A 42,975-nucleotide genomic window follows, 5' to 3' on the forward strand; every position below is an offset into this window, starting at 1 on the left:
CCAGCCCGAACTTGAAGGATGGCTGCCCCGCCATTCTCCGCTGGCGCGCGTGGGGCTGGTCTGTTTCACACTGCTGGTGGCCTACGCCAGCCTGTATCCATTCACCGGCTGGACCAACAACGGTATCTCGCCGTTCGCATTCCTGAGCGCACCCAAGCCGCGCTACATCACCGAGTTCGACCTGCTGACGAACGTCATCGGCTACTGCCCGTTCGGCGCACTCGTGGTGTTGTCCCTGCACCCGCGTGTCTCCGGGGCGCGGGCCACGCTGATCGCCTTCGTGGCCGGCGCGCTGCTATCCGCCGTGATGGAAGCGCTACAGACCTGGCTGCCCACGCGGATCTCGTCGAACATTGACCTGATCACCAATGCGCTCGGGGCACTGCTCGGGGCCGCCGTGGTGGCACCGTTCACCGGCGCATTGATCGATCGGGGCACGCTGACGCGCCTGCGGCTCGCATGGTTCGAACCGCATGCGAGCTTTGCCATCGTCCTCGTGATGTTGTGGCCCTTCGCGCAGATCTTCCCGCAGGAACATTTGTTCGGCATGGGCGGCATCGTGCGCGAGTGGCTCACCGATCCCGATTCATGGCCAATGGCGTGGGTGCAGGCGTACTTCCCCGCGCTGATTGCGTGGCAGGACAACATCGGCATCCGCACCGACGACATGCAAACGCAGTTGCTGCTGGAGACAGCCGTGACCGCATCGAGCTGGATCGGCACGGGGTTGTTTGCGTCGATCGCCATGCGGCGAACCGCGCCGATGCTGCGCATTCTGGCTGCACTGCTCACCGCCGCGCTGATCATCAAGGCCGCAGTGTCCGAGTTGCAGTTTCCGGATGACAACGCGTTCAACTGGCTCTCCGAAGGCGGCCGTTTTGCGTTGCTGACGAGTTCGCTGGTGCTGGTGTTACTGCTGCGGCTACCACGTTGGCTCCGTGCCGTGCTGGCAGTGGTGGCATTGACGGGGCTGGTCGCCTTGACCAATGTGCTGCCGTCGAATCCTTATGCGTGGGTGTCCGAGCAAGGATGGCGCATGGGCCGCTTCATCCATTTCAACAGCCTGGCGCAGTGGCTTGGGTGGCTGTGGCCGTTCATGGCGTTCACGTATGTGATCTGGCGCTTCGAGCAGGTCAGCCTGCGGCGCCGGTTGCAGCGCATTGCACGCCGCCGCGCCACCGCACGCGCAGTGGCCGCCGCTACGGACAGCCAAAGTCATCGCGAGACGAAGCAGCCTTAGCGCTCCGCCGCGCGAGGTGAATCAGTGCAGTTGCCCGCCCTGTTCGCGGATATCGTCTTTCGTCGATAGCGTGGTGGCCACCGCCACGCGCAGCCCCGCGATCAGCGTCTCCAGCGCGAGGCTCGGCGCACCAGGGTGTCGCGCGGCCTGCTCCGGCAGATAGGGGATGTGGATGAATCCACCACGTGCGACGCTCGATGCCTTCGCCAGCGCGTGCATCAGGCCATAGAAGACGTGATTGCAAACGAAGGTGCCCGCCGTCTGCGACACCATCGCCGGCACGCCCGCTGCACGCAGATCTCTTACGATGGCCTTGATCGGCAGCGACGCGAAGTACGCGGCCGGACCATCGGCGGCAATCGTGACGTCGATGGGCTGGGCGCCAACGTTGTCGGCCACGCGCGCATCGTCCACATTGATCGCCACGCGCTCGATCGACAGCTCCGTGCGGCCGCCCGCCTGCCCCACCGCGATCACCACATCGGGACGCAGCGACGTGACGAGTGCATCCATGGCGTCGATGGCCTTGCCGAACACGCAAGGCAGTTGCCGCGCAACGACCACGGCATCGCCGATATGCGCGCCATCGAGCGCCCGCACCGCCTCCCACGACGGATTGATCGGTTCCTGTTCGAACGGCTCGAAGCCGGTCAGCAAGACGGTACGGGTCATGGCGATGTCCTTACATCAGGAAATACAGCAGGAAGATATTGGCAACGAGGATGCCCAGCGCCGAAGGCACCTGCGCCCGGATCACTGCGTTGCGGTCCTTCAGTTCGAGCAGTGCAGCCGGCACGATATTGAAGTTGGCTGCCATCGGCGTCATCAGCGTGCCGCAGTAGCCCGAGAACATGCCAATGGCCGCCATCACTGCCGGGTTCGCATGGAACACGCCCACCAGGATAGGCACGCCCACGCCGCCCGTCATTACCGGGAACGCGGCAAAGCCGTTACCCATGATGATCGTGAACAGCGCCATGCCGATGCAGTACACCGCCACAGCCACGAACTTGTAGTCCATGTTGATGTACGAGGTGGTCAGGTGCGCCACGGCCTTGTCCACGCCGCCATCGAAGAACACCAGGCCGAGCATCGCCAGCATCTGCGGCAGCACCAGCGCCCAGCCCAGCGATTCGATCAGGCGGCGCGATTCGCGCAGACCCTGCACCGGCGTTTCACGCGTGAGCCAGCACGCCACCGCCAGCGAGACCAGGCAGCCGACGCCGAGCGAGACGAACGTGACGTTCTTCGGATCGAGCAGCGGCAGGCCCGCCACCTTCACATCCTTGAACACCACCGTGCCGATCACCGTAATCAGCGGAATCAACAGCGCCGGCACAAACAGCTTGTTGCCGAGGCGCTTCGCGCTGGCGCGACGTTTTTCCTCGGACAACGTGCCATGCTTGCCGATGCCCACGCCACCGAACCCGGCGATCAGCGCCATCACCACCGCAGCCACGCCGACGATGGCCGGCGGAATCTTGTCGCCGATCAGGAAGATCACTGCATAGAGCAGCCAGAACAGGCCCGTGGACAACCGGCGCGGATGCGCCTTGTCCGAGAACGTCATCAGCGACGTGATCAGCAGGACAAAGCCGGCCAGCCAGTACAGGTATTGGATCGAGATGATCATCGCTTACTCTCCCTTCGCACCAGCGGTGGCCGGCATGCCCACCGGCTTCTGCGCGCCAAGCTCGCGCTCCAGCCACATGTCCAGGCGCTTCAGGCGCACCGCATGGATCAGGAAGGCGCAAATGGCGGTCGGGATACCCCAGACGGCGATATGCAGCGGTTCCACGTCGATGTGCGAGGCCAGCAGGAACGTGTGCATCAGCGCGATGGCACCGAACGCCACGAAGATGTCCTCACCGAAGAACAGTCCCACGTTGTCCGTGGCGGCGCAGAACGCCAGCACGCGCTGGCGCACCGGCTCGGGCAAATGGCCGAAGCGGTTCTCGGCCGCGCCTTCGGCCATCGGGGCCAGCAGCGGACGCACCATCTGCGGATGGCCACCCAGGCTGGTCAAGCCCATCGCGGCGGTCAGTTCGCGCACAGCGAGGTAGACGATCAGCAGGCGGCCCACCGTGGCCGACTTGATGCGCGAGATCCACGCCTGCGCATGCTCGCGCAAACCGTGGCGTTCCAGCAGGCCGATCACGGCCAGCGGCAGCAGAATGATCAGCGGCAGACTGCGCGCCTTGACGAAGGCGGTGCCGATCGCGGTAAAGATCTGCGTAAGCGGCATCGACGCAGCAATCCCCGTGACGATGGCGGCAGCCGCCACCACCATCATGGGATTGAACCGCAAGACGAAGCCGATGATGATGACGCCGACCCCGAGCAGGGGCCAAAGATTGACAGCCGGTTCCATGGGAAACACCTGATAACGCGTGAAGCGATACGTGAAGGACTGCGTGAAATCAACCGAGCCTGCGGGGCGAATCCCCTCAGGCATCGGCACGGACGGCGATGCCTTCCGCGCCGAGCCGATCCCGGATGCGGCGCGCGAAGGCAAGCGCGTGGGCGCCGTCGCCGTGCAGACACACGGTTTCGGCACGAATCGGTACCCAGGTGCCGTCGATGGCCTGCACGCGCTGGTCGCGCACCATCGACAACGTCTGGTTCAAAGCCACTTCCTCGTCGTCGTGCAACGCGCCCGGCGTGCCGCGCTTCACCAGCGTGCCGTCGGGGTTGTAGCCACGATCCGCGAAGACTTCTTCCTTGACCGCCAGGCCCGCCTCGCGCGCCATCGTGATCATCTGGCTGTTGGCCAGCCCGAAGAAGACGAGCTTGGGGTTGTAGTCCTTCACGGCGCGCACGATGGCCGCACACAGTTTCGGATCGCGCACGGCCATGTTGTAGAGCGCGCCATGCGGCTTCACATGCGCCAGTTGGCCGCCCTGTGCGCGCACCATCGCGTCGAGCGCGCCGATCTGGTACAGCACGTCGGCGTAGACCGCCTCGGGATCGCGCTGCATCTCGGTGCGGCCAAAGTTCTCGCGATCCGGAAAGCTCGGATGCGCGCCGATGGCCACGTTCTTCTCCAGCGCCCATTTCACGGTCTGGAGCATGGTGGCCGCGTCACCCGCGTGCCAGCCGCACGCGACGTTCGCGGAGCTGATCAACGCGATCAGCGCCTCGTCATTGCCGCAGCCTTCGCCAAGGTCTGCATTGAGGTCGATTTGCATGGGCGTTCTCCGTAGGGGACGGTAGTTGTGGGGGCTTGGAAGACTCAGGCGAAGCGTTCAGGCAACGAAGCGAGTCGTCGTTCGTCGTCGTGCGGCAATCTGCATGCCGGCGCCCTGCCAGCGCAGTGCCTGGTCGATCTGCCGCAGATAGCGGTCGACTTCCGCCTGTGCGGCGGCAGCCTGTTCAAGGGACACCTCGGCAAAGCGCACCGTTGCACCGAGCGGCACCTGCGCCAGGCGCCAGAGGTCGGCGCCAATCACGGTGCCGATCTTCGGATAGCCGCCCGTGGTCTGCGCATCGCTCATCAGCGCGATGGGCTGGCCGTTCGGCGGCACCTGCATCACGCCCGGCATCACCCCATGCGACAGCAGATCTGCCGAGCGCTCGGCCCGACGCGCCAGCGCAGGACCCTCAAGACGCAGGCCCATCCGGTTGCTCTGCGGCGTGATGGTCCAGTCTGCCGACCACAGCGCTTGCTGCGACGCCGGCTCGAAATCGGGATACTCGGGACCCGGCAGCAAGCGGATGGTCAGCGCACTGCCCTCGCGATTGGCGGGCAACGCCCAGCCCGGCGCAGCCACGCCGAGCCAGTCGCGGTCTTCCTCGATACCGGGCCTGCCCGCAGGCAGACGATCGCCATCGCGCAGCACGCGGCCTTCGAAGCCGCCGAAGTTCGATTTGAGATCCGTGCTACGCGAGTTCATCACCAGCGGCACGTCGATGCCACCGGCCACGCAGAGGTAGGTGCGCGTGCCGCCGCGCGCTGCGGGCAGCGTCAACGTCTCGCCACGGCGCACGTCGAAGGCATGCCACGACCACACGGGCACGCCGTCGAGGTTGGCGCTGCATTCGGCGCCGGTCAGTGCCACGCGCATATCGGCCTCGAACCGCAACGCGGCACGGCCCAGCGTGAACTCGATGGCTGCCGCGCCCGGCTCGTTGCCGAGGAGTCGATTGCCCACCTGCAGCGCCAGCCCATCGGCGGCACCGGAACGGCCCACACCGAAGCGCCGGAATCCCACACGGCCCAGATCCTGCACCGACGCCTGCGCGCCAGGTCGAATGATCTCGATCACAGCAGCACCTCCTCGGCGATAAAGCGCACGGTATCGCCCGGCGCGAACAGCGACGGCGGATCACGGTCGGCCACGAACAACTGCGCCTCCGTATGGCCGATCAACTGCCAGCCTCCCGGAAGCACGGCCGGATAGATACCCGTCTGCTCGCCGCCGATGCCCACCGCACCCGCCGGCACCGCCAGACGCGGCTCGCGACGACGCGGCGTGGCCAGCTCCGGCGCCAGTCCGCCCATATATGCGAATCCCGGCTGGAATCCGAGGAAATACACCACGTACTCACCCGCCGCATGACGGCGCACCACTTCCTGCGGCGACAGTCCCGTATGCGCGGCCACATCGGCAATATCGGGCCCGAACTCGCCGCCGTAGCGGACGGGAATCTCCACGAGCTTGCCCGTGGCATTGCGCGTCTCGCCCGACGCCCACGCCACCTTCAGGTTGCGCTCCAGCGCGGCCACATCGGCCGTCTCGTCAAACGACAGCGTGAGATTGTTCATGCCCGGCACCACATCCACCACACCCCGCCAGTCGGCAGCACGCTCGGCCATGGCCCAGATACGGCGCTGGACGTCGAGCGACGCCGGCGGTGCCACGCTGTAAAGGAGAGCCTGCTCGGCCAGACGGTGAACGGTGCATTGAGGCATGAGGGGGCCATGAAAGATCGCGTTGAGGGTCCAGGTAGTGTAGGCACCACAGACACCCCGCGCGACGTCGCCAACAAACCCGATGTGACTCAATCGAATTTCATTGACGATTTATCGATAAATTCATGTTATCGAAACATGACCATGCCCGGCACCTCGGGGGAACCCTTAGTGTTTGTGCACTGTTAGGGGGAAGTTGGGGGGCGTTTGGGGCGAAAGTTACTGATAAGCAACCCAAGCAGAAAGGACTCTGAAAGACTTCCGCAAACATTCAGGACGAAAAAAAACCGGCCAGCGAGGCTGACCGGTTTTCGGCAGGGGAGACGATCCCTGTTACGGCATCACACTTCCAGACTCAGGCAAACCCTGCCAGATGCGCCTGCTCGTCAGCGTGGTACGAGCTGCGGACCATGGCGCCGACGGCGGCGTGGGTGAAGCCCATCTTGTACGCTTCTTCCTCGAACATCTTGAAGGTGTCCGGGTGGACGTAGCGCATCACCGGGAGGTGATGGTTCGACGGTGCCAGGTACTGGCCGATCGTCAGCATGTCGATGTCGTGGGCGCGCATGTCGCGCATGACTTCGAGGATTTCCTCGTCGGTCTCGCCCAGGCCCACCATCAGGCCCGACTTCGTTGCCACGTCCGGGTTGCGGCGCTTGAACTCCTGCAGCAGCTTCAGCGAGTGCTCGTAGTCGGCGCCGGGGCGAGCCTGCTTGTACAGGCGCGGCACCGTTTCCATGTTGTGGTTCATCACATCGGGCGGCGCGTTCTGCAGGATGTCCAGGGCCTTGTCCAGACGGCCACGGAAATCGGGCACCAGTACCTCGATGCGGGTGTTCGGCGACAGTTCCCGGGTCTGCGAGATGCAATCGACGTAGTGCTGCGCACCGCCGTCACGCAGGTCATCGCGGTCCACGCTGGTGATCACCACGTAATTCAGGCGAAGCTGGGCGATGGTACGCGCCAGGTTGCCCGGCTCGTTCACGTCGAGCGGATCGGGGCGGCCATGGCCCACGTCGCAGAACGGGCAGCGGCGCGTGCACTTGTCGCCCATGATCATGAACGTGGCTGTGCCCTTGCCGAAGCACTCGCCGATGTTCGGGCAGCTCGCTTCCTCGCACACGGTGACGAGGTTGTTCGCGCGCAGGATGTCCTTGATCTCGTAGAAGCGCGAGTTGCCAGTGGCGGCCTTCACGCGAATCCATTCCGGCTTCTTGAGCCGCTCGGCCGGCACGATCTTGATGGGGATGCGCGCGGTCTTCTCGGCCGACTTCTGCTTCTTGGTCGCGTCGTATTCTGCGGGGGCTTGCGGGACTTCGCTGGACGTGGCGATCAGTGCGTCGCTCATACTGTTCTCCGCACGCGCGGCCGCGTGCATGTGTGGCGTTGATTCGGGGCCGGGCGTGCCATCTCAGGCGGCCTCGGCGGCGGCGTTCCCGCTGACCTGCGCACGCGATTCGCGCGCCGTCAGGACTTCGCACAGGGCCGCCGCCAGGCGATGCGCGATTGCGGGTTGTTGTGCCGCAGTCACCGGCGATGGCTCCGCGCCGGCATCGTCGCCCACCGCGAAGGTGGCGCCCGCTGTTGCCATGTCGACTGTTTCCAGTCCGGCATAGCCGCAGGGATTGATGCGCAGGAACGGGTTCAGGTCCATCTGCACGTTGAGGCTGACGCCGTGATAGCTGCAGCCGTTGCGGATCTTGAGGCCGAGCGCGGCAATCTTGGCGCCCTGGTGCGGCCCGTCGGACAGGTAGATGCCAGGCGCGCCGGGCTTGCGTTCGGCTGCGAGATTATACGCCGCGAGCGTGTCCAGTACGGCCTGCTCGATATCGGTCACCAGTTCACGCACCATGAGGTGGCGACGCCGCAAATCGAGCAAGAGATAGGCCACGACCTGGCCTGGACCGTGATAAGTGATCTGGCCGCCACGATCGATTTTGACGACCGGAATCGCGTCATCGGGAGCCAGCAGGTGCGACGGGTCGCCGGCCTGACCGAGCGTGTAGACCGGTGGATGTTCAACCAGCCAGATCTGGTCGGGGGTCTCGGCGGTACGTGCGGCGGTGAAGTCCCGCATCGCGTCGAAACAGGGCTGGTAAGGCTGGCGGCCCTGATCGATGACTTGGATCGGATGCATGCCCGAGAGTGTAACGAAAAGGGCCGGCCTACGCTGGGCAGGCCGGCCCTTCGGAGACGGCTTTCAGGCCCGGACCTTCTCCTCGGCCGGGGTCCATTCGGTGCCTCGCACCAGCCGCTTGCCAGCGCGCAGCAGCAGGTGCGGCAGATCGGCCAGCGTCAGCGCCGGGCGGCGTGCTTCGGCAATCAGTGCCAGCCGAACCGGCCCCGAGGCGCGCGGATCAATGCTGAGCACGATCTCGTCACCGCGCCGCAACAGCAGGCTGCTGCCGCAGCGGAGCCAGTAATCCTCCGAATCGTTCTCGCGGGTCACCCAGATATCCACACCTTTGGCATCTTCCACAAACAGACGTTGGGCGGCGTGCATCGACAGCGCGGTGACTTCGCCTGGGTTCAGCGTAAAGACGGTCGTTGTGAGCAAGGCTTTCATGGTGGTTCTCCAGGTTCCCGGGGGCGCCGCCGTATTGTCGGAATGGCCGGAACTGGCTTGGTGACTGGACCAGAACAGTTCCGGGTGTTGTTGGCGGGATCCGGTGCATTGGATTCTAGTGACTCCCAACAGCGCGGCAAAACGATATATATTGCGGTGTCTTGTTAGCACGACTCACATAGGAAAAGGGGTGCCGCCATGGCCTGGAGCGGGAGTTGGAATCCGGATGACGCGCGCAGCTGGAAGCGGGAGTTTCCGCGCCTGCCGGCGCTGGCCGCCCTGCGCACCTTCGAGGCGGCAGCGCGCCACGAGAGCTTTTCTCGCGCGGCCTCGGAGTTGTTCGTCACGCACGGTGCGGTCAGCCATCAGATCCGCGCGCTCGAAGAAGAACTGGGGCAGCCGCTGTTCGAGCGGCGCGGCAAGCGCGTGGTGCTGACCACCAGTGGCCGGCTCTATGCCGAGCGTGTCCGCGACGCGCTGCTGCAGATTGCCGATGCCACGCGCGTGCTGCAATCCGGCAATCGCGACAAACGCCTGACCATCAGCACCATGCCGTCTTTTGCCGCGCGCTGGCTGACGCCACGCATCGGCAGCTTTATCGAGCAGCACCCGGAACTGGAAGTGGAACTGCTGTCGTCGAACGCGCTGGTGGACTTTGCCAATGAAGAAGTCGACGCGGCCCTGCGCATGGGTAGCGGCCAGTATCCGGGCCTCTATACGGAGCGGCTGGTCGAGGACGTGTTCTTCCCGGTCTGCAGCCCGAACTTCAACGGCGGGCGCCTGCCCGAGCAGCCCGCGCACATGGCCGGCATGCCGCTGCTGCGCGGCGAGGGCGATCCGTGGAAACCGTGGTTCGAAGCTGCGGGGCTCGACTGGGCGGAGCCGACCAAGGGCCTGATGCTGCAGGATTCGTCACTGTTGTTGCAGGCCGCCGCCGAAGGCCAGGGCATTGCGCTGATCCGCTCGACGCTGGCCTACAACGATCTGCTGGCCGGGCGCGTGGTCAGGCTGTTCAACGTCAGCATCCCGTGTCCGTGGCTGCTCTACTTCGTCTCTACCCACGCCAGCCTGGAAACGCCCAAGGTGCAAGCCTTCCGACAGTGGCTGCTGCCCGAGATGGAACGCTTCAAGAACATCCTTTCTCAGTGGAAGTGAGCCGCCGCTAGTCTTTCGAGCCTTCTTCGTCCGACGACGTATCGGCCTTGGGCGCGGAGGTGGACTTCTTCCTGCCGCCCCGTCCCGCCCTCGGATGGGCCTGATCGTAGACCTTGGCCAGATGCTGGAAATCCAGCGAGGTGTAGACCTGGGTCGTGGACACGCTCGCATGGCCGAGCATTTCCTGCACCGCGCGCAGGTCGCCCGAGGATTGCAGCACATGGGTGGCAAACGAGTGCCGCAGCATGTGTGGATGGACGTGGCTGGGCACGCCGGCTGCCAGCGCCTGCTGGCGGATACGCTGCTGCACGGTGCTCGATGCGATCCGTCGGCCCCGCGTACCGAGGAACAGCGCGTGCGTATCGTCGGGCGTGGCGTCGGGACGCAGCAGCGTCTGCCGCACGCCGAGCCAGGCGCGCAGCGCCTCCACGGCCTTGCTGCCCACCGGCACGGTGCGCCGGCGCGAGCCCTTGCCGATCACGGTCACCTCGGCACTGCGGAGATCGAGCCAGCCTTCCGAGCGGTAGTCGCCCTCTTCCGCATAGTGCACGTCGAGCTGGATCAGCTCGGAAAGCCGCAGCCCGCTGGAGTAGAACAGTTCGAACATCGCCTGGTCGCGGACCGCCTCCGCGGTATCGCCAGTGCGGTGCGACACCAGTGCGACGGCGTGCTCCACCGACAGCGCCTTCGGCAGCGGCTGACCGCGACGGGGCGCGCGCACGCCATCCACAGGATTGGCCGTCACGCCGTGCCCATACCGGGCCGCCCACAGATAGAAGCCGCGCCACGCCGACAACGAGCGGGCGATGGTGCGCGCGGAGAGACCGCCGCCGTGCATGCGGGCGGCGAACGATCGGATATGTCGGGTTTCGAGCGAGAGTAGTGCCACGCCCGCTGCCAGGCGCTGTGCATGCTCTTGCAGCACGGCCAGGTCGTGGGCGTAGCTCGTCAGCGTGTGTTCGGCCAGCTTGCGGTTGGTGGCCAGCCAGTCGAGGTACTGCAGCACCAGCGGATCGGGTGTCGGCTTTTGCGACGAATTGCCTGCCGCCGCATCATCCTTGCCCTGCTGGTGGCTGCGCATGGCGAAAGGGTCAGTCGCGCAGGCGATTCAGCGCGGCACCGGCCACTTCACCGATCTGCGCCAGATAGGCGGTGCCCATGCCTTCGTGGAAGCGTCGCGTCTCGGGCGAGCCCAGCACCAGCAGGCCGAATGCCGGCCCCGCAACTTCCTCGCCCGCCTTGGCCGGCGGACGCAGCGTCACCATCGCCAGCGAGGCGATATCGTCCCGCTCCAGCAGCGCAGCCGCCTCGAAGCCGCTGTTCGGGCCGCAGAACGGCGCGCGCAGACCTTCGGCAAAAAGACGCAGATCGTCGCTAGCGGCCTGCGCCACTTCCATATGGGAAAACGCCTCGCCCACGTTCCAGAGGCGCAGTGCCACGGCGGGCACGTCGAAGACCTGCTGCAGCCCATCCTGCACCGCATACGGCAGCGCGTGGGAATCCACCTCGGCCAGCAGGCGCAGTTGCCAGTCGTGCAGGCGCTGCTGCGTGCGGTCGTTCTCGTGACCATGGCGCACCAGATCGGCCAGCTTCAGCTCCAGCCCCTTGTTCTTCTCGCGCAGGATTTCCATCTGGCGCTCCTGCAGCGACACCGCGCGATGGCTGTGCGGGCTGGTCAGTTGCACGGTGGCGAGCAGTTCGGCGTGGTCCTCGAAGAACTGCGGGTTGCTTTGCAGATAGGCGGCGACGTCTTGGGCGTTCATAGGCTTCTACTGTGTTCAGTCCGTACTTTCACGAGGCGCAGTGTAGCCGACTCGGGTCCGGCTCAGGTCTGGATCAATCGCTTCTGGCGGGAGATGCTCATCAGGATGCCGATGCCCATGCCCAGCGTCACCAGCGCCGTGCCCCCGTAACTCAGCAGCGGCAGCGGCACACCCACCACGGGCAGGATCCCGCTCACCATGCCCATGTTCACGAATGCGTAGGTGAAGAAGATCAGCGTGATGGAGCCTGCCAGCAGCCGTGAGAACAATGTCGGCGCGTTGGCGGCAATATAAAGCCCCCGGAAGATCAGCAGCAGGTACAGCACCAGCAGCACGGCATTGCCGATCAGCCCGAACTCCTCCGAATACACCGCGAAGATGAAATCGGTGTGCTTTTCCGGGATGAACTCCAGGTGGGTCTGCGTGCCCTTGAGCCAGCCCTTGCCGGCCACGCCGCCCGACCCGATCGCGATGATCGACTGGATCGTGTGGAAGCCCTTGCCGAGCGGATCGGTGGTCGGGTCCAGCAGCGTGCAGACACGGTGTTGCTGGTAGTCATGCAGTACCGGCCAGTTCACGCCCGGCTTGCACATATCGGTCTGGAAGGTCAGCAGCAGCGAGATCGCCACCACGCAGATGCCAAGCAGCGGCAAGATGATCTTCCACGACAGTCCGGCGAAGTAGATCACGTAGAGTCCGGCGGCCAGCACCAGCAGCCCCGTGCCAAGGTCGGGCTGCTTGGCGATCAGGCCCACCGGAATGCCGAGGATGACCAGCGCCACGATGAAGTCGAACCATCGGATCACCCCCTCGCGCTTCTGGAAGTACCACGCCAGCATCAGCGGCATCGAGATCTTCATGATCTCCGATGGCTGGATCACCATCCCGACATTGAGCCAGCGCCGCGCCCCCTTGCGGATCAGGCCGAACATCGCCACGGCGATCAGCAGCGCCACCCCTACCGTGTAGAGCGGCACCGCAATCCGCATCAGCAACTGCGTGGGCATGAAGGCAATCACGATCATCACCACGTACGACAGCAGGATGTTGCGAAGCTGGTCTTCCACGCGCCCCGGCATGTCGATGGCGGCGGAATACAGCGCCACGATGCCGGTGGCGAAAAGCAGGAAGACGATCAGGGCCAGCGGCTTGTCGAAGCCGGTCAGGGCCGTGCGGATCATCGAGATGACGCGGCGTTTGTCCATGGCGCGTCTCCTTTACTGTGAGGCGTTGTTGCGTGGCGCGCCGGCGTCCGCCACTTCGGCGGGCTTGACCGGCCGCGCACGCGGCTTGGGCGCCGGCGCGGAGGCAGCGGCCGGGGTGGCGCGCGCTGGCGTGGGAGGTGCCGGCGGGGCGGAGGCGGCCGGCTTGCTGTGGCCCAGCGCCCGGAGCATGCGGGCATCGAGCGTCGCCACCGCCGAGGCCGGCGCAATCGCGGCCGGGTCCAGTTGCGTGGCGATGGAGTCGGACGCCGACCGGGCCGATGGCACCGACGCCGCGGCCACCGCGCCCGGCGCGCTGGCGCTGGCCGAGGCTTCGGTCATGGCGCCCGGTGCCGTCTGCATCACCGTGGCGGAGGCCGCATTGGCGGTCAGGCCCGTGGTGAACACGCTGGGCGTATCCACTGGCGGCCGGCCACCGGCGCGCTCGCGCTCCTCGGGCGGCGGCGCGCTGGCCTGCAGTTCCTCGGGCCACTTGCGCAGCAGGTAGTAGTCCATCACCTTGCGCGCGATAGGCGCCGCCACCGCTGCGCCGAAACCGGCGTTCTCGACGATCAGCGCCAGTGCGATCTTCGGCTTGTCGGCAGGCGCGAAAGCGGTGTACAGCGAGTGGTCGCGCTTGCGCTCCTCCAGCGCATGGTGGTTGTACTTCTCGCCCTTGGCCAGCGTGTACGTCTGCGCCGTGCCGGTCTTGCCCGCCGATTCGTACGCCGCGCCCGCGAATACGCGTGCCGCCGTACCGTTGTGCGTCACGGCGACCATCGCCTTCTTGATCACGTCGATATCGGACTGCTTGAACGGCAGCCGGTAGCTTTCCTTGGGCACGGTCAGCGTGCGCTCGCGCGTGACAGAGTTCTCCACCGCCTTCACCAGGTGAGGCTTCATCGCCGCGCCGTTGTTGACGATGATCGACACGGCATTGGCCAGTTGCAGGATCGTGAAGCTGTTGTAGCCCTGTCCGATTCCCAGCGAAATCGTTTCGCCGTCATACCACTTCTGCTGCTCCGGCTTGCGGTACGCCTTGCGCTTCCATTCGGTGGACGGCAGGATGCCTTTGCTCTCGCCCTCGATGTCGATGCCCGTGATCTGGCCAAAGCCCAGCGGCTTCATGAAATCGTGGATCGCATTGACACCCATGTCGCGTGCCAGTGCGTAGTAGTAGGTATCGCACGACTGGACGATCGATGACTGCATGTCCACCCAGCCGTGGCCGCCCGGCTTGTCGTCGCGGAACGTGTGGTTGCCCAGCGTGAAGAAGCCGGGATCGTGCATGCCCCACGCGGCCGTGCGCTTGCCCGTGGTCAGCGCGGCCAGCGCCATGAACGGCTTGTACGTGGAGCCCGGCGGATACGTGCCGCGCAGCGGCCGGTTCAGCAGCGGCTTGTCCGGCGAGTTGTTCAGTTCGTCCCAGGTCTTGGAATCGATCCCTTCCACGAACAGGTTGGGGTCGTAGGTCGGCTTGGAGACGAACGCCAGGATGTCGCCGGTTTCCGGTTCGATGGCCACCAGCGCGCCACGGCGATCCCCGAAGAGCTGTTCGGCCAGTTGCTGCAGCCGGATGTCCAGCGAGAGGATCAGGTTGTTGCCGGGCGTGGCCGGCGACGTGGACAGCGTGCGGATGGGACGCCCGCCCGCGCTGACTTCCACTTCCTCGAAACCCGTCAGGCCGTGCAGCTCGGTCTCGTAGCTCTGTTCCAGTCCGATCTTGCCGATGTAATTGGTGCCCTTGTAGTTGTCAGCGTCCTTGCGCGGATCGTACTTGGCGCCCTCGGCGTCGTTGGCCTCGTCCATGGCCTCGATCCGCTCCTGGTCGCGCTGCGAGATCCGGCCGAGGTAGCCCACCACGTGGCTGGCCGATTCGCCCAGCGGATACTGGCGGAACAGGCGAGCGCGCACATCGACGCCCGGAAAGCGGAAGCGCTGGGCGGAGAACTTGGCCACTTCCTCGTCGGTCAGCTGGCTGCGCAGCGGCAGGCTCTCGAAGCTGCGCGATTCTTCCATCACCCGCTTGAAGCGGCGGCGGTCGCGCGGCTGGATATCGACCAGCCCCGACAACGCCTCGATGGTGTTGTCGAGCGTATCGGTCAGCTTGGACGGTGTGATTTCGAGCGTGTACGCCGAGTAGTTGCGCGCCAGTATCACGCCGTTGCGGTCCATGATGATGCCGCGATTCGGCTCGATCGGCGCCACGGAGATGCGGTTGTCCTCGGCCTTGGCCGAGTACTGGTCGTGCTTGTACCACTGCAGCCACACGAAGCGGGTCATCAGCAGGCCAAAGCAGATGACCGTGAACAGGGCGGCAGCCGCCACGCGGATGCGGAAGCGGCCGATTTCCAGTTCGACGTTGCGGATTTCGGTCATGGCGGTACTGCGGGCGGCGGTGTCAGGGTGTGTGGGAGCTGGCGCTAGATCGGACGCGTCTCGTCGACGTCGCTCGATCGGCGTTGCGGCGCCAGCAGCAGCGCGGTGGCCATCGGCCACAACACGGCCTCGATAACCGGGGCCAGCAGCAGGGGCCAGTCCGGCAACGGCGCACCCATGGCCAGGCGGATCAGCACCGGCACCGCGTGCGCGATGAACAGCAGCGGCATCACGTGCAGGGCCTGGGTGTAGACCGAGAACCAGAGCACGCGGCGGTGAATCGTGATCGCAAAGTACGCCAGCAGGGTATAGGCCAGCGCGTGCTCGCCCAGCAGGCGGGCGTCATGCACATCCATCAGCAGGCCGAGCAGGAACGCCACGCCCATGCCCACCTTGCGGGGCTGGTGGATGTTCCAGAACACCAGCACCAGCGCCACCATGTCCGGGATCCACAGCGTGGTGCCCCACGGCATCAGGTTGAACAGGAACGCCAGCACGAAGGTCAGTGCGATAAAAACGGGATTGACCGGGCGCAGCAGGTATTGGGACGTCGTCACTGGGCGGACTCCGGAGATTTCTGCTTGTCGGCTTTCTCGGACTTGTCGGCGGCCTTTTGCTCGGCACCGGCGCGCGCCGCAGCCGAACGGGCACCCTTCTCGGCCTTGGTCGGTGCAGCCTCCTGCGCCGGACGCGGCGCCAGCCCCGACTCGTAGCGCACCACCAGCAACTGGCGGTGCGACCGCACGCCGGCCACGGGCTCGCAGTACACGCGCGAGAATGCGGTGTCGGCCTTGCGCTCGATCTGGACGATCTTTGCCACGGGCAATCCCGGCGGATAGGTGCCGTCAAGGCCCGACGTCACGAGCAGGTCGCCCTGCTGCAGGTCGGCAGAAGCGGCCATGAAGCGCAGATCCAGCAGGCCGGCACGCGCGCCGCCAAAGGCCACGCTGCGCAGGCCGTTGCGCACCACCTGCACGGGAATCGCCTGGTCCTTGTCGGTCAGCAGCGTCACTTCGGACTGGAACGGCGATACGCGCGTGACCTGTCCGATCACGCCACGCTCGTCGATCACCGGATAGCCGGCACGCAGGCCCTGCGAACTGCCACGGTCGATGACGATGCGCTGGCTGTACGGGTCGCGTGCGTCGTACAGGATTTCGGCTGCCGTCACCGGCGTGGCCGATTGCTGTTCCAGATTCAGCAGCTTGCGCAACTGGCCGTTCTCGGCCTCCAGCTGCGCCTGGCGCACGGCCGCATTGGCCTGCTCCACGGCGCTGCGGCGCAGCTCGCGATTCTCGGTGGCCAGTGTGACCGAAGATTGGGCGTAGTCGAAGACGCCGCGCATCGCATCGCGCGGCACCAGGACGAGGCGCTCCACCGGCATCAGCACGGTAGCGGCCACCTGGCGGGCAATGCGCATGGCGTCAAAGCGCGCGTCGACGATCAGCAGCGCCAGCGCGATCGCCACGAAGACGACCAGACGCGCGACTGCCGATGTACCTTGCTTGAAGAGCGGCGGTGGAGAGTAATCCATTTACCGGTGCGCGGGCGAAACCATTCCGCCAGCGCGTCCGGGCGGCCCTTGCAGGGCGCGCCGGAACGGGCTGGCGGGGGAAGACATCAGGGGATGGAGGGGAGCGGCGACGCCAGGCTTCACGTCGCGCCCCCGGCCTCGTGTTACTCGTACGAGAAAATGCTGCCGAGCTTGTCCATGCGTTCCAGCGCCATGCCGGAGCCGCGCACCACGCAGGTCAGCGGATCCTCGGCCACCAGCACCGGCAGGCCCGTTTCCTCGGCCAGCAGACGGTCCAGGTCGCGCAGCAGCGCACCGCCACCGGTCAGCATCATGCCGCGTTCGGCGATGTCGGCACCCAGTTCCGGCGGGGTCTGTTCCAGCGCGATCTTCACGGCCGAGACGATCTGGTTCAGCGGATCGGTCAGGGCTTCGAGGATTTCGTTCGACGACACCGTGAACGCGCGCGGAATGCCTTCGGACAGGTTGCGGCCCTTGACTTCCATTTCGCGCACTTCCGAACCCGGGAACGCCGAGCCGATTTCCTTCTTGATGGCTTCGGCGGTCTGTTCGCCGATCAGCATGCCGTAGTTGCGGCGGATGTAGTTGACGATGGCCTCGTCGAACTTGTCGCCGCCCACGCGGACCGAACCCTTGTAGACCATGCCGCCCAGCGAGATGATGCCCACCTCGGTGGTGCCGCCGCCGATATCCACGACCATCGAACCCGACGGCTCCGACACGGGCAGGCCCGCGCCGATGGCAGCCGACATCGGCTCCTCGATCAGGTACACCTGGCTGGCACCGGCGCCCAGCGCCGATTCGCGGATGGCGCGGCGCTCCACCTGGGTGGAGCCGCACGGCACGCAGATGATGATGCGCGGGCTCGGACGCAGCAGCTTGGTGTCGTGCACCATCTTGATGAACTGCTTGAGCATCTGCTCGGTCACGGTGAAGTCGGCAATCACGCCGTCCTTCATCGGGCGGATGGCCTCGATGTTGCCCGGCACCTTGCCCAGCATCTGCTTGGCTTCCTTGCCCACCGCGGTGATCGTCTTCTTGGCGTTGGGACCGCCTTCCTGGCGAATGGCCACGACCGACGGCTCGTCCAGGACGATGCCCTTGTCGCGCATGTAGATCAGGGTGTTGGCGGTGCCCAGGTCGATGGCCAGGTCGTTGGAGAAATAGCTACGGAGAAATCCGAACATCAGGAATCCTGTCTTCTGTTGGTTCGCGAGTATGCGAAGCGGCCGGCGCCGCATGCGGCCCGGCCACGAATACGTTTGCAAGGGTGATGGTTCACGGTCCCCCAGGTGCGGGCGGCAATTGCCAGCCCGGCCCCGGCGCGCCCGTTGCCACCGGTGCGTCGAGCCCCGGGCACCTGCGGCGTTTCCGCGCGCCGGCGCGTGCAGCACGCCGGACCTACGGGAACCTTTGATTAAACTCTGCGCGAAAGTTCGCCGCCAGTGGGCCTGCCAGGACAAAAAACCTGACAATGCAGAAGCCTAATCGGAGGAACCAGTTTGTTACGACTGAAAATGCGATGAAAACCGGCCGTTAATCCTCGGTCCGGCCATGGAGCAGGCACACTACTGTTGCACCCTGCCATTGCACTCTGTTGCAAGTCTGCGACGCCCAACCGCTGAAAGCCGGGTTCCGCATCGAAAACTGCACCTGGGATGCCGCTTCGACATTTGCCCGATTCCTTTTCGGAACCTGCGGCTGTGCCGATGGCATCACCGTCAGGCCACCTTGCCGCAGCCCAAGTGGAGTGCGCGTTGCGGGAAGCCTGCAGCGCGTAATGATACCTTATAATTCACGCTGTTTCGGGGCGTTTGGACCCCGAAAAACTTGTAACTTCGACGATCCTGGGGTGTCCCCGGGTGCATCCGTCCGGTACGCCCTGGCTCGCGCCATGATGACCGGCGCATGACGCCCATCCGGCACCCCGACGGCCGCCCGGACGTGGCGAGGTGACCGCCGGCCCCGTGCCCGCGCCCCCGCAGCGCGTGCGGCCGCAACACCTCCGGTCCCCAGGGACTGAACCGTGCGCTCTTCGCAGCGCCGCACCAAGCCATGGCTCTCGAACTCTCCGACGTCAAGCGCATCGCGCACCTGGCCCGCATCGAAACCACCGATGCCGAGGCCGAACAGACGCTTGTCCAGCTGAACAATTTCTTCACCCTCGTGGAACAGATGCAGGCGGTGGATACCACCGGCATCGAGCCGCTGGCCCACCCGCTGTCCGCCGTGCGCGATATCGCCCAGCGCCTGCGCGAGGACGCCGTGACCGAGAGCGACCGCCGCGCCGACTACCAGCGCCCGGCACCGGCCACAGAGAACGGCCTGTATCTCGTACCGAAGGTCATCGAGTGACGCGCGGCCCCGCCCGTCCGTCCTCCCATCCAGACGCCATCTGACCCGACATGACCTTTTCCGCTGATTCCGTGACTTCCCTGCGCCAGATCGCCGACGCACTGGCCGCGCGCACCGTCTCCGCCGAGGAACTCGCGCGCGACTACCTGGCGCGCATCGACGCCGCCAAACACCTCAACGCCTTTGTCGACGTCAATTCCGAACTGACGCTGGCGCAGGCCCGCGCCGCCGACGAGCGCCGCGCCAACGGCCAGGCCGCGCCGCTGACCGGCGTGCCGATTGCCCACAAGGACGTCTTTGTGACGCGCGGCTGGAAGTCCACCGCCGGCTCGAAGATGCTTGCCGGCTACGAAAGCCCGTTCGACGCCACCGTGGTGGAGCGCCTGGGCGCCGCCGGCATGGTGACGCTGGGCAAGACCAATATGGACGAGTTCGCGATGGGCTCCTCCAACGAGAACTCGTACCAGGGCGTGGTGCGCAACCCGTGGAACACCGAGTACGTGCCCGGCGGTTCGTCGGGTGGCTCCGCTGCCGCCGTGGCCGCTGGCCTGGCGCCTGCCGCCACCGGCACCGACACGGGGGGCTCGATCCGCCAGCCGGCTTCGTTCTCGGGCATCACGGGGATCAAGCCCACGTATGGCCGCGTGTCGCGCTACGGCATGATCGCGTTCGCGTCGTCGCTGGACCAGGGCGGCCCGATGGCCCATTCGGCCGAAGACTGCGCGCTGCTGCTCAATACGATGGCTGGCTTCGATCCCAAGGATTCCACGAGCCTCGCGCCCGCGCAGGGCGGTGTGGACGAAGACTTCACGCGCCTGCTGGGTCAGCCGCGTGCTGGCGCATCGGCCTCGCAGCCGCTGGCCGGCCTGCGCATCGGCCTGCCGCGCGAGTACTTCGGCAAGGGTCTCTCCGCCGATGTGGAAAGGACCGTGCGCGCCGCGCTGGCCGAGTACGAGAAGCTGGGCGCCACGCTGGTTGACGTCTCGCTGCCCAAGACCGAACTGTCGATCCCGGTGTACTACATCATCGCGCCGGCCGAGGCTTCGTCGAACCTGTCGCGCTTCGACGGCGTGCGCTACGGCCATCGTGCCGCCGAGTACCGCGACCTGCTCGACATGTACAAGAAGAGCCGCGCCGAAGGCTTCGGCACCGAGGTCAAGCGCCGCATCATGGTGGGCACGTATGTGCTGTCGCACGGCTATTACGATGCCTATTACCTGCAGGCGCAGAAGATCCGCCGCATCATCGCCGATGATTTCCAGCGCGCATTTGCCGAGTGCGACGTGATCATGGGTCCGGTGGCGCCGAGCGTGGCGTGGAAGCTGGGCGAGAAGACCGCCGATCCCGTGCAGATGTACCTGGCCGATATCTTCACGCTGTCCACCAGCCTGGCCGGCCTGCCCGGCATGAGCGTGCCGGCCGGCTTTGGCGACGGCAACATGCCCGTAGGCCTGCAACTGATCGGCAACTACTTCGACGAAGCACGCCTGCTGCAGGTGGCCCATGCGTTCCAGCAGGCCACCGACTGGCACCTGCGCCGTCCGGCCTGAACGCCGGAGTGACGAAGCAATGACGCGCCTGTCTGCCCTCTCTCACAAGCTGCCGGTCTCTGCCCGGCTGCTTGCCGCGCTGCTGCTGGCCGCCACGCTGGCCGGCTGCCAGATTCCGTTCATGGGCCGCTCCACGCCCATCGCGGCACGCGACATCGACCTCGTCGGCAATTGCCAGCGCACCGAGGAAGATGGTTTCCGCGAGGACGCACAACTGCGTGTGGCGGACAACACCGTGCAGCAATTGCAATGGAAGCTGTGGGTAGGCAAGCGCGGTTCGTGCAGCTTCAACCTGGCCGATTTCCGTCAGGTCCGCAAGACGCCGCATATCGAGTTGCGCGCCAACGACGGCAGCGCGTGCAAGCTGATGGTCTGGCAGGACCCGCGCCGCGTGACGCTGGCGCATGCGGGCTGTCAGGCGCGCTGCTCGCCGGGCATTTACGAGGAAGCCTGGCCCGTGATGTTCGAGCCGGGCACCGGCGCCTGCGCGACTACGCGCTGAACGTCAACGATCATGCCGCGTCCGCCGCTTCCCGCCTCCCCTGCCTCGCCACTGGTTCCGACCAGGGCGGGACGCTGGGCGCGCGGTGTGCTGGCTGCAATCGCGATGGGCGTGGCGCTGATGCCCACGGCACCGGCCCAGCCGGCGGTGTCGATGGCCCCGACAACGCCGGTGGTGCCGCTGACGGCGCCGGTCAATGGATCGACAGCATCTGTCACCACATCGGCGAACGAACCATCGGCCACGCTCATCCGGCTTCCAGCCGAGCCGGGCACGCCGGCCCTGACTGCATACTGGTTCACGCCGCGTGAAGGCTCGCTCGCGCGCAGCCAGCCGTTGCCGGTGGTGGTGGCCTTGCACGGCTGCGGCGGTCTCGTGGACATGCGCGTGGCAGCCAGGCGCGCTGGCACGATCGAGGAAGTGATCGACCCTGCCGCCGCGTTGCAGGGCCGCTATCGCGAGTATGCGCAGTGGCTCACCGAGCGCGGCTATGCGGTGTTGATGCCCGACAGCTTCAGCCCGCGCGGCAAGGCGCAGGGCATCTGCACCGAAGCCCTCGATGCCCGCTCGATCGACGACCGCACGCGGCGCGCCGATGCGCTGGCGGCACTGCGCTGGGTATCGAAGCAACCGACCATCGACGCGCGGCGCATCGTGCTGCTGGGCTGGTCCAACGGTGCGCAGGCCGTGCTGGCGACGATCGACGCCAGCCGCCCGTGGCCAGCCGCCACGCCCAACGTAGAGCGCGCGGTGGCGTTCTATCCCGGCTGCCGGCGCGCGGTGCAGCAACATGATTTCCGGTTGCGTACGCCGTTGCTGCTGATGATTGGCGGCGCCGACGACTGGACGCCCGCCACGCGCTGCGCGATGCTGCAGAACGCGGTGCAGTCCCGCCAGCCCGGCGCGCGATTTCGGCTGGAGATCTATCCCGGCGCGTACCATGGCTTCGACGGCACCAGTGAACTTCATGTGCGGCGCGATATCGCCGCACGGCACGGCAGCGGCGTGACCGTGGGCGGCGATGCCGTGGCCCGCGTGGCCGCGCTGGCCCAACTCGACTCCTGGCTCGCGAGTCCCGACCCCTGACACCGGGGTATTGGATTCGACGAACCCATCTTCAGATACAGATACAGATTCAGAAAGACAAGGAATACGCCATGCAATGGGAAGTGGTGATCGGCCTGGAGACGCACACGCAGCTCTCCACGGCTTCCAAGATTTTCTCCGGTACCTCCACCGCGTTCGGCGCCGAGCCCAACACGCAGGCTTCGCCCGTGGATCTGGCGCTGCCCGGCGTGCTGCCCGTGCTGAACCGTGGTGCCGTCGAGCGCGCCATCCAGTTCGGCCTGTCGATCGATGCGAAGATCGCGCCGCGCAGCATCTTCGCGCGCAAGAACTACTTCTATCCTGATCTGCCCAAGGGTTACCAGATCAGCCAGTACGAGATCCCCGTGGTGCAGGGCGGCCAGATCACGATCCAGGTGGAAGGCAAGCAGGGCGTCTACGAGAAGACCGTCAACCTGACGCGCGCCCACCTTGAGGAAGACGCGGGCAAATCCCTGCACGAAGACTTCGCGGGCATGACCGGCATCGACCTGAACCGCGCCGGCACGCCGCTGCTGGAGATCGTCACCGAGCCGGAAATGCGCAGCTCGGCAGAGGCCGTGGCTTATGCCAAGGCGCTGCACTCGCTGGTGGTCTGGCTCGGCATCTGCGACGGCAACATGCAGGAAGGCAGCTTCCGTTGCGATGCCAACGTGTCCGTGCGCCCGGTGGGCCAGAAGGAGTTCGGCACGCGCCGCGAGATCAAGAACCTGAACTCGTTCCGCTTCCTGCAGCAGGCCATCGACTACGAAGTGCAGTGGCAGATCGCCGAGATCGAGGACGGCCGCGATATCGTCCAGGCCACGGTGCTGTTCAACCCGGACACCGGCGAGACCCGCGCGATGCGCACCAAGGAAGACGCGCACGACTACCGCTACTTCCCGGACCCGGACCTGATGCCGCTGGAAATCGACGCCGCGTGGATCGAGCGTGTGCGCAGCGAACTCCCGGAGCTGCCGGCTGCGATGCAGGCGCGCTTTGTGTCGCAATACGGACTGTCGGCCTATGACGCCAGCACGCTGACCGCGACCAAATCGCTCGCCGCGTATTTCGAGGCCGTGGTGACGGAAGTGGGCGCTGCCAGCGCCAAGCCCGCCGCCAACTGGCTGATGGGTGACGTGGCATCGCAACTGAATCGCGACGGCATCGGCATCGACGAAGCGCCGGTGCGCCCCGCCCAACTGGCGAAGCTTCTTACGCGCATCACCGACGGCACCGTATCGAACAACACGGCCAAGAAGGATGTGTTCCCGGCGATGTGGGCGGGTGAGTCGGGCGGCGACGCCGACGCGATCATCGCCGCGAAGGGCCTGAAGCAGATGTCCGACACCGGCGAGCTGGAAAAGATCATCGACGACGTGCTGGCCGCCAACGCCAAGTCGGTCGAGGAATTCCGCGCCGGCAAGGAAAAGGCGTTCAACGCACTGGTGGGCCAGGCCATGAAGGCCACCAAGGGCAAGGCCAACCCGGCCCAGGTCAACGACCTGCTGAAGAAGAAGCTGGGCTGAGTTTTTTCGGTTTTGGTAGTGCAAACGGCCACGCGCGAGCGTGGCCGTTTTTGTTTCTCCCCTCTCCCGCACGCGGGAGAGGGGAGAAAAGAACGGCTAGCGGATAAGGCGCCTCATCGAGCAGTTTCCAGTGCCACGATCCGCACAGGGAATGGATTGGCGCATGGGGTTTCCCCACCCCATCGTCACCCCCTCAATCCATGGTTTGCCGCTTCGTTGTCTGGAAGGATGACCTGGCCGTCGGTGATGCCGTGCCAGGTGCCGCATGCCGATGGCTTCTCTTGAACTCGACGACTTTAGGAGCATTGCCATGGCAGACCAGCAGGGTATTCGTTTCTTTCGAGTGAACACTGGGTGGAGCGAGGACGCCTCCGCGACAGGCGGCGACACGGTGGCGGTGGGTCCGGCTGCCGTGGCCACCGGCACGGAGAACATGGCGTTCGGCATCCTGTCGCGCGCCACCGGCGAGCACAACTCGCTGGCCATTGGCGGCGTGGTGCAGGCCACCGGCACACGAGCACTGGCCATCGGCGGGCACTCGGCGGCGTCGGCGCACGCGGCACAAGCGTTCGGCGCGGACAGCAAGGCCAGCGCCGAGAGTGCGCTGGCACTGGGTTACCTGAGTGCAGCGATTGGGGCGCGCAGTGTGGCACTGGGCGCCGAAAGCTCAGCCGACCGTGACGATGTGGTGTCCGTGGGCAACAGCGCGCGCAAACGGCCCATCGTGAACCTGGGTGACGGCGAAATTGCCGAGGCCAGCACCGATGCCGTCAACGGCCGACAGCTCTACGCGACCAACCAACGTGTGATTGCGCTGGAGAACAGCACGGCCGGCATCCGCTACTTCCGCGTGAAGAGCACCAAGTCCGATGGCGTAGCGAGCGGTGATGATGCCGTGGCCATTGGCCCTGCGTCTGGCGCTGCCGGCCCGGGCAGCCTCGGCATCGGCTATGCAGCCCGCGCCCTCGGCGGACTGGGCTCGATTGCAGTGGGCAGCAGTTCGGTCAGTACCGCCGACTATGCCCAGGCGTTCGGCGTGCGGGCGTATGCCGCAAGCTCTGGCGATGTGGCGATCGGGTTTAACGCGCAGACCAATGGCGGAGGTCAGGCCGCATTGGCGGCTGGCTTCAATGCCAGTGCATCGGCCGCAGAAACGGTGGCGCTAGGCCTGCAGGCCCGCGCTACCGCGCAAGGCGGTGTCGCGATTGGCGCTCGCACGCAAGCCGGAAACGCGGGCTCCGCCGTGTTCGGCCACGAGTCCAGTGCCACTGCCGACAACGGCACGGCGGTGGGTCGCGCTGCCGCGGTGACTGCGGCGAATGGCGTTGCCCTTGGCGCCGGATCCACATGCGACCGCACTAACTCGGTATCGGTGGGCAGTCCCGACGCGCGTCGGCAATTGGTCAATGTCGCGGACGCCACCGCACTGAACGACGCCGTCAATCTGGCCCAGCTGCGTGCCGTGACTGGGGAACTGGAAGGCCTGCGGGCAAGGATCGCCGCGCTGGAGGCGGGTCGATAACATCGGCGCGGATGGCGTTTGGAAACGCCCGGCTTGCTCCCCTCTCCCGCAAGCGTGAGAGGGGAGCAACCGCTCCGATGACTCTCGCTAATCCTCCGGCGGCAACTGGCGCGGATGGATCAGCGTTTTTCCAGAGCCGCCACCCTGGCCTGCAGCTTGGCCAGTTCCGCGCGCATGGCGAGGTACATCGCAAAGTTGACCGCGTCACCCGGTGCGCTGGCATCTGCCACGTTGATGAGTTGGCGAGGCTGCTCTGCCGTGCCGATGGACACCGAAGCGTCGCGGTCGCATACGGAACCTGCGCCGAGCGCCACACCGTTTGTCACCGTCACCACGGCGGCGCAACCCAGCGCCGTACTCTTCTCGGCAGCGCTCGCAGCATTGCTGCCCAGCGCGGTACTGTCGAGGCCGCCGCATTCGGCCGCCCAGCCGATGGCGATGCCGTTCTGGCCCGGCGCCTTGGCGCTGGAACCGATCGCCACCGTTCCCGAACTGAGGCTGCTGGCGAGGTAGCCGACGGACACGGCATCGCCGGGTCCGAATGCGCTGGCATCCAGGCCAATGGCCACGCTGTTGTTGCCCTCCACCACGGCGCGCGGTCCAACACCCACGCTGTTGGTACCAGTGACCGACGCATCGGCCTCATCGCTATTTACACGAAAGTACTCGATCCCCGTCATGTTTCGCTCCAGAAGGTTGACCCGAACGGAAGCCGCGGCTTCCAACGAACCCCGGACGCAGTGCGCCGGGGCTGAGGCCATCATTCCAAAGGGCGCGTTGCCGGGGAATGGATGCGCGCGGAACTAGATGGATGAGACTGTCACGACGGAGTCTGCGCCACCGGCACCATCGGCACCATCGGCACCACACTGACCTCCACCTCCACCGTATGCTCGCCGCCACCGACGATCACGCCGTGCAGCAGCGGCACGTCGCTGTAGTCGCGTGCGATGGCAAGCGTGACGTGGCGCGTATCGGCCAGCATGTCGTTGGTGGGGTCGAGATCGATCCAGCCCGTGACCGGGCACCAGACGCCGGCCCATGCGTGCGAGGCATCGGCACCGAGCAGGCGCGGCTCGCCCGGTGGTGGATCGGTGCAGAGATAACCGCTGACATATCTTGCGGCGAGTCCGATCGAACGCAGGCAGCCGATCATCACCTGGGCAAAGTCCTGGCACACGCCGCTGCGTTGCGCGAAGGCTTCCAGCGCAGGGGTATGCACTTCGGTGGTTTCGGCGTGATAGTCGAAATCCGCGTGGATGCGATGCATCAGGTCGATGGCGCCCGCCGCCACCGGGACGCCGGGCCGGAAGCTGCGCAGCGCGTAGGCGCGCAAGTCCGCGTGCAGCGACACGTTTGGCGACGCGTAGACGAATTCCGATTCCGCATGGAAAGGCTGCCCCGCGCGGTAGCGCAGTTGCTGCGCCGCGTCTTCCCACTTGCGTCCGGCCTCGGGATCGAAATCCCGCCAGCGCGGTACAAGCGTCACCGTACTGCGCGAAGTCAGTTGCATCGATTCGTGCGGCGCGTCGAGCATGAAGTGCAGCACATTGTTGCCGAACGCATCGGTGCGCACGTGCTGGTGCAGAGGCGCCGGTTCGATAACCGTGGCGTGATCGCCCACCTGCTGCCACGCGTACGGCGGCGGCGTGACCACGGCACGTTGCTGGGCGTGTTCCACGGGCCACGCGTACTGATACCGCGTGACGTGGTGCACATCGAGCGTGGTCGGCGCATCCGGCGGCACGGTCTGCGGCGCCGCCGCAGTGTTCTGGGCATCGCTCATGGCAGGTCCGTCTCCGGCGCCACGCCCGCGTGACTGAAATAGCGCCCGCCGATTTCATCGGACAGCTTTGCCATGCGTGCGCCAAGTTGATCGCACAGTGCGGCGAGCTTGGGATATCGGCCTGCTTCGCTCTGGCAGAGCAGCGAGCGCGATGGCAATGCGTCGAGTGGCGGCAGCAATTCGGCCAGCGGCACGCGGCTCTGCCCCGTGGCACCGGTCGGCAGTTGCGCGAGCTTCTCGCGCAGGCGGTCCAGCACGCCATAGAGGCCGCGCGGGTTGGTCGGCTCCAGCACCACCAGATCGACAAGTGCCGCCACGTCGGTGCGTCCCGGAAACAACGCGCGATAGGTCAGCGTGCTGTCGAACAAATGCAGCAGCAGATCGAACCCGCTGCGCGACTCCAGCGCACCGCTGCCTTCCGCCACTTCCAGAAACAGCGCGAGCGTGCCGAGCCGTTCTATGTGTCGGCCGACGAAGACGAGTCGCCACGCCTCGTCGCGCGTCATGCGATCGCCCTGCGCGCCGCTGATGGCGCCCAACTGCATCGACAGGTGTTCCAGCGCGCCCAGCACGCGCAGGCGGTCGTACGCGCCATCGGCGTGACCGGCTGTGCCTGCGGCACACCGCGCACCGGCCATCGCATCCTGGAAGTCGTTACGTGCCGCGAGGATCGTGCGCCAGTGGTCGTTGGAGAGCCGGTTGCGGATCTCGTTGGCGGCACGTGCGTGCGCGGCCAACGTGTTCATGAGTCCCGATATCGCACTCACATCGGCCAGCGCCGACACCAGGCTGCGTTCGAACACCCGCAACGATGCCTGCGGCGATGGTGTCTGCGGCGGCACCAGTCCGAACCACTGTGCAAGCTGGCCGATCATGTTCAGCGTGCCGTCATCGGTCTCGTCATTCGATTCGATCGAGCCGAGGATCTGGCGACACACGCGCACCACGTTCTCCGCGCGCTCGGCGTAACGGCCGGCCCAGAACAAATTCTCCGCCGCACGGCTCGACACCGCGAGCGGACGCGTGGCCGCTTGCAGTGCGGGCAGCGGTGGTGTCCCCGCGCGCGCGGCGCGTGCAGATTGCGGCAGTGGCATCAAGCCTTGCGCGGGTTGGCTCGACAGCACCCAGGTGTCGGCACTGGTGCCGCCCAGTTGCATCGACACCGCTTCCATGCCCGGCTTCGCCAATCGCATGAAGCCGCCCGGCATCACCTGCCATCCGCCCTTGCCATCGGCCACCGCGAATACGCGAAGCATGGCCGCACGCGAGGCGATCCGGCCGCCGCCATCTGCACTCGGCACCCAGCAGGGGGTGTGCGAGAGCGGCAACGGCGCCTGCAATGTGTAGCGATCAGGCGTGGCTGCGATGCGCGCACGCCATGCGCCGAGTTTCTGCAGGCCCTGCTCCAGCCCGAGCGGCGCATCGCCAGGCACGCGCGGATAGGTGGGCATCACGAATGCCTCGCCCAGCAGCCGCATGGCTTCTTCCTGCGCGGCGGCCTCGCCGCACCACCAGCTCATGACCGATGGCAACACCAATTGCTCGCCCAGCAGCGCCTGCGCGATACCGGGCATGAAGCCGTGAATGGCCGGCGACTCCAGAAAGCCCGAGCCGGGAACATTCGACACCACCACGTTTCCTGCACGCATCGCTTCGAGCAAACCCGGCACGCCGATGGTGGAATCGACGCGCAATTCCAGCGGATCGCAGAACACATCGTCGAGGCGGCGCAGGATCACGTCCACGCGCTCCAGCCCGCCGAACGTCTTCAGGTAGACCACATCGTTGCGCACAGTCAGGTCCTTGCCCTCGACCAGCGTAATGCCGAGGTAGCGCGCCAGGAACGTGTGTTCGAAGTACGTCTCGTTGAATGGTCCCGGCGAGAGCAGCACGATCTGCCGCCCCGTGCCCGGGGCCGTGCCGCCGTCCGCAGTGCCGGCCGGCGCGGCCTGCGCCAATGTCGAGATCAATTGCGCGAATGCTGGCGGCAGGCGCCGCACGCGCATCTCGCGGAACGCATCGGCGAACTGGCCCGAGATGATCAGCCGGTTCTCCAGCGCGTAGCCCATGCCCGATGGTGTTTCCGTGCGATGCGCGATCACCGTCCAGCCATCGTCCGTGTGCACGAGATCGACAGCAATGGTCTGCAGGAAGCTCTCGTTCGGTGGCCGATAGCCCTTGAGGGGACGCATATAGCCCGGATGCCCGTACACCAGCCCCGGTGGCAGCAGCCCCTGCTTGAGCAGCGTCTGCTCGCCATAGATATCGGCCATGATCGCGTTGGCCAGCGTGGCGCGCTGCGTCACGCCCGCTTCGATGGCCGCCCAATCCGACTCCGACACCAGAAACGGAAAGAGTTCGAGTTGCCACGCGCGCGTGCCGCCACCCTGATCGGCATAGACGTTGTACGTCACGCCGTTGTCGCGGATCTGGCGCGCCACCGCCGCCGCGTGCGCGTTCAGCGCATCGGGACGCAGGTCGTCGAGTTCAGAGAAGAAGCGGACCCAGGGTTCGCGCAACGTGCCGTCTGGCAGGCGCAGTTCGTCGCGATGGCCGTCGGGCACGGGCGGCGCCGACTGGCCCGCCAGTGCGGCAGGTCCGTCAGGTCCATCGGAGAGTAGCGACGGCTGCGAGGGCACGGCTGGGGGTTCTCCTGCAAAACGATGAAGGGATCAATGGCGAGTGGCGGTCATCACGGCACCACATCGCGCAGGTCGAGCGTGAACGGAAACTCCAGGCTGCGCCGCGCCGGCGGCGCCACGGAACGTCCCGGCGTGTGCCCGATCGAAAAGAACCGCGCCAGGCGCCGGCTTTCCGCCTCGTATGCGTTGACCGGGAACGTCTCGTAATTACGGCCGCCGGGGTGCGAAACATGATACTGGCACCCGCCAAGGCTGCGATCCATCCACGTATCCACTATGTCGAACGTCAGCGGCGCATGCGACGGGATGGTGGGATGCAGCGCCGACGGCGGTGCCCACGCGCGGTAGCGCACCCCGGCCACGAACTCGCCGGCACGTCCCGTGGGCTGCAGTGGCACGGTCTGCCCGTTCACGGTGACGACGTGGCGGTTGTCGTTCATGCCCAGCACGCGCACCTCGATCCGCTCGACGGATGAATCCACGTAGCGCACCGTGCCGCCTGCGCCGCCCTCCTCGCCCATGACGTGCCACGGTTCCAGCGCGTTGCGCAGGGACAGCGACAGGCCCGCCACATCCACCTCCCCCACGCGCGGGAAGCGGAATTCGAAGTGCGGCGCGAACCAGGCCGACTCGAAGACAAACCCGGCGGCGCGCATCTCGGCCAGCACGTCGTCGAAATCGATCTGCACGAACGTGCTCAGCATGAAGCGATCATGCAGCGCCGTGCCCCAGCGCGTGAGCTTGGCTGTGTAAGGCGTGCGCCAGAAACGCACCATCAGCGCGCGCAGCAGCAGTTGCTGCACCAGGCTCATGCGGGCGTGCGGCGGCATTTCGAACGCGCGCAGTTCCAGCAGGCCGAGCCGGCCCGTGGGTCCATCGGGCGAATACAGTTTGTCGATGCAGAACTCCGCGCGGTGCGTGTTGCCTGTCACGTCGATCAACAGGTTGCGCAGGATGCGGTCGATCAGCCAGGGCGGTACGTGTCCGCCGCCAGTGACTTCGCAGAGATCGAGTTGTCGACGCAGTTCATCGAACGCAATGCCGAGTTCGTAGACCTGATCGTTGCGCGCCTCGTCCACGCGCGGCGCCTGGCTGGTAGGTCCGATGAACAGGCCCGAGAACAGGTACGACAGCGACGGATGGTTGTGCCAGTACGCGATCAGGCTGGCGAGCACATCGGGGCGGCGCAGGAACGGGCTGTCCGCTGGCGTGGCGCCGCCCATCACGAAGTGGTTGCCACCGCCCGTGCCGGTGTGCCGCCCGTCGAGCATGAACTTCTCGGTGGAGAGGTGCGTCTCGTGCGCGGCCTGATACAGGTACTCGGTGTGATCCACCAGTTCGGCCCAGTTCGCGGCCGGGTGGATGTTGACTTCGATGACGCCGGGATCGGGCGTCACCTGCAACAGCTTCAGGCGCGGATCGCGCGGCGGCGGATAGCCTTCGAGCACGACCTTCATGCCGGTCTCGGCCGCCGTGGCTTCCACCTCGGCCACAAGCGCAAGGTAATCGTCGAGCGCGGTCAGCGGCGGCATGAAGACGTAGAGAATGCCGCGTTTGTCGTTGGGGGATTTCAGTTCGGCGGCGGGCCCTGCGGCACGGCCCGGATGCCGTACCTCCACGCAGAGCGCGGTGCGCACCACATCGCTGGCCGATTGACCGCGCGCTGGCATCGACGTGGATGCCTTGCCATAGCCGTCACCCGACTCACCGCGTGCTTGGGCCCGGCGCGTAGCCAACGCGGGCTGACTGTTGGCGCTTGCCGCAGCGCCTTGCAACTGGCGCCGCAACGGCGGTGCTGCCGGCAACGGTGCGCGCGGCGCGAACGGGTCCTGGTCGAACTGGTGCGGATAGTCGGCCTTGCTGACCCACGGCAGCGAATCCAGCGGCAGGCGGTAGCCCATCGGCGAATCGCCGGGCAGCAGGTACATGTGTTCGTCGCGCAGGAACCAGCGGCTAGTGAGCCAGCCATCGCCCTCCTCTTCACGCGCCAGCGGCAGCACGTAGCCGGTGACGGCCGACAGCCCCGCATCGAACACGCGCCGCAGCCGCGCGCGCTCCATCTCGTCGTCGAGGCGCGCTTCGAGCGGATCGACATTGACCGGCAGCTTGCGCTCGCGCCACAAGTAGTACCAGACATCCTCGTAGGCGGGCGCGATGGTATCGGTGTCGAGACCAAGCCGGCGCGTCAGCGTCTGCAGGAAGCGTTCGGCGTCTGCCGAGGTATGCGCCTCGGGCGCGCGTTCATCGGCGAACAGTGACGAGTCTTGCCAGCACGGCAGCCCATCGGCGCGCCAGCAGATCGACAGCGCCCAGCGCGGCAACTGCTCGCCCGGATACCACTTGCCCTGCCCGAAGTGCAGGAAGCCGCCTTCGCCATATCTGGCACGCAGCTTGTGGACCAGTTCCGTCGCCAGCCCGCGTTTGGTAGGCCCTAGCGCGTCGGTATTCCATTCGGCCCCATCGCGGTCGCGGGCCGATACGAACGTCGGTTCGCCGCCCATCGTCAACCGCACGTCCAGGGCCTGAAGCTGGCGATCCACGGACAGGCCTGCCGCGTCGATGGCGGTCCATTGCGCCTCGGTATAGGGCCGGGTCACGCGCGGCGATTCATAGATGCGCGTGATCGACATCAGGTGCTCGAACTCTACCTCGCACTCATCTACCGCACCGCTGACCGGCGCCGCACTGCCCGGCTCCGGCGTGCAGGCCAGCGGGATGTGACCTTCGCCAGCCAGCAGGCCCGAAGTCGGGTCGAGTCCGATCCATCCCGCGCCCGGCAGGTAGACCTCGCACCACGCGTGCAGGTCGGTGAAATCTTTCTCGGTACCGCTCGGCCCATCCACGGCTTTTACATCGGGCGCCAGTTGCAGCAGATAGCCCGAGACGAAGCGCGCCGCCAGCCCCAGATGCCGCAGGGTCTGCACCAGCAGCCAGCCGCTATCGCGGCAAGAACCCGAGCCATTCTCCAGCGTGGTCTCGGGCGATTGCACGCCCGGCTCCATGCGGATCAGGTAGCGGATGTCCTGCTGCAACCGCTGGTTCAGCGCCACCAGAAAATCCAGCGTGGCCAGCGGCGTGCGGTCGATGCTATCGACGAACGCCTTGAAGCGCGGCGTCAGCGCATCCTTGACCAGATAGGGCGCGAGGTCGTGCGCCATATCGGGGGCGTAGTCGAACGGGAATTTTTCGGCAGACGGTTCCAGGAAGAAATCGAACGGGTTGAAGACCGACATCTCGGCGACGAGATCCACCGTGACGCGGAACTCCGTGGTCTTCTCGGGAAAGACCAGCCGCGCGAGGTAGTTCGAGAACGGGTCCTGCTGCCAGTTGACGAAATGCTGCACCGGTTCGATGCGCAGCGAGTACGACAGGATAGGCGTCCGGCAATGCGGTGCGGGACGCAGGCGCACGACCTGCGGCGAAAGCTGCACCGGCCGGTCATAGCGATAGTGTGTGACATGGTTCAGCGCGACATGCGTGGCCACTTGCGACCTCCCCCGGGGTTGCCTGCTCAAGCATCGATCAATCGAAACTGCATCCGCGTCAGGCAAGCAAGAGTTGTACCCTGCATGCCTCGCCTACTCCGACTTACATCTGGGATTTCGCGCGCACGCTTTCCTCCAGCAGCGAGCGCAGCTTGGCCAGCGCGCCCGGATCGCCGTGGGCCGCCGCGCGGGCGTACCAGATCTTGGCCTGCTCCATGTCGCGCTCGACAATTCCTGGATAGCCGCGCTCGTAGTAGCTGGCCACGATGTACTGCGCGCTGCCGTCACCGCCCTTGGCCGCTTTCGTGTACCAGGCAAACGCCTGGCCGTAGTCGAGCGGCACGCCACGTCCGGTGAAGTAGTTCGTCGCCAGCGCCATCTGGGCCTGCGTATGCCCGCCCTTGGCGGCACGTTCATACCAGCGGTTGGCCTCTTCCAGCGATTTCGGCACCAGCCCGCCGCGCTCGTGGAGATCGCCCAGTGTGAACTGGGCATGTGTCATCTGGTTGTCGGCGGCGCGGCGCAGCCAGACCAGCGCCTCCTGCGGCTTGGCCGGGGTGCCCTCGCCGCGCAGCAGCATCATCGCGTAGTTGAACTGCGCCAGCCGGTTGCCCTTCTGCGCGGCCTCGGCAAAACCCTTCAACGCCATGTCGAAATGGCCGGCCTCATAGGCGGCCACGGCATCGCGGGTCTGGGCTTGTGCGGGAGCGGGGGTTTCGGTGGCGGCAAGGGCGGGCAGCCCAAGCGCCGTGGCGAGGATCAAGCCGGCCAGGCGGATCGATGGGAAGGGCATGACAGTGGCTCCGGAATCCTGCGGATGGCGAGAAAAGTGTCAGGCTCGTTCCAGTGTAGGATGCCGGCGAAAGGGCTGCTTTATTCGGATGAAGAATATTGCTTTGCTTATATTAGCCAACAACATTCTTTCATCGAATATCAACCTGCGAACCGATATCCCACGCCAACTTCGGTCAGCAAGTGCACGGGCTGGGCAGGATCAGCTTCCAGCTTGTGGCGCAGGTGGCCCATGTACACGCGCAGGTAGTGGCTGCTTTCCGAGTGCGACGGTCCCCAGACTTCGCGAAGCAGTTCGCGGTGCGTCATGACCTTGCCGCGATGGGCGATCAGCACGGCCAACAGCCGGTATTCGATCGGCGTCAGGTGCACCGCCGCCTCGCCGCGCATCACCAGCCGATTGGCCAGATCCACGCGCACATCGCCAAACGATATCTGCGGCGTGCCTTGCGGGTTCGCCTTGGCATGGCGGCGCAGCAGCACGCGCACCCGCGCCACGAGTTCGCCCACGCCGAAGGGCTTGGTCAGGTAGTCATCGGCGCCGGCATCGAGCGCGGCGATCTTGTCCTCTTCTCCGGTGCGTGCGGAGAGCACCAGCACGGGCACTTCCGTCCACGTACGCATCTCGCGGATCAGCGTCATGCCATCGCCATCGGGCAGGCCCAGGTCCAGCACCACGATATCGGGCTGACGCGTGCCGGCGTCGATCAGGCCGCGCTTGAGCGTATCGGCCTCATGCACGGTGCAGCCCTCGGCCTGCAGGGATTCGCGCACGAAGCGGCGGATGTGGGGTTCGTCCTCGACCAGCAGAACGGTCGGCGAGAAATCAAAGGGCATCTCAGTGCGGAAAGTGAATGGACTCGTCGAGCAGTTCGGGCTCGATCACGGGAGGATTGCCGCGCGGCAGTGCCACGATGAATCGCGCGCCGGGCCGGGCAGGCTCGACCCAGATGCGGCCACCATGCGCCTGCACGATGGCCTCGCAAACAGCCAGGCCCAGCCCGACACCTGCCGTGGCGGACTCGCGCTCTCCACGCGTGAATTTCTCGAAGATGCGGCGCTCCTGTCCTACCGGCACGCCAGGACCATCGTCCTCGACGATCAGGCGGACTTCGTCGCTACCGGTGTCGCCAGTCGGGCTCGCGACGATATCGCCATAGACGCGAATCACCGTACCCGGCGGCGTGTACTTGGCCGCATTCTCGAACAGGTTGCTCAGCACGCGCTCCATCAGCACGCCATCGCACTCGACCAGCGGCAGCACGGACAGATCCGATACTTCCACGCGATGATCGCGCAGCGTCTCGCGCATCGACACGAGCGACGCGCCCACCAGTTCTTCGAGCGATTGCCAGCCCCGTTGCAGCGCCACGTCATGCTGCTGCAAGCGCGCCATGTCGAGCAGGTTCACCACCATCGTGCGCATGCGCTGCGCCTGCGCGTGGATGGCATCGACGGTTTCGGCCACGTCATGCGCCAGCGGCGGGTCGGCGCGCTGCAGCGTCTCCGCCATGCCGAGCAGGCCCGTGAGCGGCGTACGCAGATCGTGCGAGACCGCCGCCAGCAGCGAACTGCGCAGCCGTTCCGATTCGATCGAGAGCAACGCACGCTGCGCCACATCCACATAGTGCAGCCGCTCGATGGCAATCGCGATCAGCGTGGCAAAGACATCCGCCTGCCTGCGCAGTGCAGGCTCCGCCAGCGCATGCCATGCGCGGGGCTCCACGGCCAGCACGCCACGCGTCTGCATCGGCGCTTTCAATGGAAGGTACAGCACGGTGCTGCCGGGCAGCGTATGCGTGCCAGTGCCAGCAGGCTCGCCGTGATCGAACACCCATTGCGCCAGGACGGTGTCGATGGCTTCGCCCTTGGGCGAGCGCGCGCCGCCATGGTCTTCCGACGAAGGCGACAGGGGCGACGAGATCGGTTCGAGCCGGGCTTTCTCGTTCACAAGGAAGAACGTCGCATGCGCATCGAACGCGGCACGCAGGAAGCGGCCACCAATCTCGACGATCTGCTCGGGCGTCAATGCCGCAGACAATTCGCGCGCCAGCTCGTACAGCGTGCGCGCATCGGTCTCGCGACGCACGGCTACGTACGCCTGTTCGCGCAGGCCCGCAGTCAACTGGCCGATGACCAGACCCACCGCCAGCAGCACGAAAAACGTCAGCAGGTATTGCACATCGCTGACCGCGAACGACATGCGCGGGGCAACGAAGAAGAAATCGAACGATGCCACGGACAGCACCGACGCCAGCGCCGCCGGTCCGCGCCCGTGGCGCAGGGCCACCACGACCACGGCCACCAGGAACAGCATCGCGATGTTGACCTGGTCGAACCACGGCCGCGCGAGCATCGAGACGCCGGTGGCCGCCGCACACCACACCACCGCCCAGCCATAGTCGCGGCTGCGCAGGCGCGAGGGCTCGGCGTCTTCCTCATGACGCGTGTCAGGCCGCGTTTCCGTGCGCACGGTTTCGCGCGTGGTGTCTGCGGCTACGCGCACCACATCGATTTCGGGGCAGCCTGCCGCCAGCGCATCGGCAAACGACTGCTTGCCGATCAATCGATTGCCGGCGCCAAGCAGCGGCGACAAGGCACGCGCCAGCCAGATGCGCGCACGATCGAGCACGCCGCCTTCGGCACGCCATTCGGTGCGTGCGCGGCCAACCAGTACCTTGGTCAGATTGTGACGCCGGATATAGCCCACCACGGCCTCGACCATGTCATGGCCCGCGAGTGTCTCCGTGCGGGCGCCGAGCGATTCGGCCAGTTGCATCGCCACGCGCAGACGCAGGCGCAGCGTGTCCACGGGCGGCAGCAGGTGCGATGCGGCGATGGTCACCACATGCCAGTCGCAATCGAGCTGACTCGCGAGGCGATGCGCGCTGCGCACAACCTGTTCGGCATCATCGCCCAGCCCGATGCAGGCGAGCACGGCTTCGCGCGTGCGCCACACCGGGGAAATTTGTTTGGCATCGCGATACGCGCGGACATCATCGTCCACACGATCCGCCGTGCGGCGCAACGCCAGTTCGCGCAACGCGATCAGGTTGCCCTTGCGGAAGAAGTTACGCGCCGCGTGGCGCGCCTGCTCGGGCAGATAGACCTTGCCTTCGCGCAGACGACGCAGCAGTTCGTCGGCAGGCAGATCGACGAGCACCACTTCATCGGCGCCATCGAACACGGTATCGGGTACGGTCTCCCAGACACGCACGCCCGTGATGCCGCCCACGGCCTGGTTCAGGCTGTCGAGGTGCTGCACGTTGACCGTGGTCCACACATCGATGCCTGCGGCCTGCAATTCCTCGATGTCCTGCCAGCGCTTGGGATGTCGGCTGCCGGCCGCGTTGGAATGCGCGAGTTCGTCCACCAGCACCAGCGCGGGACGACGCGCCAGCGCGCCATCGAGATCGAACTCGTGCAGCACACGGTCGCGGTAGGGGACATCGCGCAGCGGCAGATGTTCGAGACCTTCGACCAGCGCCTCGGTCTCGGCACGGCCATGCGTTTCCACCACGCCGATCACCACATCCACACCCTGCTCGCGCAATGCCCGCGCCGCAGCGAGCATCGCAAACGTCTTGCCGACGCCAGCGGACGCACCGAAATACACACGCAACTTGCCACGCGCAGCACGCACGTCCTCCGCCTGCATGCGTTGCAGCAGCGCGTCGGGATCAGGACGTTGAGGGGTGGTCATCGTGCGGGGGATTGTGCCATGGGGTGAGTTTTGATGTCGCGATGGTTTGCTCCCCTCTCCCGCATCCTTTTTTTTCTCCCCTCTCCCGCAAAGCGGGAGAGGGGTTGGGGGAGAGGGCAAGAGGCTCTGCTTGCCGACGTGCCGCAATTTGAACTGCTGGCCCTCTCCCCCGCCCCTCTCCCGCAAGCGGGAGAGGGGAGAAAGAATAAAAGGCGGGAGAGCAGCGCAACAAGCAGGGAGAAGACGCGCTTACTTCACCGCATCCAGCGCCAGATTCAACTTCAGCACATTCACCCCCGGCTCGCCCAGCACGCCCAGCCCCGGCCCTTCCGTATTCGCCGCGATCAGCGCTTCCACCTTCAGCGTCGGCAAGCCACGCAAACGTGCGACACGCGCGGCCTGATACTGAGCCGCCGCCACGCTGATATGCGGATCGAGGCCGCTGCCGGAGGCGGTGGCCAGATCCACCGGAACCGGGGCGTTGTTGCCCGGATCGGCTTCACGCAGTGCGTCGATGCGTGCCTTTGCCGCATCGGTCAGTGCCGGATTGGTCGGGCCCAGGTTGGACCCCACCGATGCCGCACCGTTGTAGGGCATCGGCGCCGTGGCCGACAGGCGGCCCCAGAAGTACTTCGGGTCGGAGAACGGCTGGCCGATCAGTTCGGAACCGACCGTCTTGCCATCCTTGACGATCAGCGAGCCGGCGGCCTCGTGCGGGAACACGGTGCGTGCGATGCCAGCGACCAGCCCCGGATACAGCAGCCCGGTGATGATCGACAGCGCGACGAACACGGTCAGCGCGGGCCGCAGCATGCCCTGCTGGGGGGCGGGTTCTTGCATGGCGAGTGTGGATTTTGCAGACATTGTGATGCTCCGAATTTCAGATCCAGCCAACCGCAGTCAGCAGCATGTCGATCACCTTGATCCCGGCAAACGGCACCAGGATGCCGCCCAGCCCGTAGATCAGCAGGTTGCGACGCAGCAGCACCGCCGCGCCAAGCGGGCGATACGTGACACCGCGCAGTGCCAGCGGAATCAGCGCGACGATGATCAGCGCGTTGAAGATCACGGCCGACATGATGGCCGACGCCGGCGTGGACAGATGCATTACGTTCAGCAGATTCAATTGCGGATACGTGGTGGCAAATGCGGCCGGAATGATCGCGAAGTACTTGGCGATATCGTTGGCCACGCTGAACGTGGTCAGCGAGCCGCGCGTCATGAGCATCTGCTTGCCGATCTCCACGATCTCGATCAGCTTGGTCGGATTGCTGTCGAGGTCGACCATGTTGCCGGCCTCGCGCGCGGCCTGCGTGCCGCTGTTCATCGCCACGGCCACGTCGGCTTGCGCCAGTGCCGGTGCATCGTTGGTGCCGTCGCCGGTCATCGCCACCAGACGACCCTGCCCCTGGTATTCGCGAATCAGCGCGAGCTTGGCTTCGGGCGTGGCTTCCGCGAGGAAGTCATCGACACCAGCCTCGGCCGCAATCGACGCAGCCGTCAGGCGGTTGTCGCCAGTAATCATCACTGTGCGAATGCCCATCTTGCGCAGTTCGCCAAAGCGCTCGCGGATACCGGTCTTGACGATGTCCTTGAGTTCCACCACGCCCAGCACGCGCACGGTATCTTCGGTGCCTTCCGATACCGACTCGCACACCACGAGCGGCGTGCTGCCAGCGCGGGCCACGTCGTCCACGGCCTGCATCACGGCATCCGGGAACTTGCCGGCGCGCTCCGTCACGTAGCGGCGCAGCGCATCGGCCGACCCCTTGCGCACACTGCGCACGATGTTGCCGCTCGTCACATCCACACCACTCATGCGCGTCTGCGCGGTGAACGGTACGAACACGGGCGCACCCATGCCGCGCGTGGTCAGTTCCGGCGATGCGGTGCCCGGACGCTGACGGGCGAGCGTGACGATGCTGCGACCTTCCGGCGTTTCATCGGCCAGCGACGACAGCCAGGCGGCTTCCGCCAGTTGGCGCTCGGTCACGCCGGGCGCGGCGATGAAGCGCGAAGCCTGGCGATTGCCGTACGTGATCGTGCCCGTCTTGTCGAGCAGCAGCACATCCACGTCGCCTGCGGCTTCCACAGCGCGGCCCGACGTGGCGATCACGTTGGCTTCCATCATGCGGCTCATGCCCGCCACGCCGATGGCCGACAGCAAGCCACCAATCGTCGTCGGGATCAGGCACACCAGCAGCGCCACGAGCACCGTGACCGAGACCGGCACGCCGGCCTGCGTCACGAGTACTGCATAGAGCGAGTACGGTTGCAGCGTGACCGTAGCCAGCAGCAGCACCAGCGTCAGGCCCACCAGCAGGATGGTCAACGCAAGTTCGTTCGGCGTCTTCTGGCGCTTGGCGCCTTCCACCATGCTGATCATGCGGTCGATGAAGCTCTCGCCGGGGTTCGTGGTGATGCGCACCACGATCCAGTCAGACAGCACGCGCGTGCCGCCCGTGACCGACGAGAAGTCACCGCCCGACTCGCGGATCACCGGCGCGGATTCGCCGGTGATCGCGCTTTCATCGACCGATGCCACGCCTTCGATCACCTCGCCGTCACCAGGGATCATCTCGCCCGCTTCCACGAGCACGATGTCCCCGCGGCGCAGCTCGGTAGCCGCACGCGGTTCGGTGGCACCCGCGGCACGCGCATCGCTGCGGCCCGTGCGCACTACGCGCGCCATGGTGGTGGTCTTCAGGCCACGCAGCGCAGCGGCCTGCTGCTTGCTGCGGCCTTCCGCCAGGGCTTCGGCAAAGTTGGCGAACAGCACCGTGAACCAGAGCCAGACGGACACGGCCAGAATGAAGCCAGCCGATTCGCCACCCGCCGCGCCCTGCTCCGGCGCCAGCCAGGCGCGCAGGAACAGGATCGTCGTCAGGATGCTGCCGGCGTAGACCACGAACATCACCGGGTTGCGCAGTTGCGCACGCGGCGACAGCTTGCGCAGCGCATCGACGATGGCCGGCTTCACCAGCTCCGGCGAGAACATGCCACGCGGGGGGCGCGGATGTTGCGGGGCGGGTGTCTGCGTGGCGGCTGCGCCGGGGTTGCGCGACGGTGCGGTATTGGCGGCACGCGTCGCGGAGGATTGTTGTTGCATGCGAATTCTCCGCGGATTACTTGGCAGCCGCCGTCACGGCGGCAGGCTGCAATTGCTCTGCGACGGGGCCAAGGGCCAGCGCAGGCACATAGGTCAGCGCGCCAACAAGCAGCACCGAACCCACCAGCAGCGTCACGAACAGCGGGCCGTGCGTGGGCATCGTGCCAGCCGATACCGGCGTACGACGCTTGGCAGCCAACGAACCAGCCATCGCCAGCACAGGCACGATGATCCAGAAGCGGCCGAACCACATCGCCGCAGCCAGCAACACGTTGTAGAACGGCGTGTTGACCGAGACACCGGCGAACGCACTACCGTTGTTGTTGGCCGCCGACGACAGCGCGTAGAGCAGTTCCGAGAAGCCGTGTGTGCCGGGGTTGAACACCGCAGCGCGTCCCGGCTCGACCATCACCGCGATGGCGGTGCCCACAAGCACCAGCAGCGGCGTGACCAGAATCGCCACGGCGGTCATCTTCATCTCGTACGCCTCGATCTTCTTGCCCAGATACTCGGGCGTGCGACCGATCATCAGGCCAGCGATAAACACCGCAAGCACGGCGTAGACCAGCATGCCGTAGAGACCAGAACCCACGCCGCCGAACACCACTTCACCGAGTTGCATCAACAGCATCGGCACGAGACCGCCGATGGCCGTGAACGAGTCATGCATCGCATTGACCGCGCCGCACGAAGCCGCCGTGGTGATCGCGGCAAACAACGCGCTGGCCGAGATGCCGAAGCGCACTTCCTTGCCTTCCATGTTGCCGCCGGCCTGCAGCGCCGAAGCGGCGTGGTCGATCGGCAGGCCAGACAGCGCCGCGGTGATCTGCTGCTCGGAGAACATTGCCGCCGCAGCCATCACCACGAAGATCACCGTCATCGACGCGATGACCGCCACGCCCTGGCGCCGGTCCTTGACCATTTCACCGAACGTGAAGCACAGCGCGGCGGGGATCAGGAAGATCGCGAGCATTTCCAACAGGTTCGCGAACGGCGTGGGGTTCTCGTACGGATGCGCCGAGTTGGCATTGAAGAAGCCGCCACCATTGGTGCCGAGCATCTTGATGGCTTCCTGCGAAGCAACCGGCCCCATGGCCAGCGTCTGCTTGTCAGTCCTGGCTGCCTCGGTCACGGGCTTGCCTTCGGCATCGAGCACCGGCTGGCCTGCGGCATCCACCTTGGGCTGTGTGTATTCCACAGCCGTGACGAGATTCACTTCCTTGTAGCTGTCGAAGTTCTGGATCACGCCTTGTCCCACCAGCGCGACGGCCAGCACCACGGACAGCGGCAGCAGCACGTACAGCGTGGTGCGCGTGATATCGGTCCAGAAGTTGCCGATGGTCTTGGCGCCGTGGCGCGCAAAGCCGCGAATCAGCGCGAACACCACGGCGATACCCGTGGCTGCCGAGACAAAGTTCTGCACGGTCAGCGCGAGCATCTGCGTGAGATAGCTCATCGTCGACTCACCGGCATAGCCCTGCCAGTTGGTGTTGGCAACGAAGCTGATCGCCGTGTTGAACGAGGAATCCGGCGACACGGCGCCAAACCCCTGCGGGTTCAACGGCAGCATGCCTTGCAGGCGCTGGATCGCATAGACAGCCACCACACCGATCACATTGAACACGATCACGGCGATGGCGTACTGCTTCCAGTTCATTTCGGCATCGGCGCGCACGCCGGCCACACGATACAGGCCGCGCTCCAGCGGGCGGCCCCAGGATGTCAGGGCGTAGTTACCTTCCTCGATGGCGCGCCGCATGTAGCGGCCCAGGAAGGGGCCGACCACGAACAGGATCAGAAGGAACAGGGCGAGGAGTCCGAAGAACTCTGCGTAGGGAGAGGTAGCCATCAGAATTTCTCCGGCCGGAACAGCGCAACAAGCAGGTAGATGAAGATGGCGACGGCCAGGCCGCCGCTAAGCAGGTCGGTCCAGTTCATCAGAGCCCCCTGTCGCTAGCGGAATGCTTCGCCGCCGGGGTGTCGTCGACTTGACCGCGCCCCGCAGGAAGGTTGGCGCCGAGCGCGGCGCACAGGGCCAGCAGCGCGCCCGTCAGCGCACCAAAAGCCAGCAATACGAGGAAATAGATCCCGTCCATGACATGTGTGCAGGCATCGCGCCTGCCGAGTGATTCACGGATGGAAGGTTAGGGATCGGGGGGTAAAAAC

Annotated in this window: 36 protein-coding genes (1 of these 36 only partly in view); 8 read left to right on the forward strand and 28 right to left on the reverse strand. The window is 66.0% G+C overall.

Annotation, left to right across the window (positions count from 1 at the left end; all coding sequences use genetic code 11):
• Positions 1–1,240, forward strand: partial view of a VanZ family protein gene (locus FFS21_RS03920; protein WP_137923632.1) — the 3' portion only. 47 nt of this gene lie to the left of the window's left edge; the window shows 1,240 of its 1,287 coding nt (coding positions 48–1,287); its start codon lies beyond the left edge, outside the window; its stop codon occupies positions 1,238–1,240.
• A 21-nt stretch (positions 1,241–1,261) separates the two neighbouring features.
• On the opposite strand, the gene pcp is transcribed toward FFS21_RS03920, so the two are convergent.
• From pcp to FFS21_RS03965, 9 genes are all read right to left on the reverse strand, one after another.
• Entirely contained in the window at positions 1,262–1,912 is a 651-nt protein-coding gene (gene pcp, locus FFS21_RS03925; RefSeq protein WP_137923633.1) for a pyroglutamyl-peptidase I, read from the reverse strand.
• 10 nt (positions 1,913–1,922) lie between these two features.
• Positions 1,923–2,873, reverse strand: a complete 951-nt coding sequence (locus tag FFS21_RS03930) for a DUF979 domain-containing protein (protein WP_137923634.1) — start codon at positions 2,871–2,873, stop codon at positions 1,923–1,925.
• 3 nt (positions 2,874–2,876) lie between these two features.
• Complete coding sequence (locus tag FFS21_RS03935; RefSeq protein ID WP_137923635.1) at positions 2,877–3,611, reverse strand: DUF969 domain-containing protein; 735 nt, start codon at positions 3,609–3,611, stop codon at positions 2,877–2,879.
• Between the two features lie 76 nt (positions 3,612–3,687).
• Complete coding sequence (pxpA, locus tag FFS21_RS03940; RefSeq protein ID WP_137923636.1) at positions 3,688–4,428, reverse strand: 5-oxoprolinase subunit PxpA; 741 nt, start codon at positions 4,426–4,428, stop codon at positions 3,688–3,690.
• A gap of 57 nt (positions 4,429–4,485) precedes the next feature.
• Positions 4,486–5,505, reverse strand: coding sequence for a 5-oxoprolinase subunit C family protein (locus FFS21_RS03945; protein ID WP_137923637.1), 1,020 nt, complete (start codon positions 5,503–5,505; stop codon positions 4,486–4,488).
• Complete coding sequence (gene pxpB, locus FFS21_RS03950) at positions 5,502–6,152, reverse strand: 5-oxoprolinase subunit PxpB (RefSeq protein WP_137923638.1); 651 nt, start codon at positions 6,150–6,152, stop codon at positions 5,502–5,504. The genes FFS21_RS03945 and pxpB overlap by 4 nt, the downstream gene beginning before the upstream one ends.
• A gap of 355 nt (positions 6,153–6,507) precedes the next feature.
• On the reverse strand, positions 6,508–7,500 hold the full coding sequence (lipA, locus tag FFS21_RS03955; protein WP_137923639.1) for a lipoyl synthase: 993 nt from the start codon (positions 7,498–7,500) through the stop codon (positions 6,508–6,510).
• A gap of 63 nt (positions 7,501–7,563) precedes the next feature.
• Complete coding sequence (lipB, locus tag FFS21_RS03960) at positions 7,564–8,289, reverse strand: lipoyl(octanoyl) transferase LipB (protein WP_137923640.1); 726 nt, start codon at positions 8,287–8,289, stop codon at positions 7,564–7,566.
• A gap of 63 nt (positions 8,290–8,352) precedes the next feature.
• On the reverse strand, positions 8,353–8,718 hold the full coding sequence (locus FFS21_RS03965; RefSeq protein WP_137923641.1) for a DUF2917 domain-containing protein: 366 nt from the start codon (positions 8,716–8,718) through the stop codon (positions 8,353–8,355).
• Positions 8,719–8,916: 198 nt separating this feature from the next.
• Here FFS21_RS03965 and FFS21_RS03970 point away from each other — a divergent pair, with 198 nt between their 5' ends.
• The gene (locus FFS21_RS03970) at positions 8,917–9,873 is read left to right on the forward strand and encodes a transcriptional regulator GcvA (RefSeq protein ID WP_137923642.1); all 957 of its coding nucleotides are present in this window, start codon (positions 8,917–8,919) and stop codon (positions 9,871–9,873) included.
• A 7-nt stretch (positions 9,874–9,880) separates the two neighbouring features.
• On the opposite strand, the gene xerC is transcribed toward FFS21_RS03970, so the two are convergent.
• The 7 genes from xerC to FFS21_RS04005 form a co-directional block, all read right to left on the reverse strand.
• A complete protein-coding gene (xerC, locus tag FFS21_RS03975; RefSeq protein ID WP_137923643.1) occupies positions 9,881–10,954 on the reverse strand; it encodes a tyrosine recombinase XerC in 1,074 nt (357 codons plus the stop codon).
• A gap of 10 nt (positions 10,955–10,964) precedes the next feature.
• The gene (locus tag FFS21_RS03980) at positions 10,965–11,636 is read right to left on the reverse strand and encodes a DUF484 family protein (RefSeq protein ID WP_137923644.1); all 672 of its coding nucleotides are present in this window, start codon (positions 11,634–11,636) and stop codon (positions 10,965–10,967) included.
• Between the two features lie 62 nt (positions 11,637–11,698).
• Complete coding sequence (gene rodA, locus FFS21_RS03985; protein ID WP_137923645.1) at positions 11,699–12,841, reverse strand: rod shape-determining protein RodA; 1,143 nt, start codon at positions 12,839–12,841, stop codon at positions 11,699–11,701.
• Positions 12,842–12,853: 12 nt separating this feature from the next.
• Entirely contained in the window at positions 12,854–15,217 is a 2,364-nt protein-coding gene (mrdA, locus tag FFS21_RS03990) for a penicillin-binding protein 2 (protein WP_137923646.1), read from the reverse strand.
• Positions 15,218–15,261: 44 nt separating this feature from the next.
• Positions 15,262–15,774, reverse strand: coding sequence for a rod shape-determining protein MreD (gene mreD, locus FFS21_RS03995; RefSeq protein WP_137923647.1), 513 nt, complete (start codon positions 15,772–15,774; stop codon positions 15,262–15,264).
• Positions 15,771–16,751: a rod shape-determining protein MreC gene (gene mreC, locus FFS21_RS04000; protein ID WP_137923648.1), complete on the reverse strand. Its 981-nt coding sequence runs from the start codon at positions 16,749–16,751 to the stop codon at positions 15,771–15,773. The genes mreD and mreC overlap by 4 nt, the downstream gene beginning before the upstream one ends.
• 143 nt (positions 16,752–16,894) lie before the next feature.
• A complete protein-coding gene (locus FFS21_RS04005) occupies positions 16,895–17,938 on the reverse strand; it encodes a rod shape-determining protein (protein WP_019450345.1) in 1,044 nt (347 codons plus the stop codon).
• 868 nt (positions 17,939–18,806) lie between these two features.
• Between FFS21_RS04005 and gatC the strand changes: the two genes are divergently transcribed.
• The 6 genes from gatC to FFS21_RS32665 all read left to right on the forward strand — a co-directional run bounded on the left by gatC (position 18,807) and on the right by FFS21_RS32665 (position 25,292).
• Positions 18,807–19,106, forward strand: coding sequence for an Asp-tRNA(Asn)/Glu-tRNA(Gln) amidotransferase subunit GatC (gene gatC / locus FFS21_RS04010; protein WP_137923649.1), 300 nt, complete (start codon positions 18,807–18,809; stop codon positions 19,104–19,106).
• A 50-nt stretch (positions 19,107–19,156) separates the two neighbouring features.
• Entirely contained in the window at positions 19,157–20,656 is a 1,500-nt protein-coding gene (gatA, locus tag FFS21_RS04015) for an Asp-tRNA(Asn)/Glu-tRNA(Gln) amidotransferase subunit GatA (RefSeq protein ID WP_137923650.1), read from the forward strand.
• 19 nt (positions 20,657–20,675) lie between these two features.
• Entirely contained in the window at positions 20,676–21,158 is a 483-nt protein-coding gene (locus FFS21_RS04020; protein WP_137923651.1) for a hypothetical protein, read from the forward strand.
• Between the two features lie 12 nt (positions 21,159–21,170).
• Positions 21,171–22,244 (forward strand): dienelactone hydrolase family protein, encoded by a 1,074-nt coding sequence (locus tag FFS21_RS04025; protein WP_137923652.1) that lies wholly within the window; start codon positions 21,171–21,173, stop codon positions 22,242–22,244.
• Positions 22,245–22,315: 71 nt separating this feature from the next.
• Entirely contained in the window at positions 22,316–23,770 is a 1,455-nt protein-coding gene (gatB, locus tag FFS21_RS04030) for an Asp-tRNA(Asn)/Glu-tRNA(Gln) amidotransferase subunit GatB (protein WP_137923653.1), read from the forward strand.
• A 310-nt stretch (positions 23,771–24,080) separates the two neighbouring features.
• Entirely contained in the window at positions 24,081–25,292 is a 1,212-nt protein-coding gene (locus FFS21_RS32665) for a hypothetical protein (protein WP_283205134.1), read from the forward strand.
• A 119-nt stretch (positions 25,293–25,411) separates the two neighbouring features.
• On the opposite strand, the gene FFS21_RS04040 is transcribed toward FFS21_RS32665, so the two are convergent.
• The 12 genes from FFS21_RS04040 to FFS21_RS31905 all read right to left on the reverse strand — a co-directional run bounded on the left by FFS21_RS04040 (position 25,412) and on the right by FFS21_RS31905 (position 42,905).
• Positions 25,412–25,972 (reverse strand): hypothetical protein, encoded by a 561-nt coding sequence (locus FFS21_RS04040; RefSeq protein WP_160471128.1) that lies wholly within the window; start codon positions 25,970–25,972, stop codon positions 25,412–25,414.
• Positions 25,973–26,112: 140 nt separating this feature from the next.
• Entirely contained in the window at positions 26,113–27,078 is a 966-nt protein-coding gene (locus FFS21_RS04045; RefSeq protein WP_137923656.1) for a transglutaminase family protein, read from the reverse strand.
• Positions 27,075–29,717, reverse strand: coding sequence for a circularly permuted type 2 ATP-grasp protein (locus FFS21_RS04050; protein ID WP_137923657.1), 2,643 nt, complete (start codon positions 29,715–29,717; stop codon positions 27,075–27,077). The genes FFS21_RS04045 and FFS21_RS04050 overlap by 4 nt, the downstream gene beginning before the upstream one ends.
• Before the next feature lie 53 nt (positions 29,718–29,770).
• Positions 29,771–33,205, reverse strand: a complete 3,435-nt coding sequence (locus FFS21_RS04055; RefSeq protein WP_137923658.1) for a transglutaminase family protein — start codon at positions 33,203–33,205, stop codon at positions 29,771–29,773.
• A gap of 103 nt (positions 33,206–33,308) precedes the next feature.
• Positions 33,309–33,998, reverse strand: a complete 690-nt coding sequence (locus tag FFS21_RS04060) for a tetratricopeptide repeat protein (RefSeq protein WP_137923659.1) — start codon at positions 33,996–33,998, stop codon at positions 33,309–33,311.
• A gap of 140 nt (positions 33,999–34,138) precedes the next feature.
• Positions 34,139–34,834, reverse strand: coding sequence for a two-component system response regulator KdpE (gene kdpE / locus FFS21_RS04065; protein WP_137923660.1), 696 nt, complete (start codon positions 34,832–34,834; stop codon positions 34,139–34,141).
• A gap of 1 nt (position 34,835) precedes the next feature.
• Positions 34,836–37,700 (reverse strand): DUF4118 domain-containing protein, encoded by a 2,865-nt coding sequence (locus FFS21_RS04070; RefSeq protein ID WP_137923661.1) that lies wholly within the window; start codon positions 37,698–37,700, stop codon positions 34,836–34,838.
• Positions 37,701–37,949: 249 nt separating this feature from the next.
• On the reverse strand, positions 37,950–38,564 hold the full coding sequence (gene kdpC / locus FFS21_RS04075; protein ID WP_249359101.1) for a potassium-transporting ATPase subunit KdpC: 615 nt from the start codon (positions 38,562–38,564) through the stop codon (positions 37,950–37,952).
• Positions 38,565–38,580: 16 nt separating this feature from the next.
• Positions 38,581–40,809, reverse strand: a complete 2,229-nt coding sequence (gene kdpB / locus FFS21_RS04080) for a potassium-transporting ATPase subunit KdpB (protein WP_137923662.1) — start codon at positions 40,807–40,809, stop codon at positions 38,581–38,583.
• Between the two features lie 16 nt (positions 40,810–40,825).
• A complete protein-coding gene (gene kdpA / locus FFS21_RS04085; protein WP_137923663.1) occupies positions 40,826–42,658 on the reverse strand; it encodes a potassium-transporting ATPase subunit KdpA in 1,833 nt (610 codons plus the stop codon).
• Positions 42,658–42,747 (reverse strand): K(+)-transporting ATPase subunit F, encoded by a 90-nt coding sequence (kdpF, locus tag FFS21_RS04090; protein ID WP_109582419.1) that lies wholly within the window; start codon positions 42,745–42,747, stop codon positions 42,658–42,660. Before kdpF ends, kdpA begins: the two co-directional genes overlap by 1 nt.
• Positions 42,747–42,905, reverse strand: coding sequence for a hypothetical protein (locus FFS21_RS31905; RefSeq protein ID WP_171020317.1), 159 nt, complete (start codon positions 42,903–42,905; stop codon positions 42,747–42,749). The genes kdpF and FFS21_RS31905 overlap by 1 nt, the downstream gene beginning before the upstream one ends.
• Positions 42,906–42,975 lie beyond the last annotated feature (70 nt).

The organism is Cupriavidus sp. 2SB, assembly GCF_005503625.1.
GTDB lineage: Bacteria > Pseudomonadota > Gammaproteobacteria > Burkholderiales > Burkholderiaceae > Cupriavidus.

What these genes read in the sequence shown, in the direction of transcription:
- FFS21_RS04040 (WP_160471128.1), bottom strand. Translation starts at nt 25,972, where the DNA reads ATGACGGGGATCGAGTACTTTCGTGTAAATAGCGATGAGGCCGATGCG.
- kdpB (WP_137923662.1), bottom strand. Translation starts at nt 40,809, where the DNA reads ATGCAACAACAATCCTCCGCGACGCGTGCCGCCAATACCGCACCGTCG.
- FFS21_RS04025 (WP_137923652.1), top strand. Translation starts at nt 21,171, where the DNA reads ATGCCGCGTCCGCCGCTTCCCGCCTCCCCTGCCTCGCCACTGGTTCCG.
- kdpF (WP_109582419.1), bottom strand. Translation starts at nt 42,747, where the DNA reads ATGAACTGGACCGACCTGCTTAGCGGCGGCCTGGCCGTCGCCATCTTC.
- FFS21_RS04045 (WP_137923656.1), bottom strand. Translation starts at nt 27,078, where the DNA reads ATGAGCGATGCCCAGAACACTGCGGCGGCGCCGCAGACCGTGCCGCCG.
- pcp (WP_137923633.1), bottom strand. Translation starts at nt 1,912, where the DNA reads ATGACCCGTACCGTCTTGCTGACCGGCTTCGAGCCGTTCGAACAGGAA.
- pxpA (WP_137923636.1), bottom strand. Translation starts at nt 4,428, where the DNA reads ATGCAAATCGACCTCAATGCAGACCTTGGCGAAGGCTGCGGCAATGAC.
- mreC (WP_137923648.1), bottom strand. Translation starts at nt 16,751, where the DNA reads ATGGATTACTCTCCACCGCCGCTCTTCAAGCAAGGTACATCGGCAGTC.
- FFS21_RS04005 (WP_019450345.1), bottom strand. Translation starts at nt 17,938, where the DNA reads ATGTTCGGATTTCTCCGTAGCTATTTCTCCAACGACCTGGCCATCGAC.
- FFS21_RS03965 (WP_137923641.1), bottom strand. Translation starts at nt 8,718, where the DNA reads ATGAAAGCCTTGCTCACAACGACCGTCTTTACGCTGAACCCAGGCGAA.
- FFS21_RS03930 (WP_137923634.1), bottom strand. Translation starts at nt 2,873, where the DNA reads ATGATCATCTCGATCCAATACCTGTACTGGCTGGCCGGCTTTGTCCTG.
- gatC (WP_137923649.1), top strand. Translation starts at nt 18,807, where the DNA reads ATGGCTCTCGAACTCTCCGACGTCAAGCGCATCGCGCACCTGGCCCGC.
- FFS21_RS04070 (WP_137923661.1), bottom strand. Translation starts at nt 37,700, where the DNA reads ATGACCACCCCTCAACGTCCTGATCCCGACGCGCTGCTGCAACGCATG.
- gatA (WP_137923650.1), top strand. Translation starts at nt 19,157, where the DNA reads ATGACCTTTTCCGCTGATTCCGTGACTTCCCTGCGCCAGATCGCCGAC.
- FFS21_RS03980 (WP_137923644.1), bottom strand. Translation starts at nt 11,636, where the DNA reads ATGAACGCCCAAGACGTCGCCGCCTATCTGCAAAGCAACCCGCAGTTC.
- FFS21_RS04020 (WP_137923651.1), top strand. Translation starts at nt 20,676, where the DNA reads ATGACGCGCCTGTCTGCCCTCTCTCACAAGCTGCCGGTCTCTGCCCGG.
- xerC (WP_137923643.1), bottom strand. Translation starts at nt 10,954, where the DNA reads ATGCGCAGCCACCAGCAGGGCAAGGATGATGCGGCGGCAGGCAATTCG.
- kdpC (WP_249359101.1), bottom strand. Translation starts at nt 38,564, where the DNA reads ATGTCTGCAAAATCCACACTCGCCATGCAAGAACCCGCCCCCCAGCAG.
- FFS21_RS32665 (WP_283205134.1), top strand. Translation starts at nt 24,081, where the DNA reads ATGGCAGACCAGCAGGGTATTCGTTTCTTTCGAGTGAACACTGGGTGG.
- FFS21_RS03935 (WP_137923635.1), bottom strand. Translation starts at nt 3,611, where the DNA reads ATGGAACCGGCTGTCAATCTTTGGCCCCTGCTCGGGGTCGGCGTCATC.
- FFS21_RS04060 (WP_137923659.1), bottom strand. Translation starts at nt 33,998, where the DNA reads ATGCCCTTCCCATCGATCCGCCTGGCCGGCTTGATCCTCGCCACGGCG.
- lipA (WP_137923639.1), bottom strand. Translation starts at nt 7,500, where the DNA reads ATGAGCGACGCACTGATCGCCACGTCCAGCGAAGTCCCGCAAGCCCCC.
- lipB (WP_137923640.1), bottom strand. Translation starts at nt 8,289, where the DNA reads ATGCATCCGATCCAAGTCATCGATCAGGGCCGCCAGCCTTACCAGCCC.
- kdpA (WP_137923663.1), bottom strand. Translation starts at nt 42,658, where the DNA reads ATGGCTACCTCTCCCTACGCAGAGTTCTTCGGACTCCTCGCCCTGTTC.
- rodA (WP_137923645.1), bottom strand. Translation starts at nt 12,841, where the DNA reads ATGGACAAACGCCGCGTCATCTCGATGATCCGCACGGCCCTGACCGGC.
- gatB (WP_137923653.1), top strand. Translation starts at nt 22,316, where the DNA reads ATGCAATGGGAAGTGGTGATCGGCCTGGAGACGCACACGCAGCTCTCC.
- FFS21_RS03970 (WP_137923642.1), top strand. Translation starts at nt 8,917, where the DNA reads ATGGCCTGGAGCGGGAGTTGGAATCCGGATGACGCGCGCAGCTGGAAG.
- FFS21_RS31905 (WP_171020317.1), bottom strand. Translation starts at nt 42,905, where the DNA reads ATGGACGGGATCTATTTCCTCGTATTGCTGGCTTTTGGTGCGCTGACG.
- kdpE (WP_137923660.1), bottom strand. Translation starts at nt 34,834, where the DNA reads ATGCCCTTTGATTTCTCGCCGACCGTTCTGCTGGTCGAGGACGAACCC.
- pxpB (WP_137923638.1), bottom strand. Translation starts at nt 6,152, where the DNA reads ATGCCTCAATGCACCGTTCACCGTCTGGCCGAGCAGGCTCTCCTTTAC.
- mrdA (WP_137923646.1), bottom strand. Translation starts at nt 15,217, where the DNA reads ATGACCGAAATCCGCAACGTCGAACTGGAAATCGGCCGCTTCCGCATC.